This window comes from Geodermatophilus sp. SYSU D01180, from assembly GCF_054050415.1.
On the sequence record NZ_JBJGZH010000005.1, the window covers coordinates 110,887 to 164,427 of the forward strand.

67 protein-coding genes, 1 other RNA gene and 1 pseudogene (2 of these 69 cut by a window edge) are annotated in these 53,541 nt (G+C 72.8%); 49 read left to right on the plus strand and 20 right to left on the minus strand.

Features of this window, described 5'->3' with window-relative positions; translation table 11 throughout:
• The 9 genes from ACI8AA_RS06865 to ACI8AA_RS06905 all read left to right on the plus strand — a co-directional run.
• Positions 1-145 carry the final stretch of a CpaF family protein gene (locus tag ACI8AA_RS06865; RefSeq protein ID WP_457043747.1) on the plus strand. 644 nt of this gene lie to the left of the window's left edge, so the window shows 145 of its 789 coding nt (coding positions 645-789); the start codon falls outside the window, past its left edge; it ends in the stop codon at positions 143-145.
• Positions 121-1,449 (plus strand): recombinase family protein, encoded by a 1,329-nt coding sequence (locus tag ACI8AA_RS06870; RefSeq protein ID WP_457043748.1) that lies wholly within the window; start codon positions 121-123, stop codon positions 1,447-1,449. Before ACI8AA_RS06865 ends, ACI8AA_RS06870 begins: the two co-directional genes overlap by 25 nt.
• A 1,075-nt stretch (positions 1,450-2,524) precedes the next feature.
• The gene (locus tag ACI8AA_RS06875; RefSeq protein ID WP_457043749.1) at positions 2,525-2,785 is read left to right on the plus strand and encodes a hypothetical protein; all 261 of its coding nucleotides are present in this window, start codon (positions 2,525-2,527) and stop codon (positions 2,783-2,785) included.
• Positions 2,782-3,375 (plus strand): hypothetical protein, encoded by a 594-nt coding sequence (locus ACI8AA_RS06880; protein ID WP_457043750.1) that lies wholly within the window; start codon positions 2,782-2,784, stop codon positions 3,373-3,375. The genes ACI8AA_RS06875 and ACI8AA_RS06880 overlap by 4 nt, the downstream gene beginning before the upstream one ends.
• The gene (locus ACI8AA_RS06885; RefSeq protein ID WP_457043751.1) at positions 3,372-3,548 is read left to right on the plus strand and encodes a hypothetical protein; all 177 of its coding nucleotides are present in this window, start codon (positions 3,372-3,374) and stop codon (positions 3,546-3,548) included. The genes ACI8AA_RS06880 and ACI8AA_RS06885 overlap by 4 nt, the downstream gene beginning before the upstream one ends.
• Positions 3,545-3,970: a helix-turn-helix domain-containing protein gene (locus ACI8AA_RS06890; protein WP_457043752.1), complete on the plus strand. Its 426-nt coding sequence runs from the start codon at positions 3,545-3,547 to the stop codon at positions 3,968-3,970. The genes ACI8AA_RS06885 and ACI8AA_RS06890 overlap by 4 nt, the downstream gene beginning before the upstream one ends.
• Before the next feature lie 11 nt (positions 3,971-3,981).
• Positions 3,982-4,599, plus strand: a complete 618-nt coding sequence (locus tag ACI8AA_RS06895) for a hypothetical protein (RefSeq protein ID WP_457043753.1) — start codon at positions 3,982-3,984, stop codon at positions 4,597-4,599.
• Positions 4,600-4,624: 25 nt separating this feature from the next.
• Complete coding sequence (locus ACI8AA_RS06900; protein WP_457043754.1) at positions 4,625-4,900, plus strand: hypothetical protein; 276 nt, start codon at positions 4,625-4,627, stop codon at positions 4,898-4,900.
• 146 nt (positions 4,901-5,046) lie between these two features.
• Entirely contained in the window at positions 5,047-5,406 is a 360-nt protein-coding gene (locus ACI8AA_RS06905) for a hypothetical protein (RefSeq protein WP_457043755.1), read from the plus strand.
• 350 nt (positions 5,407-5,756) lie between these two features.
• On the opposite strand, the gene ACI8AA_RS06910 is transcribed toward ACI8AA_RS06905, so the two are convergent.
• The 3 genes from ACI8AA_RS06910 to ACI8AA_RS06920 all read right to left on the minus strand — a co-directional run bounded on the left by ACI8AA_RS06910 (position 5,757) and on the right by ACI8AA_RS06920 (position 7,324).
• Positions 5,757-6,392: a hypothetical protein gene (locus ACI8AA_RS06910; protein ID WP_457043756.1), complete on the minus strand. Its 636-nt coding sequence runs from the start codon at positions 6,390-6,392 to the stop codon at positions 5,757-5,759.
• A gap of 276 nt (positions 6,393-6,668) precedes the next feature.
• The gene (locus tag ACI8AA_RS06915) at positions 6,669-7,004 is read right to left on the minus strand and encodes a hypothetical protein (RefSeq protein ID WP_457043757.1); all 336 of its coding nucleotides are present in this window, start codon (positions 7,002-7,004) and stop codon (positions 6,669-6,671) included.
• Positions 7,005-7,108: 104 nt separating this feature from the next.
• Complete coding sequence (locus tag ACI8AA_RS06920; RefSeq protein WP_457043758.1) at positions 7,109-7,324, minus strand: hypothetical protein; 216 nt, start codon at positions 7,322-7,324, stop codon at positions 7,109-7,111.
• Positions 7,325-7,431: 107 nt separating this feature from the next.
• On the opposite strand from ACI8AA_RS06920, the gene ACI8AA_RS06925 reads away from it, so the two are divergent.
• From ACI8AA_RS06925 to ACI8AA_RS06935, 3 genes are all read left to right on the plus strand, one after another.
• Positions 7,432-7,677, plus strand: a complete 246-nt coding sequence (locus ACI8AA_RS06925; protein ID WP_457043759.1) for a hypothetical protein — start codon at positions 7,432-7,434, stop codon at positions 7,675-7,677.
• A gap of 780 nt (positions 7,678-8,457) precedes the next feature.
• The gene (locus ACI8AA_RS06930; RefSeq protein ID WP_457043760.1) at positions 8,458-8,868 is read left to right on the plus strand and encodes a hypothetical protein; all 411 of its coding nucleotides are present in this window, start codon (positions 8,458-8,460) and stop codon (positions 8,866-8,868) included.
• Between the two features lie 123 nt (positions 8,869-8,991).
• Positions 8,992-9,387, plus strand: a complete 396-nt coding sequence (locus ACI8AA_RS06935) for a hypothetical protein (protein WP_457043761.1) — start codon at positions 8,992-8,994, stop codon at positions 9,385-9,387.
• 521 nt (positions 9,388-9,908) lie between these two features.
• Here ACI8AA_RS06935 and ACI8AA_RS06940 read toward each other — a convergent pair.
• Both ACI8AA_RS06940 and ACI8AA_RS06945 read right to left on the minus strand, forming a co-directional pair.
• Positions 9,909-10,433, minus strand: coding sequence for a protein NO VEIN domain-containing protein (locus tag ACI8AA_RS06940; RefSeq protein ID WP_457043762.1), 525 nt, complete (start codon positions 10,431-10,433; stop codon positions 9,909-9,911).
• Positions 10,431-10,739: pseudogene (locus ACI8AA_RS06945) on the minus strand (MrcB family domain-containing protein); the annotation flags it as partial. The gene ACI8AA_RS06940 and the pseudogene ACI8AA_RS06945, both read right to left, overlap by 3 nt.
• Before the next feature lie 324 nt (positions 10,740-11,063).
• On the opposite strand from ACI8AA_RS06945, the gene ACI8AA_RS06950 reads away from it, so the two are divergent.
• A complete protein-coding gene (locus ACI8AA_RS06950; protein WP_457043763.1) occupies positions 11,064-11,642 on the plus strand; it encodes a hypothetical protein in 579 nt (192 codons plus the stop codon).
• Positions 11,643-12,626: 984 nt separating this feature from the next.
• On the opposite strand, the gene ACI8AA_RS06955 is transcribed toward ACI8AA_RS06950, so the two are convergent.
• Both ACI8AA_RS06955 and ACI8AA_RS06960 read right to left on the minus strand, forming a co-directional pair.
• Complete coding sequence (locus ACI8AA_RS06955) at positions 12,627-13,385, minus strand: hypothetical protein (protein ID WP_457043764.1); 759 nt, start codon at positions 13,383-13,385, stop codon at positions 12,627-12,629.
• Between the two features lie 550 nt (positions 13,386-13,935).
• Positions 13,936-14,304: a hypothetical protein gene (locus ACI8AA_RS06960; RefSeq protein ID WP_457043765.1), complete on the minus strand. Its 369-nt coding sequence runs from the start codon at positions 14,302-14,304 to the stop codon at positions 13,936-13,938.
• Positions 14,305-15,501: 1,197 nt separating this feature from the next.
• On the opposite strand from ACI8AA_RS06960, the gene ACI8AA_RS06965 reads away from it, so the two are divergent.
• Genes ACI8AA_RS06965 through ACI8AA_RS06990 form a run of 6 tightly spaced genes read left to right on the plus strand, consistent with a single transcriptional unit; the run spans position 15,502 to position 18,943 of the window.
• Complete coding sequence (locus ACI8AA_RS06965; RefSeq protein ID WP_457043766.1) at positions 15,502-16,062, plus strand: ATPase, T2SS/T4P/T4SS family; 561 nt, start codon at positions 15,502-15,504, stop codon at positions 16,060-16,062.
• Positions 16,053-16,916 carry a type II secretion system F family protein gene (locus ACI8AA_RS06970; RefSeq protein WP_457043767.1) on the plus strand — a complete coding sequence of 288 codons (864 nt, stop codon included), beginning with the start codon at positions 16,053-16,055 and terminating at the stop codon, positions 16,914-16,916. The genes ACI8AA_RS06965 and ACI8AA_RS06970 overlap by 10 nt, the downstream gene beginning before the upstream one ends.
• The gene (locus ACI8AA_RS06975; RefSeq protein WP_457043768.1) at positions 16,913-17,848 is read left to right on the plus strand and encodes a type II secretion system F family protein; all 936 of its coding nucleotides are present in this window, start codon (positions 16,913-16,915) and stop codon (positions 17,846-17,848) included. The genes ACI8AA_RS06970 and ACI8AA_RS06975 overlap by 4 nt, the downstream gene beginning before the upstream one ends.
• A gap of 30 nt (positions 17,849-17,878) precedes the next feature.
• Positions 17,879-18,097 (plus strand): hypothetical protein, encoded by a 219-nt coding sequence (locus ACI8AA_RS06980; RefSeq protein ID WP_457043769.1) that lies wholly within the window; start codon positions 17,879-17,881, stop codon positions 18,095-18,097.
• Entirely contained in the window at positions 18,090-18,488 is a 399-nt protein-coding gene (locus ACI8AA_RS06985; RefSeq protein ID WP_457043770.1) for a TadE/TadG family type IV pilus assembly protein, read from the plus strand. Before ACI8AA_RS06980 ends, ACI8AA_RS06985 begins: the two co-directional genes overlap by 8 nt.
• The gene (locus tag ACI8AA_RS06990) at positions 18,485-18,943 is read left to right on the plus strand and encodes a hypothetical protein (RefSeq protein WP_457043771.1); all 459 of its coding nucleotides are present in this window, start codon (positions 18,485-18,487) and stop codon (positions 18,941-18,943) included. The genes ACI8AA_RS06985 and ACI8AA_RS06990 overlap by 4 nt, the downstream gene beginning before the upstream one ends.
• 33 nt (positions 18,944-18,976) lie before the next feature.
• Here ACI8AA_RS06990 and ACI8AA_RS06995 read toward each other — a convergent pair whose 3' ends face one another.
• The gene (locus ACI8AA_RS06995) at positions 18,977-19,489 is read right to left on the minus strand and encodes a DinB family protein (RefSeq protein WP_457043772.1); all 513 of its coding nucleotides are present in this window, start codon (positions 19,487-19,489) and stop codon (positions 18,977-18,979) included.
• Positions 19,490-19,648: 159 nt separating this feature from the next.
• On the opposite strand from ACI8AA_RS06995, the gene ACI8AA_RS07000 reads away from it, so the two are divergent.
• Complete coding sequence (locus ACI8AA_RS07000) at positions 19,649-19,831, plus strand: hypothetical protein (RefSeq protein ID WP_457043773.1); 183 nt, start codon at positions 19,649-19,651, stop codon at positions 19,829-19,831.
• A 30-nt stretch (positions 19,832-19,861) separates the two neighbouring features.
• Here the strand turns inward: ACI8AA_RS07000 and ACI8AA_RS07005 are convergent, their stop codons facing one another.
• A complete protein-coding gene (locus ACI8AA_RS07005; protein WP_457043774.1) occupies positions 19,862-21,409 on the minus strand; it encodes a hypothetical protein in 1,548 nt (515 codons plus the stop codon).
• A 221-nt stretch (positions 21,410-21,630) separates the two neighbouring features.
• Between ACI8AA_RS07005 and ACI8AA_RS07010 the strand changes: the two genes are divergently transcribed.
• The gene (locus ACI8AA_RS07010) at positions 21,631-21,840 is read left to right on the plus strand and encodes a hypothetical protein (protein ID WP_457043775.1); all 210 of its coding nucleotides are present in this window, start codon (positions 21,631-21,633) and stop codon (positions 21,838-21,840) included.
• On the plus strand, positions 21,837-22,235 hold the full coding sequence (locus ACI8AA_RS07015) for a hypothetical protein (RefSeq protein ID WP_457043776.1): 399 nt from the start codon (positions 21,837-21,839) through the stop codon (positions 22,233-22,235). The genes ACI8AA_RS07010 and ACI8AA_RS07015 overlap by 4 nt, the downstream gene beginning before the upstream one ends.
• Before the next feature lie 5 nt (positions 22,236-22,240).
• On the opposite strand, the gene ACI8AA_RS07020 is transcribed toward ACI8AA_RS07015, so the two are convergent.
• Positions 22,241-22,660, minus strand: coding sequence for a nuclear transport factor 2 family protein (locus ACI8AA_RS07020; RefSeq protein ID WP_457043777.1), 420 nt, complete (start codon positions 22,658-22,660; stop codon positions 22,241-22,243).
• A 28-nt stretch (positions 22,661-22,688) separates the two neighbouring features.
• Between ACI8AA_RS07020 and ACI8AA_RS07025 the strand changes: the two genes are divergently transcribed.
• Positions 22,689-23,168 (plus strand): MarR family winged helix-turn-helix transcriptional regulator, encoded by a 480-nt coding sequence (locus tag ACI8AA_RS07025; RefSeq protein WP_457043778.1) that lies wholly within the window; start codon positions 22,689-22,691, stop codon positions 23,166-23,168.
• Between the two features lie 6 nt (positions 23,169-23,174).
• Here ACI8AA_RS07025 and ACI8AA_RS07030 read toward each other — a convergent pair whose 3' ends face one another.
• Together ACI8AA_RS07030 and ACI8AA_RS07035 are read right to left on the minus strand one after the other, a co-directional pair.
• Positions 23,175-23,429, minus strand: a complete 255-nt coding sequence (locus tag ACI8AA_RS07030; RefSeq protein ID WP_457043779.1) for a hypothetical protein — start codon at positions 23,427-23,429, stop codon at positions 23,175-23,177.
• 112 nt (positions 23,430-23,541) lie between these two features.
• Entirely contained in the window at positions 23,542-23,733 is a 192-nt protein-coding gene (locus ACI8AA_RS07035) for a hypothetical protein (RefSeq protein WP_457043780.1), read from the minus strand.
• A gap of 332 nt (positions 23,734-24,065) precedes the next feature.
• Between ACI8AA_RS07035 and ACI8AA_RS07040 the strand changes: the two genes are divergently transcribed.
• Positions 24,066-25,091 (plus strand): esterase/lipase family protein, encoded by a 1,026-nt coding sequence (locus ACI8AA_RS07040; RefSeq protein ID WP_457043781.1) that lies wholly within the window; start codon positions 24,066-24,068, stop codon positions 25,089-25,091.
• A 37-nt stretch (positions 25,092-25,128) separates the two neighbouring features.
• On the opposite strand, the gene ACI8AA_RS07045 is transcribed toward ACI8AA_RS07040, so the two are convergent.
• Positions 25,129-25,365, minus strand: a complete 237-nt coding sequence (locus ACI8AA_RS07045) for a hypothetical protein (protein WP_457043782.1) — start codon at positions 25,363-25,365, stop codon at positions 25,129-25,131.
• Positions 25,366-25,408: 43 nt separating this feature from the next.
• On the opposite strand from ACI8AA_RS07045, the gene cutA reads away from it, so the two are divergent.
• Positions 25,409-25,738: a divalent-cation tolerance protein CutA gene (gene cutA, locus ACI8AA_RS07050; protein WP_457043857.1), complete on the plus strand. Its 330-nt coding sequence runs from the start codon at positions 25,409-25,411 to the stop codon at positions 25,736-25,738.
• Here cutA and ACI8AA_RS07055 read toward each other — a convergent pair.
• Both ACI8AA_RS07055 and ACI8AA_RS07060 read right to left on the minus strand, forming a co-directional pair.
• On the minus strand, positions 25,735-26,634 hold the full coding sequence (locus tag ACI8AA_RS07055) for an NADP-dependent oxidoreductase (RefSeq protein ID WP_457043783.1): 900 nt from the start codon (positions 26,632-26,634) through the stop codon (positions 25,735-25,737). The two genes, cutA and ACI8AA_RS07055, sit on opposite strands and share 4 nt — an antisense overlap.
• A gap of 69 nt (positions 26,635-26,703) precedes the next feature.
• Positions 26,704-26,991 carry a DUF6343 family protein gene (locus tag ACI8AA_RS07060; protein ID WP_457043784.1) on the minus strand — a complete coding sequence of 96 codons (288 nt, stop codon included), beginning with the start codon at positions 26,989-26,991 and terminating at the stop codon, positions 26,704-26,706.
• A gap of 60 nt (positions 26,992-27,051) precedes the next feature.
• On the opposite strand from ACI8AA_RS07060, the gene ACI8AA_RS07065 reads away from it, so the two are divergent.
• From ACI8AA_RS07065 to ssrA, 17 genes are all read left to right on the plus strand, one after another.
• On the plus strand, positions 27,052-27,471 hold the full coding sequence (locus ACI8AA_RS07065) for a hypothetical protein (protein ID WP_457043785.1): 420 nt from the start codon (positions 27,052-27,054) through the stop codon (positions 27,469-27,471).
• A gap of 48 nt (positions 27,472-27,519) precedes the next feature.
• Positions 27,520-28,632, plus strand: coding sequence for a peptide chain release factor 2 (gene prfB, locus ACI8AA_RS07070; protein ID WP_456926186.1), 1,113 nt, complete (start codon positions 27,520-27,522; stop codon positions 28,630-28,632).
• Between the two features lie 138 nt (positions 28,633-28,770).
• Positions 28,771-29,460: a cell division ATP-binding protein FtsE gene (gene ftsE / locus ACI8AA_RS07075; RefSeq protein WP_456938721.1), complete on the plus strand. Its 690-nt coding sequence runs from the start codon at positions 28,771-28,773 to the stop codon at positions 29,458-29,460.
• A gap of 43 nt (positions 29,461-29,503) precedes the next feature.
• Positions 29,504-30,388, plus strand: a complete 885-nt coding sequence (ftsX, locus tag ACI8AA_RS07080) for a permease-like cell division protein FtsX (RefSeq protein ID WP_457043786.1) — start codon at positions 29,504-29,506, stop codon at positions 30,386-30,388.
• Between the two features lie 112 nt (positions 30,389-30,500).
• On the plus strand, positions 30,501-31,520 hold the full coding sequence (locus ACI8AA_RS07085; protein WP_457043787.1) for a hypothetical protein: 1,020 nt from the start codon (positions 30,501-30,503) through the stop codon (positions 31,518-31,520).
• A gap of 9 nt (positions 31,521-31,529) precedes the next feature.
• A complete protein-coding gene (smpB, locus tag ACI8AA_RS07090) occupies positions 31,530-32,006 on the plus strand; it encodes an SsrA-binding protein SmpB (protein WP_387986096.1) in 477 nt (158 codons plus the stop codon).
• Between the two features lie 10 nt (positions 32,007-32,016).
• Complete coding sequence (locus tag ACI8AA_RS07095) at positions 32,017-32,940, plus strand: NADP-dependent oxidoreductase (RefSeq protein ID WP_457043788.1); 924 nt, start codon at positions 32,017-32,019, stop codon at positions 32,938-32,940.
• Between the two features lie 75 nt (positions 32,941-33,015).
• Positions 33,016-34,179, plus strand: coding sequence for a serine hydrolase domain-containing protein (locus ACI8AA_RS07100; protein WP_457043789.1), 1,164 nt, complete (start codon positions 33,016-33,018; stop codon positions 34,177-34,179).
• 34 nt (positions 34,180-34,213) lie between these two features.
• Positions 34,214-35,110 (plus strand): amidohydrolase family protein, encoded by an 897-nt coding sequence (locus tag ACI8AA_RS07105; protein WP_457043790.1) that lies wholly within the window; start codon positions 34,214-34,216, stop codon positions 35,108-35,110.
• Complete coding sequence (locus ACI8AA_RS07110; RefSeq protein ID WP_457043791.1) at positions 35,107-35,478, plus strand: VOC family protein; 372 nt, start codon at positions 35,107-35,109, stop codon at positions 35,476-35,478. Before ACI8AA_RS07105 ends, ACI8AA_RS07110 begins: the two co-directional genes overlap by 4 nt.
• 45 nt (positions 35,479-35,523) lie before the next feature.
• The gene (locus ACI8AA_RS07115; protein ID WP_457043792.1) at positions 35,524-36,540 is read left to right on the plus strand and encodes a GNAT family N-acetyltransferase; all 1,017 of its coding nucleotides are present in this window, start codon (positions 35,524-35,526) and stop codon (positions 36,538-36,540) included.
• Positions 36,537-36,980: a GNAT family N-acetyltransferase gene (locus ACI8AA_RS07120; RefSeq protein WP_457043793.1), complete on the plus strand. Its 444-nt coding sequence runs from the start codon at positions 36,537-36,539 to the stop codon at positions 36,978-36,980. Before ACI8AA_RS07115 ends, ACI8AA_RS07120 begins: the two co-directional genes overlap by 4 nt.
• Before the next feature lie 10 nt (positions 36,981-36,990).
• Complete coding sequence (locus ACI8AA_RS07125; protein WP_457043794.1) at positions 36,991-37,869, plus strand: SCO6745 family protein; 879 nt, start codon at positions 36,991-36,993, stop codon at positions 37,867-37,869.
• Positions 37,866-38,399 (plus strand): carboxymuconolactone decarboxylase family protein, encoded by a 534-nt coding sequence (locus tag ACI8AA_RS07130; protein WP_457043795.1) that lies wholly within the window; start codon positions 37,866-37,868, stop codon positions 38,397-38,399. The genes ACI8AA_RS07125 and ACI8AA_RS07130 overlap by 4 nt, the downstream gene beginning before the upstream one ends.
• A 48-nt stretch (positions 38,400-38,447) precedes the next feature.
• Entirely contained in the window at positions 38,448-40,052 is a 1,605-nt protein-coding gene (locus tag ACI8AA_RS07135; protein WP_457043796.1) for an SLC13 family permease, read from the plus strand.
• Positions 40,053-40,308: 256 nt separating this feature from the next.
• Positions 40,309-41,448, plus strand: a complete 1,140-nt coding sequence (locus ACI8AA_RS07140) for a magnesium and cobalt transport protein CorA (RefSeq protein WP_457043797.1) — start codon at positions 40,309-40,311, stop codon at positions 41,446-41,448.
• 153 nt (positions 41,449-41,601) lie between these two features.
• Positions 41,602-41,975, plus strand: a transfer-messenger RNA (tmRNA) gene (gene ssrA / locus ACI8AA_RS07145).
• 610 nt (positions 41,976-42,585) lie between these two features.
• On the opposite strand, the gene ACI8AA_RS07150 is transcribed toward ssrA, so the two are convergent.
• Positions 42,586-43,149 carry a methyltransferase family protein gene (locus ACI8AA_RS07150; protein WP_457043798.1) on the minus strand — a complete coding sequence of 188 codons (564 nt, stop codon included), beginning with the start codon at positions 43,147-43,149 and terminating at the stop codon, positions 42,586-42,588.
• A gap of 275 nt (positions 43,150-43,424) precedes the next feature.
• On the opposite strand from ACI8AA_RS07150, the gene ACI8AA_RS07155 reads away from it, so the two are divergent.
• The 6 genes from ACI8AA_RS07155 to ACI8AA_RS07180 all read left to right on the plus strand — a co-directional run bounded on the left by ACI8AA_RS07155 (position 43,425) and on the right by ACI8AA_RS07180 (position 48,333).
• Positions 43,425-43,958, plus strand: a complete 534-nt coding sequence (locus ACI8AA_RS07155; protein WP_457043799.1) for a hypothetical protein — start codon at positions 43,425-43,427, stop codon at positions 43,956-43,958.
• 161 nt (positions 43,959-44,119) lie between these two features.
• A complete protein-coding gene (locus tag ACI8AA_RS07160; RefSeq protein ID WP_457043800.1) occupies positions 44,120-44,740 on the plus strand; it encodes a hypothetical protein in 621 nt (206 codons plus the stop codon).
• 76 nt (positions 44,741-44,816) lie between these two features.
• On the plus strand, positions 44,817-45,665 hold the full coding sequence (locus ACI8AA_RS07165; protein WP_457043801.1) for an MEDS domain-containing protein: 849 nt from the start codon (positions 44,817-44,819) through the stop codon (positions 45,663-45,665).
• A complete protein-coding gene (locus ACI8AA_RS07170; protein ID WP_457043802.1) occupies positions 45,662-46,837 on the plus strand; it encodes an anti-sigma factor RsbA family regulatory protein in 1,176 nt (391 codons plus the stop codon). The genes ACI8AA_RS07165 and ACI8AA_RS07170 overlap by 4 nt, the downstream gene beginning before the upstream one ends.
• Positions 46,838-46,937: 100 nt before the next feature.
• Positions 46,938-47,852 carry an oxygen-binding di-iron domain-containing protein gene (locus ACI8AA_RS07175; protein WP_457043803.1) on the plus strand — a complete coding sequence of 305 codons (915 nt, stop codon included), beginning with the start codon at positions 46,938-46,940 and terminating at the stop codon, positions 47,850-47,852.
• Positions 47,853-47,886: 34 nt separating this feature from the next.
• Positions 47,887-48,333, plus strand: a complete 447-nt coding sequence (locus ACI8AA_RS07180) for an SRPBCC family protein (protein ID WP_457043804.1) — start codon at positions 47,887-47,889, stop codon at positions 48,331-48,333.
• A 6-nt stretch (positions 48,334-48,339) separates the two neighbouring features.
• Here ACI8AA_RS07180 and ACI8AA_RS07185 read toward each other — a convergent pair whose 3' ends face one another.
• Positions 48,340-49,041 carry a DUF4386 domain-containing protein gene (locus ACI8AA_RS07185; RefSeq protein ID WP_457043805.1) on the minus strand — a complete coding sequence of 234 codons (702 nt, stop codon included), beginning with the start codon at positions 49,039-49,041 and terminating at the stop codon, positions 48,340-48,342.
• A 94-nt stretch (positions 49,042-49,135) separates the two neighbouring features.
• Here ACI8AA_RS07185 and ACI8AA_RS07190 point away from each other — a divergent pair, with 94 nt between their 5' ends.
• The gene (locus ACI8AA_RS07190; protein ID WP_457043806.1) at positions 49,136-49,822 is read left to right on the plus strand and encodes a TetR/AcrR family transcriptional regulator C-terminal domain-containing protein; all 687 of its coding nucleotides are present in this window, start codon (positions 49,136-49,138) and stop codon (positions 49,820-49,822) included.
• 15 nt (positions 49,823-49,837) lie between these two features.
• On the opposite strand, the gene ACI8AA_RS07195 is transcribed toward ACI8AA_RS07190, so the two are convergent.
• The 3 genes from ACI8AA_RS07195 to ACI8AA_RS07205 all read right to left on the minus strand — a co-directional run.
• On the minus strand, positions 49,838-51,490 hold the full coding sequence (locus tag ACI8AA_RS07195; protein ID WP_457043807.1) for an FAD-dependent oxidoreductase: 1,653 nt from the start codon (positions 51,488-51,490) through the stop codon (positions 49,838-49,840).
• Between the two features lie 251 nt (positions 51,491-51,741).
• Positions 51,742-52,902 (minus strand): FUSC family protein, encoded by a 1,161-nt coding sequence (locus ACI8AA_RS07200; RefSeq protein ID WP_457043808.1) that lies wholly within the window; start codon positions 52,900-52,902, stop codon positions 51,742-51,744.
• Positions 52,895-53,541: the 3' end of a BCCT family transporter gene (locus tag ACI8AA_RS07205; protein WP_457043809.1), read on the minus strand. 1,204 nt of this gene lie beyond the right edge of the window; 647 of the gene's 1,851 nt are visible here — the last part of the coding sequence; its start codon lies beyond the right edge, outside the window; its stop codon occupies positions 52,895-52,897. The genes ACI8AA_RS07200 and ACI8AA_RS07205 overlap by 8 nt, the downstream gene beginning before the upstream one ends.

Below are 53,541 nucleotides of genomic sequence, written 5' to 3' on the forward strand. Positions count from 1 at the left end.
CAACTGCCTGTGCGCGGCGATCCCGGCGCGGGAGCGGGTGATCACCTGCGAGGAGGTGTTCGAGCTCACGGTGGCACTACCGTTGCACATGTGCGGGCAGCCGTGTACCTCCGACAGTCCATGGACCGCGACGGGTCCGGCTTAGGTATCGCCCGGCAGCGCGATGACTGCCTCAAGTTGTGTGCTGAGCGCGGCTGGGACGCCGTCGAGTACGTCGACAACGACGTCAGCGCGTCCAAGGGAAGCCGACCTGCCTACACGCGAATGCTGGCCGACGTTGCCGCGGGCAAGGTGCAGGCTGTTGTCGCGTGGGACCTCGACCGGTTGCACCGCCAGCCCATCGAACTCGAGCACTTCATAAACCTTGCCGACCGATGCGGCCTCGCGCTCGCCACGATCGGCGGTGATGCGGACCTGTCCACCGACAACGGCCGGCTGTTCGCGCGCATCAAAGGCGCCGTCGGGCGAGCCGAGGTGGAACGCAAGAGCGCCCGACAGCGCCGCGCTAATGAGCAGCGCGCCAGCATGGGCCGCCCACGCGCCGGCGGCCTACGCGCCGTCGGCTATGAGCCGGACGGCATGGCGCTGCGCGAGGACGAAGCGGAACTGATCCGCGAGGGCTACCGGCTCCTGCTTGCTGGATCGAGCCTGCGCAGTATCGCCGCACTGTGGAACACGGTGGGCTTCGTAACGGCGCGTGGTGGCCGTTGGCGGCCGGACGCCGTCAGGTACACGCTGCGTAACCCACGCAATGCTGCCCTGGCTATTCATCGGAAGGTCGAGTTGGGACGGGGCAACTGGCCGCCCATCGTCCCCGAGGAGACCTACCGGGCCGCCGCCGCACTGCTCGACGACCCGACGCGGCGCACAACGCCGACGACCGCCCGCCGCTACCTGCTCGCGGGTCTCGCGTACTGCTATTGCGGGGCTCGAGTCATCACTGGCCGTACCCAGCATGGCCAGCGGACTTACAGGTGCGGCCACACGCGCGGCCACCTGTCCCGGGCAGCGCAACCAATTGACGCCTTCGTCACGGCCTTGACGGTGGCGCGACTGTCTGCGCCGGATGCGCTCGAGTTGCTCTCCGCCGGCAGTCCCGTCGATGTCGGCGCGCTTCGCGAGGAGTCGATGGCGTTGCGGGCTCGGATGATCGAGCTCGCCGACCTATTCGCCGACGGCGTCGTCACCTCGCAGCAGCTTTCCCGTGGCACCGACCGTGCCAAGACGCGGTTGGCCGTCATCGAGCAAGAACTGGCCGCTGCAGGCGGCGTCCCGGTACTTGGGGATTTGGTGGCTGCTGATGACGTACAGGCCGCATGGGAGCGCATGGACCTCGACCGCAAGCGCGCCGTCATCGACGCGCTGATGACCGTAACCCTGCTGTCGCCTGGCCAGGGGGCAAGAATGTTCCGGCCGGAGACCGTGCAGGTCGGGTGGAGGATGTCGTGAGTAGGCGCCGCAAGGCTCTGCCGTTCGCCAGGCGGCAGGAGGATCTAGCCGTGCGGCGCGTCAAGGTCTTTTGCACCGGCGCCAGTGGTCGACGGCATGGGCCAAACCTGCTTGGGGAGTACGTCATGCGGGATTCCGGTCGCATCGACCTCGATGCGTACCTGCAGGGCCTTGGCCCGACGCCTGGAGCGGTCGTCGATGTCGACGGGGTACGTCGTCTGCCGCTCCGAGAGTGCAGCAGATGCGACGGGTCGCCCACGGCCAGCAGTGGTCTCGACTATGCGCTGATGGAGGACCTCTTGGACAGGATACCCAAGGGGGTGACGCTCCGTTGGGATGTGACTACGCAGCGTCTGCTAGATTATTAAGCAATAGCCGGACGCTGCGGCGTCCAGTGCCGGTCTCCCGCTAGAGGGCCGTTCATGCCGCGGGGCCTTTACACGCGTTGCACGCGGAGGCCCTTGCATGAAACAGCCCCTGACCCGGCGTGTCCCTGGCTCGAAGGAGCGGGCCGTTGTTGCCGCTACTGCTCGACACCACCCAGACGACCATCAGGCCCTAGAGCAGGCCCGCCAGGCGCTTCGAGTGGCTCGGGCTGAGGAGTACATCCGGAAGCTGGTCGCCGATGCGCCACGTCTGACCGAGCAGCAACGCGACCGGCTCGCCACCCTCCTGCGCGGAGGCGCCGCGGCATGAGCCGGACAGGACGAGGGCCAGCCCCTGCCAGGACCGGCCCTCACGAGAACACCGCCACCAAGCTGGGTCTCGACCTTGAGCGTATCGCGGTCGTTCGCCCGCTGCCGCTCTCTTGGGCGCGTGCCCTGATCGACGCCGGCGGCCCAAATGCACCCGAGTACGGCAGTCCTGCTTGGGCAGCGCTGCCCGATGACAGCCGCGTCAAGGTTGCGGCCACGGTGTTGGCGGCCGAGGCATGGCGGACCCGGCACTACAACGCCGAAGTTATCCCCGTCGCCGGCAGCACCGCCCGGCGCATCGCCGACGCCCGGCGTCCTCGGCCAGATGACTTCCCCGGCGGTGCCGTGCCCCTGTGGGATTTCGAGGGCGGTGTGGCCCAGTGATCTGGACGCCCACCCGGTTCGAGTCCGTCAAAGACCGCGGCGCCGTCCGCGTCGAGATTGGGCGACGCAATTCCGCCTGGCTGTACGGCAAGGGCCTCGCACGGATGCTCGACGAGCTCGGCATCCCGCACGCCCGCGACTGGCACCCCGACCGCAGACGGGTCCTCATGTGCCCTGTCGACCGTGTCGGGGACCTGCTGGCACTGCTCGAGCACCGCGACAAGCGCGTCGTCGAGGTCATGGCGGTGGAGTGGTGAAGGGCAACCGCGACGGCTACCGCGAACGCTGGATCGACGCCGTGCTGTGGACCAACGAACTGAGTCCCACCACCAAGGTCGTATGTCTCGCCATGAGCCGGCACATGGATGACCGCGGGCGCATCAAGCGCAAGCACGCCGACATCGCCAAGGACCTGCAGATGGCCAACCCCAAGCGGGTCGGCGACCGCATCAAGGAAGCACGCGACGCGTTCTTCCTCAGCCAAGTCCCAGGAACCGGCATCAACGCCCGCGTCACCCAGTACGACGCCATGATCCCGCCCGCCGAGAGAGCACACGCGCCCCAGTCGAAGCGCGTGAAGGTGCCTCCCGTCGACGTCCTGGTTCCGGGGAACAGGGGACCAGAAACAGGGGACCAGGACGTGCGGGACCTGGTCACTTCTGGTCCCAGGAAACAAGGGACCAATACGCGCGCGCGTTACTCACAGAACCGCTCTACAGGCCCGGCGCCGGACGGCAGCCGCGGTCCCGACGACCACGACGAGACGTCACAAGCAGCAGTTGGGGCGAGCTGGTTGCCAACTCCGCCTAAGCGCTCGTCTTCTGACTCGACGGGGCGAGTCGCGTGACCAACCACTGCCGCGAGTACCTGCGCGAACTGCCGCCCAGAAGCCGCGATAGCCGCTGCTCCCGCTGCCGACCGGACCGCACCCACCGCAAGCCCAAGAACCGCACCCCCTGGCGCGACCAGGCCGACAAGGACTTCGACGCCTTCCTGCGCCGACATGGATCCAGCCGGTGAGCAGCTCTGTCATGCGGGCACCCGAGCACTACGTCCACGGCCTGGACAACGCCGGAATCGTGATCGTCCCGGCCAGGGTCGCAGAGTGGCTGCACCGCCACCTCGAGCTCGACACCGCTCGCAAGGCCAGCCGCGGGATCGACTCGGAGGTCGACAACGTCCTCGTCGCACTGCGGGTCGCGGCTCTCAACTGGCGCGCTTCCGTGCACGGCACGAGTCCGCGGAACGTGCCGGAAACCAAGCCACTGTCTGCGTGGCTGAGCACTACACAGGCCGCTGACGCACTCGGGCTCACCGACCGGGCTGTGCGCACCGCGTGCAGCGACGGACGGCTCGACGCCCAGCGGGTCGACGGCCGGTGGCGGATCAGCCGGGAGGCGCTTGAACACCACCGGGCAGCCCGCCGGCAGCGGGCTGCATGAGAGGACCGCAGATGGCCGACATCACCCCCGAGCGGGAACGCGCCGAACGAGCGCGGCAGCGCTACTTCGACACCGCCGCCCGTCTCCGCGACGACCGCGACCTAACCGAGCACGCCCGCCAACGACGCCTGGCCGACGCCTGGGTCACCACCCGACGGGAACTGGACGCGTTGCGCGAGGAGGAGCACCGGCGCCTGGCTGCCCGGGAGCGCGACCTCGAGCGGCGGCTGTTCGGTCTCAACTCGGCCGGCGGGGACACTGCCTCGCAGGCGATCAGCGCCCGCGACGCGCAGGACCGGGCCGCTCGCATTACCAGCCCGGCCGAGGCGGCCGAACTGCTCGAGCGGGCGGAGCGCAACGCCGATAGCACCCTGGCCCGCGCCATCGCCCACCACGCGCTGCAGCAGAGCCGTGCCTCCGCCTTCCGGGAGCAGGTGCAGGCGTGGGATGCCGTCCTCGGCTCCTTCCTCGACGCCCGTCCGCACGTGGCGCCGGTCGTGGAAGAGCTCGCCCAGATCGAGCGCCTCACCGGCCGGGAAGTGCTCAGTCCCTACTCGCTGGCCCAGCCCTCCGGCATCGCGCCCAGCGTCCTCAACGCCGCTAGCGCAAGCCAGACGGTGCTGGCCTGACCTGCCACGGAACAGGAGAGCCAAGATGCACGACGCCGACCATCGCCGAGTCTCGAACATCGCGCATCTACGGGCCGCCCTCGATGCCAAGGGTCAGCCCTCCGACATGGCAGTCCGTAAGGAGACATGCCGGGCTAGGCGCCTCGCCGACGGCTTCTCCATCGACGACCGCTACGAGCGCGCCCTGCAGCTGCGTGACAGCGGCGACCCCCGCTGGCATCAGCTCGGCAACAGCGGACAGATGGCCGCCCACATGTACGAGGCGCAGCGCAACTCCGCACGAAGCCAAGCTGGTCGCTGACGCCCTGCGTCTCGCAGATTCGGCAGGTGAGCGAGACACCCGGGGGATATCCCCTCCGCCCGGCACCCTTTCGGGACCCGCCAGTGGAGCTCTTCTCCTTCCACCCCCTGGAACCATCCCGCCTTCAGTGCCCTGAGTGAGGACCCATGACGCCCCTTGAGCCGCCGGCGGGCTGTGGCACGGCCGGCTTGAAGCTCTGGCACGCGGTGCTCGACGAGTACGACCTGGAGGAGCACGAACTGCTGCTGCTCCGGGAGATGGTGCGAACGGTCGACACCCTCGACGTGCTCGAGCAGCGGGTTACGAAGGACGGCGTGCTGCTGGGCAGTAGTCAGGGCGAGCGGGCGCATCCGGCGCTGGTGGAGGCGCGGCAGCAGCGGATCACGTTGGCCCGGCTGCAGGCTGCGTTGCGGCTGCCGGCCGGCGAGGAGGAGTCGGGCGATCAGCGTCGGCCGCAGCGGCGGATGGGCGTGCGAGGCGTGTACGGCGTGGGCGGTGTCGGGTGAGGCGCCGTCGCAAGCAACTGGAGGTCCAGCCGCCGGATCGGCTCCTCAGGTTCGCTCCTGCGGACTGGCTGCCATTCATTGACGACTCCGAGTACAACCCGGAGCTTTACCGTGACCGGCTGCCTGGCCGGCCACCCGGTCCGGTGCGCACGTCGCTGCGGCAGTGGCGGCTGGAGCGTGCTGAGTCGCTGTGGACTCGCGCTCGCTTGGACTGGTGTCAGCGGTACGGCTGGCCGGGTGGGCTGGACTTCGTCGAGTTGATGCAGCAACAGGTGGCCGAACGGCGAAGGGCGCTCGGCCACCTGCCCTGATGGCGTCCGCCTAGCGCGGCGCGACGCGGCCGCCGCGCCCTAGAAGCTCCACTCCCAGCCGGTCGGAGATCCCAAGGCGCCCGGAATGAACGCGAGCGTGCCGTTGGTGACCGGCGCGTCAATGACGATCGTGCCGGCGTACTGCTGCCCGGGACCGAGGGGGTCGCTGGTGAATTGCTCGTTGGAAGCAAGGCAGCTGTACGCGTTACCGCTGACGTCGTTGACCGTGACGCCGTCAGGGCCGATGACCTGGAAGTCGTACTGGCTGATGGTGAAATACGCGTTGGGGTCGAACTCGGCGCTGGTGGATGCCCGCAACGAGATCGCGATGTAGTGCCCGTTGGCTGGCTCGCTGGCGTACTCGCTGCTGCACTGTGGGTCCGCAGTGATGCTGTCCACCGCGAAGGTAAACACCGAAGGTGCATCGGGAGCGTCAGAAGCGGAGAAGCCTCCCTCCTCGCCGAACTGCTTGATGATGTTTCCGCGGGCGCTCCTCGCTGGCCCGGTGGGCTCCGCGGAGCTGGGCGCGGCGCTGGTGCTCTTCGGCGGCAGCTCCGGGCTGCTCGCCGTGGGCCTGCTACTCGCCGTGGCCTCCTGGCCGGTGTCGTCGCTGCTGCATCCGGTGAGCAGCAGCGACACGCCGGTGAGGACGGCGGGGATGGTGCGGCGGAACATGGTTCTCCTCCGGTCGGCAGAGCCGACTGCGACTGATACGTGGCGTCGGAGTTCTCTATCGGCAACCCCTGGGCGGAGTGGCTTCGAGTCGCTGAGTCACGTCTAGCCCGCGTCCTGCGCTGCAGCCGTGGCGGTCCACTCGAATCACAGCGCGCCGTGCCGACCGGTGGCTCTAGCACGACGAACCCCCGCCAGTCAGGGAGATGGCGGGGGCTCGTCCGTAATCCGGAGCGTCAGCGCGGATGTGCCTTCGTACGGTCGAGGGACCTCAACAGGTCAGTCGAGGGAGCAGTTCTGGTCGGCGTAGGCCTGGACGAACTCCAGCGCCTCCCGGCTCTCCTCGGTCTCCTCGAACTGCTCACCGTTTTCGTCGGCCTCCGCCGCCTGCTCGAAGTACTCCTGAGCCACCCCAACCGACTCCTTCAGCCGATCCGTCGGCGCGGCATCCTCAAGATCGTCGAGGAGCGGCAGCCCTTCCTCCGTGTCCTCCGCCTCGTCAACCTGCTGAAAGACGGCGCAGAACTCCTCGACGGACCCACTGCTGCCGCAGCCAGCGAGCAGCATCGGGGCGGCCAGTACGGCGACGGCGGTGGGGAGGAGGCGAATGCGCATCGGTACTCACTTAGGTCTGTGCGGTGCGGTCGGGGCTCCTAGTTGACCCGGTCCGGCGGCGTATCGGAACGCTGCGGAGGCAATATCTCACGGAGAGTGGTGAGTCAGGTCGCGCCGCGCTCGCCTCTTACGGTCGCCGACCACTCGAACCACACGACGCCGTGCCGGCCGACTGCCTCTTCCGGCCCCGTGACGACCATCGTTGACCAGTCCGAGGAGGCGCCGTCGGCAATGGCCATGAGTCGCAACTGACCACGGAGGCCGGCGGTCGCCCGGTCGCGGTCGTCGTAGGGCAGCGCCGTCGTCGCCCGGTAGGTCACCGTGGAAGCGTCGCGCAGCGCACGCCGCCGAGCACGGGTTGATCACGGCACGTCACTCGGGCGGGTCGCGCGCATGACGCACTCGACTTGGCGGATATGTCGAACATGTGTTCCAACCGCCGCGCCTCATCCACCAGCAGCTGTTCGACCCGCCCCGCGACGTCCTCGTCTTCAACGACGGGCAGTGGTGGCCGGGCGAGCAGACCGCATGGCGGCTGTGCGACGACGGATTCGGGTGGCGCGCGGCGGTCACCTGGCGGCAGTTGCACGACTACGGCTGGGGCCGGCACATCACGTCGGTGCGGCCCGAGGAGGTGCGCCTGCTCCATGCGCCGCGGCCCGCCGGTCGGTAACCACAACCGGGCTCGGATGGCGCAGACAGCGACCAGTTGGAATCACGAATGCCCTAGGGGCACCCGACCTCCTCGACCACGAACGGCCCCCGGTTGATATCCAGACACTCGCCCCCGGGAGGAACGATGAAGCCGCCAACGTTGCCGGCACAGCCGTCGGCGCCCGGGTGGTTCACCGCTTGCCCGGGCACCCCTCCGATGTTGCAGGTGCCACGGCTGATCGGGAGCTCCTCCGGGGGAGCGGCCAACGCCACTCCTGACATCTGCATGGTCGCGCCGATCGCGAGGGCGGTCACGGCCAGCACAGCTCTCCGGTGACCCATGGTTCCTTCCCCTCCCCTGACATGACCGACATGAAGCCAGCCGAACTACGCCAGGGTTCACCCGGCAGCCGGGGAGGCTTTCCGGCCCTGGCGCGTTCACTCGTTCACGGCGGTCTGTCGTCACCGTTGGTCAGTCTGGCGTGACCTCAGCCCGGCGGGCGGTCGGGACGCCGCGGCGCACCTGCTGTCGCTCCGGCCATCGGGTACCCCGTGCCGGCAAGACCGCGTTAGACATGGGGCATGGGCGTGGTCCGCCGCGGCCGCTCGGGGTCGACAGCTGAGCCCGTGACGCCCCGTCCCCACGCTGTGCATATCGCTGTGACGTAACCCCGCTGGGCCGCCCAAGTCGGCTCTCGCACGCCTATCCTCGACAACAGCCGCGGCCTCTTCCCGACGCGCTCGGCGCAGAACGCCAGCTCGGCCCTCGGTGCAGTCACCGTCGAAGGACACGAGGGTCGTGAGCATCGAGAACCGGCTGACCGATGAGCAGCTTGCCGCGCTGTCACCGGGCGACGCGGTCGTTATCGAAGCTGGCGCCGAGAACGGCCGGCCGCGGCACACCGCCGGCACCGTCGTCCGCGCCGACGGGCCGTACATCACCGTCAGTGTTCGCAGCCCCCGCGGCGCCGCATACCTCGAGCAGTTCCGACGTCGCGACGGCAGCCGTGTTGGTGGCCGGATGCGAGCGGAGCTCGTCAACGCCGGCGCAGACGAACCGGTGGTGCAGGAGGCCCAGCGGCGTACCAGGCACATCGACTCGCTGTTCCGCGACTGGACCCGTCACCGCGGCGACGTCAACAGGCTGCGTGCGCTGCACGAAGCGATCGGCGAATGCCTCGAGGGTCTGTCCGAGACGGCGTCGCGGTAACGACGCCCACGAACCCGCCCCGCCCTGGTCGTGAAGGCCCGGGGCGGTGACGCTGCGGTGACGCTGCGGTGACAGCCCGAGAAATATCCTCCGCAGGACATGTTTTTCTGAAAGGAGACTCAGATGGTCATGCTGGCCGATTTCACCACGATCATCGGCGACACTGCTGTGTCCGTCCCCGTCGTGTCGCCCGGAGCCGAGTTCCAGCTGGGAAGCCCCTTTGATACAGGCGGACGCCTCCCTGGCACCAGCGAGACAGGCATCAGCAGTGCGCTCCTCATGTTTGCCGTCCGAAACATGTCTGGCACCGCGCAGGTAACTATAAACGATGATGACGACGTCGTTGGCACCATCACCCCCTCTCCGTCACAGCTGAATATCTGGTCCACGCAAGTCATCGCATTCGCTGGCAGTCGACTCAGCTCGGCTAGTGGCACCAACAATAGGATCAGGCTTAGGAATGTGACCGATGCATTCCAGATCAAGGACGTTGTCTGCTTCTTCCACCAGGACTCCTGACCGGCGGCAAGCTAACTATTCCCAGACTGAGTGAGTAGACCCGTGATCTCGCGGAGCCCCCCTCCCAGGCGGAAGGAATGCAGTTCTCAGGCCCCGTTCTGCTTGATGCGGGGTCTGCTGAACCGCCCGTCGAATCTGGTCGTAGCCCTGCCGCAGCAGGCGCGAAGCGCACCCGGCAGCGTCGAGCGCCTCGAGCAGTTCAGCACCCTGGTGCGTCGTTTGATCAAGAGCGGCCCTGACCTCTCGTGGGTGAACCCGTACTGCGTGTCGTCGTACATGGGTCCTCGTCTCGGTTGCTAGTCCGCACTGAGTCCGCAAGAGACTCGTACAGGCTCAACAAGAGTCAACAACCACAGACAGTCGAACGTGCAGATCAGCGGGCTAGTGGACACCGCAGCCACAGGTCAGCGGCTCAACCGTAAGTGATGTCCGGGATGACTACGTGCTGGAGGGGCCATCTCTGATGCTCGCAACCCTTCGCTCCTGCGTTCCGCAGCCCGGGACCTCGACTGGCAAGCCATCTACGGGGTCACCGCGTAGCGATAGGCGATCGGGGTCAGGTCTGCCTCGTCTGGCAGCCAGGGTGAAACGATATTGAGAATTCCACCTGAAGCGACGGGCTTGTCGCCCCGCTCCAGCGTGATGCTGTGGACGACGATGAGGGCCGTATTTGGGAAGTGTTTCCGATGGAGGTCAACTTCCGCCTTCGTCAGGATGATCTCCTCGCCGGCCGAGACGGTGCCTTTGACCTCGACGAACAGGTATTCACCTTCCTTCCGCGCGTCGATGTCGTAGGACCGTTTCGAGCCGACGTCCTCGGTGACGAATCCTCGCGCCTTATCCTCGAGGTAGTCCCGCGCAAGCCGCACTGCGTGCTGCTCGATCACCAGGCGCTCGGCGGCGTTGAGGCGATAGCCCCGTCCCTGGCGTCGCCGCCGTGGTTCGGCCATCGCCTCGGCGGCGGTGATGGCGTCGGCGACCTCGGGCGCCGTCTCCCCGGGCGCGGCGACATCGGCTGCATAGACGTGACCGAGCAGCTCGGCCATCCGCTGGAGGTCCTGCTCCAGCTGGCTCTCTGACGGAACGGCATTGAGGGGGTATTCGAGCGCAATGACGTTGCCGCGCTCATAGCCGCGTCCAAGGTCCGACGAACGAGCGTCGAGATGGATGTCGTAGACCGCACCGGTGAACGACGCCAGCCGATCGGCGAGGAGGTTCCTAGCCCACTCAACCCGTGTCCGGAGTAAATCGGCCGGCTGTGGGTGGAACTCCCCGTTGGCCCAGACGGTGGTGCCTTGGTTGAGCGACAGGTAGACACGGTCCCCAAGCGCGCTAAAGAGGTAGACGAGGTACCAGCCCTCCCGGGGGGGTGGCCGAGTGGGTGGCCGAGTGGATGCGAATCCAAGGCACCTCCGATTTGAGACCGGTCGAGTCCCGGCCGGTCACCGCGAGGTCGCGTGCGTCGGGTGGCATCGCCACGGCAAGGGCGTGGGGGCGTGGACGCAGCCAGGCTGTCGCCTCAGTCCGGACGAGCACCCCACGTCGCTGCATCGAGACAGAGTTGACCGAAGTCCACTCGGTCTGGAGCAGGAGGACTTCTTCAAGCACGGCTTGCACGAGCGCTGACTGTAGGGCAAGCCACGACTCGACGTAGTCAGTTACTTACACTTCGCTACATGGATGCGGTCGATGTGTGGAACGCCGTAGGGACATGGTTCGGGGCGATCGGGACCATGGCGGCGGTGGGCTTGGCTCTAGGCCTTGCCATCAGGGATGCGCGGCACCGAGATGTGGAGCAACGGGAGCGAGACGCTGAACGCCGGGACAGCGAGGCGGCCCAGGCGCGGACGCTCACCATCGAGACTCTACCGCGGCGAATGGGGGAGCAAGCCGACGAAGTCCGCATCCGAGTGGCCAATCAAGGCACGCTTCCGTTCCTGGCGGTCGTTTTGGAGAACGTCACGATCTCGCCGCTCGACGACGGTCCCGAATGGCGCCAGATGATATCAGGCGGATCCAAGGCGCTGCTTGCGCCAGGGGAGCACCTTGAAGCGGGCGTGATGATCAAGTCGCCTCGTAACGAACTGGTGCGCTTCACGGATGGGCCGTACTCGATTGGAGGCGTTGTCAGCTATCGGGATGCGGCGGGGCGAGCCTGGCGGCGATGGGGCAATACCGACCCGTACCGCGACCTCAAAGCTGGAGAAAGTGACAGGCGGCCCCTTGAGCAGGACCACACAATCGAGCATCGTTAGTCGCGCAAGCAGGCTTCTGTGCGAGTCTGACCGACTGATCGTTCCGCTCGCGCGAGCTCCCAAGCCTGCCCGAACGTAGTTGGGCTCCACTCCCACCTGTTTGCCGCCTCATAGGGTTTGTCTCGCGGACTAGCCCTGATGTACCCGCTTGGCGCTTTATGGCGCCGCCCATTAGTCCTACTCCTACGGGCGCCCCCCCACCTGACCAGAGAGGTCATCAACTATGTTTAGAGTCCTTGGCTACCTTAACGGCATCTCCTATGCGCTCCAAGTCGACATCAACGCGAAAAGGACCGATAGTGGCGTCGTGGCCGGCGATCCGCGAGCGATTGGGCTATTGCAGTCCTGGGAGGGGATGCCAATCAGCCTGGGTCCTGGCCGACAATCGATTACCGGAACCATCAGCGACCCGGCATGGGTATTGGCCTGCCTGTACGCTCACACGCAAGTAACTGACGTCTATGGGGAGGACATTCCCAATCTGCGTGGGAGTCGTGGACGACCGGGTGTGATTCATTAACCTGGCGCGGCAATCGGTGGTTACACTTCCCGGACGCCTTCGCCAGGAGTAGTTCGACGCATCCCGCAAGGTCCGCGCACTCAACGACCGGCAATGGTGGCCGGGCGAGCAGACCGCATGCGGCTCTGCGACGACGGATTCGGCTGGCGTGCCGCGGTCGCTTGGCGGCAGCTCCACGACTACGGATGGGCCCGGCACCCTACGTGCGTGCGGCTTGAGCGGGCGCGGCCGGCGGAGGCTCTCACCTGAGGCGCAGAGCTGCCGTTACGGTCGCTTAGTTACGGCCTCCGTCAACTTGTCGATCCCCCTCCGCACTTCATGGAAGGTTCCGGGTGGCACAGCTAACGTGTCGGCCCACTCGGCCAAGTTGATGGTGTTCATCGCCTTGGACTCAACTGTCGCCAGGAGTGGCGGGCGGCCTTGTTCACGGCGGCGGCCGTTCAGCGGCCCGCCCAGCTCTGCGGCTACGGGCGCAAAGACTTGACCAGTTCGACGCCCTGTTTAACTTCCGACCACAGGTCAGCAGCCAGGTCTGCTCGCGCAAGAGCGGCAATGCCGACCACAATGAGGACGACTGTTGCTGGTAAGGCCACTGTTCCGATTCCACTTGCAGCGAGCCCCGTCGCCCCAAGCAGGCAGATGGCTGCCAGGAGGATTGCGACCATGCGGCTCTTCTTCGTCGAGCCCTCAGGTGGCGTTGCAACTTTGGAACATGGTATCTCGTGCCAGGCGTCGATCAGCACGAGCGAGTAGTCGGACGCGACCTCCGCTAGCAATCTGTCGAACTCCGCGGGGCCAAGCTGCTTCATGCCTCGATACCTCGCCGCAACGCCGCCCGACCACTCCTGGTTAGCCTTCCTGGCGAGTGGGTCGCCGGCATACATATGTTGAGCGGGAAGGTGTTCGAAGGATCGAGCGATCCACTCAAGGCGACCACTGACGCGCCGCCTGAAGTCCAGTTTGAACCACTCACTGTGTCGTGTGTCTAGCTCGCCTGTGAGCACGCAAAGTGTCAGGAGGATATCGCTGGGCGCAGCCCTTCTGTCCGCAAGGGTCAAAGACCTTGAAGCAGCGTACGCGCTTAGAACAACTATCATGCCCAAGAATGTGAAGGCGATGACCGTGATGGCAACTGCGTTACTTGCGGAGCGGTCGGCTTCCGCCACTTCCTTTACCAAGAGGGAGGCAAGGGTGCAGGAGCCCAACAGTACGACCATGCTCACGATGAGTGCAGCGGTAGCTGTGCGATACCATCGCTTAAGAACTTTCAGTGCCGCGTTGACTCGGGCCTCGGCGTCTGTGCATGAATGCTGTTCAACGAATCGCAAGACATCTGAGGTCGTTCGTAGGTCGTGGCAGATCTGTCGAAAGCTTGGCAACTTGTCACTCGCTCCCCAGTCGATCGCTACTAGCGCTTGACGTAGATCCTCGTTCTCCTGGTCAGGGTGGAGATCATGGCCCCGGGCGGTGTTGGAGCACCGGACGGGGCCGTTCTTGTTCTACAGGTCACCAGTCCGCACCTAGTCCGCGGAACCATCGAAAGTGGTCTGCGCTAGCCAATGGTGCCCAACACTGAACCCGCAGGTGAGGTGGAGGTTGGGTGCGTACGGACGCGGGTGGTCCGCACGCGTGGCTAGAGCTGGGTCAACGAGCCGGGCCGGGTGTTCGTCGCCCGCCCCAGGCGCAGCGAGCTGACGACGACGCTCCCTGGCGCCGGGGAGCCGGCCGGCCTGGTGGAGCGGATGCTGCGGTGACGCCAGTAGCAGGACTAGGTCAGTCGGCGGGGGCGGCGTCAGGTTCGTTCACCGAAGACGCCTGAGCCTGGTAGTGCGGGGTGGTCAGCCCTAGGAACAACAGTGCCAGGGCGCCCACAATGACAACCGGGAAGGCCAGCAGCCGCTGAGTGAATACGCGGTCGTCGCACAGCGCCACGTAGGCGCCGTCGTCGCTGCCGTCCCCGCCGCGGTAGGCGTCAGCAATCGCGTCCCCGAACTCAGCGGCGCTAGCTGTACTGGTATCCGAGGACAGCGCGCTGCCGCAGCCCACCTCGCCACTGCTCACCGAGATGGGAACAAAGGCCAGGATGATGCCGATGACTAGGACAATGCCGGCGATGACAGCGGCGGCCGCACGGTTGCTCACCTGTCGACTATCGGCAGGACCACCGTGGGATCGAGTCGCCCCCCGCGCCTAGATGGCCGCCGCGGTGCCAACTGGCCCATCCTCCCGGGTGCCAACATGTGTGTCACTCGGCAGGCTAGCCCCGGAGGACCACGGCCAAGGTCGGCCGGCACTCTGGCCACGTAGTTCCTGCAACCGCGATCGCACGGACCACACATGGCTTTACCGCGCTGGCTGCCAGCCGATGACTACCGCATGTGGGTTTGGGTCGTCATCGCCCTGGTCGTCGTGCTGGGTCTCGCGCTAGCGAGGGGGTCGACCGCATCGCTGCCACCAACAGGGCTAGTCGGAGACTTCGTACACGTAGAGAGCTTTCCCGAATCCGGCTTTGCCTGGGTTTGGTGCTGGGCTTGCGAGATGACGATCTTGGACATCGCGGAGGGGAAGTCGGAGCGGCACGCCCACCAGATCAAACGCCGACACCTGCGGGCGCACAGCGCGGGCTAAGGACCCGACGAGTCAGGCACGCTCTTAGGCGATATAGCTCGGCCTACCTGTGTAGTTCCGTTGAGCCCGGGCCGACCTACGCCTTCACCCATGGCCGCATACATCAGCGCTGAGCGTTTTCGCCCCAGTCAGGGGCACACGTCAGCCGCTCGCTGGTCGGCCGCTGACTCGACCGCCGCCATCGCCCGGGACCCCTGCGTGTCCATCAACATCCACCCATCGCCGATCAAATACCGGGCTGCGGCGCTGACACCCGGGATAGCCGCAGACCCGCATCCCACGGGGCTACGACGGTGACCCGCTAGGCGCGCCTCGGAGGCGCTCGTCGGCTCGACGTAGGCAATTAGGTGGCCGCCTTGGGCATCGCACCCTGCGAGGTCAGGTGTCATGGTCGTCACCTCGCAGTCGATGCCGAGCTCGGCCAGGACAGCGACAACATCCCGCGGGCTTGTGTAAGAGCTTTCAGCACTCAGAGGGGCTGGCCCTGAGGCAGCCGACGCGTCGGACTGGGAGGGTGCCGGCTCATCTTCTGCGGGGCCACAAGAAATAAGGGCGAGCAGGCAAGCAGCGGACGTGTACAACGCGCTTCGGCGCAACAGGGGCTCCTAGCTTCGGTGCTGCCCGATCTTGCAACGGGTCTGCCGAGGAGCCATCGGCACCGACGCGTCCGAACGTGAGCCGAGCCCTGCGGGTGCCCCTGACCTCTTCTACATGTGTAGTAAGGCTAGCTTTCGGCTCCGCGTCCCGCTGCCCGACGTCGTGGCGATGCAGACCCGCCAGCCCAACCTCGAGGGCGCCGGGGAGATCCCGCTGCGCCGGCTGGTCAAGGAGGCGCTGCGGATGCGGCCCTCGCGGATCGTCGTCGGCGAGGTGCGGCAGGAGGAGTGCCTGGACCTGCTCATCGCGCTCAACTCCGGACTGCCCGGCATGTGCACGCTGCACGCCAACAGCGCCCGCGAGGCCGTGGTCAAGATGTGCACGCTGCCGCTGCTGGCCGGCGACAACATCGGGCACGCCTTCGTCGTCCCGACGGTCGCCGCCAGCGTCGACCTGGTCGTGCACGTGGCCACCGAGGCCTCCGGCCAGCGCCGGGTGCGGGAGGTCGTGGCGGTGCCCGGCCGCGCCGAGGACGGCGTGATCGAGCTGGCCGACGTCTTCACCACCCGCGACGGGCGGCTGGTCCGCGCCGAGGGCTTCCCGCCGCACGCCGAGCGCTTCGCCGCCGCCGGGTACGACCTGGCCGCGCTCCTCGGGACGCCGGCGTGGAGCTGACCGGCGCGCTGCTCGGGCTGCTGCTCGGCGTCGGGCTGCTGCTCGTCTGGCGCAGCGGGCGCCGGGCGCCGCAGCGGCCTGCCGTCCCGCGCCGGCCCGGCCGCCGGGCGCGGCTGCTGGCCGAGGCGGGCCTGACCGGGATCAACCCGGCGCAGCTGGCCGCGCTGCAGGTGGGCCTCGGGCTGCTGGCGCTGGTCGTCGTGCTGCTGACCACCGGCACGGTGACGGTCAGCCTCGCGTTCGGCGTGTTCGCCGCCGCCCTGCCGCACGTGCAGGTGCGCCGGCTGGCCGCCCGCCGCCGGGCCGACCTGCGCGAGGTGTGGCCCGAGGTGGTCGACAACCTGGCCTCGGCGGTCCGTGCGGGGCTGTCGCTGCCGGAGTCGCTGGCGGCGCTGGCCACCCGCGGCCCGGAGGTGCTGCGTCCGCCGTTCGCCCGGTACGCCGCCGACCACCGCTCCACCGGCCGCTTCGGCGAGAGCCTCGACCGGCTCAAGGCCGACCTCGCCGACCCGGTGGGCGACCGGATCGTCGAGACGCTGCGGGTGGCCCGGGAGGTCGGCGGCAGCGACCTCGGCCGGGTGCTGCGCACGCTGGCCGGCTTCCTCCGCGAGGACGCCCGCGCCCGGGCCGAGCTGGAGACCCGGCAGGGCTGGGTCGTGCAGGCCGCGCGGCTCGCCGTCGCCGCGCCGTGGGCGGTGCTCCTTCTGCTGGCCACCCAGTCGACGACGCTGGCCGCCTACGACTCGCCGCTGGGCACCGCGCTGATGCTCGGCGGGGGCGCGGTCTGCCTCGTGGCCTACCGGCTGATGATGCGGATCGGGCGGCTGCCGCAGGACGTGCGGGTGCTCCAGTGAGTCTCCTCGGCATGGTCCTCGGCGCGGTGGCCGCGGCCGGCGTGCTGCTCGTCGTCACCTTCGCGCCGCCGTTCCGCTCGGTGCGGCTGGTCGACCGGCTGGCGCCCTACGTGCACGACGCCCCGCCGCCGTCGCGGCTGCTCGGGACGGCGACCGAGCCGGGCCTGCTCACCGCCGCGCGCCGGGTGTTCGGCCCGGTGGTGACCGACGGCGCCCGGTTCGTCGACCGCGTGCTCGGCGGCCGCTCCGCCGTCCGGCGCCGGCTCGACGCGCTCGGCAGCGACCAGACGGTGGAGGACCTGCGCGTCGAGCAGGTCGTCTGGGGCGGGCTCGGCCTGCTCGGTGCAGCCCTGCTCGCGGCGCTCGGCGCGCTGCTGGCCGGCAGCGTCAACGTGTTGTCGGTGGCGCTGCTGTGCCTGGCCGGACTGCTCGGCGGGGTGCTCGGCCGCGACTGGTGGCTGACCCAGCAGGTGCGCCGGCGCGAGGACCTGCTGCTCGCCGAGTTCCCGGTCGTCGCCGAGCTGCTCGCGCTGGCGGTGACGGCAGGGGAGGGGCCGGCCGCGGCGATCGCCCGGGTCGCCCGGCTCTCGGGCGGCGAGCTGGCCCGCGAGCTCGGCGGCGCGCTCGGGCGGGCGCGGGCCGGCGTCCCGCTGACGGCGGCGCTGCAGCAGGTGGCCGACCGGACCTCGGTGGACGCGCTGGCCCGCTTCGTCGACGGCCTGCTCGTGGCGATCGAGCGCGGCACCCCGCTGGCCGAGGTCCTGCGCGCGCAGGCGGCCGACGTCCGGGAGGCCGGCAAGCGCCGGCTGCTGGAGGCCGGCGGCCGCAAGGAGATCGCCATGATGGTGCCGGTCGTCTTTCTCGTCTTGCCGGTCACCGTCCTGTTCGCCCTGTTCCCGGGGCTGATCAGCATCGTCTCGCTGGCGCGGTGAGCGCCGGTGCACAACGGAGGAGGACGACGGATGCGGGCTGTGGCCTGGCTGCTCACCCTGACCACGGTCCTGAGCAGGGCGGTGGCCGCCCGGCTGCGGGACGACGATCCCGAGCGGGGCGACGTCCCGGGCTGGGTGATGATCACCGTGATGACGGCGGCGCTGGTGCTGGCCATCCTCGTGCCGTTCCGCGAGGCGATCGTGTCGGCGGTGCAGAACGCGCTGGCCTCCGTCACGAACGGTGGCTGAACCGGCCGACCGGGAGCGGGGCAGCGCCGTCGTCGACTTCGTGCTGGTGTCGGTGCTCGTCGTCGTGCTGCTGCTGGCGGTGCTGCAGGTGGCGGTCTACGTGCACGTCCGCAATGTGGTGACGGCGAGCGCGCAGGAGGGCGCCCGGTACGCGGCCAACGCCGACGTCCCCGCCGAGGCCGCGACCGGCCGGGCGCTGGAGGCGGTGGCGCGGGCGACGACGGCCGGCACCGCCGAGGGGCTGGTGTGCACCGCGGCCGAGGAGGCCGACGACACCGGGCTGGTGCTGGTGAGCGTGCGCTGCAGCGGCGCGGTGCCGACCCTGCTCGCCGGGCTGGGCGACCTGCTGCCGCTGGACGTCACCGGCCGCGCGGTGGAGGAGGCCGCGTGAGGTGGCTGCGCGCCCGGCTCGGGTCGGGGGAGCGCGGGTCGGCGGTCGTGGAGTTCGTCTTCATGGCGCTGGTGGTGTTCGTGCCGCTGGTCTACGTCGTCGCCGGGTTCTCCGCGGTGCAGCGCGGGGTGTTCGCCGCGACCGCGGCCGCGCGGGAGGCCGGCCGCGCGCTGGCCACCGCCCCCGACGCGAGCACCGGGCTGGCGCGCGCGGAGCGGGCCGCGCAGCTGGCGGTGGCCGACCAGTCGGTCGACGCCCCCGACGTGCGGCTGTCCTTCGCCCCCGCGGGCGCCGAGTGCGGGGCGGCGGCGTACGCGCCGACGCTCGTACCGGGGGAGGAGTTCTCCGTGTGCGCCACGGTCACCGTGCGGATCCCGCTGCTGCCGGAGTGGATCGACGCCAACACTGCCACCGGCCGGTTCGTCGTCGAGACCGACCGCTACGTCGACCGCTGACCGACCGCCCCGGCCGTCCCGCCGACGAGCAGGTCAGCCCATCGTCTTCTGGCCGTCGATCGACTCGCGCAGGATGTCGGCGTGGCCGGCGTGCTGTGCGGTCTCGGCGATGACGTGCAGGAACACCCGCCGGGCCGACCAGCGGGCGCCCGGCTCGAACCAGGGTGCCTCCGGCAGCTCGTGGTCGACGTCCAGGTCGGGCATCGAGGCGATCACCTCGTCGGTGTGCCGCGCCACCTCCTCGTAACCCGCCAGCACGCTCTCCAGGGTCTCCCCGCGCTCGAGGTGCCAGTGGCGGCTGACGACGTCCGGCCCCCAGTTGCGGTGCATCGCCTCGGCCCCGCCCTCGGCGAAGCGCACCCACGACGCCTCCGTGCCCGCCACGTGCTTGATGAGCCCGGCCAGGTCCAGCGCGCTGACGGTCGGCCGTTGTGTCGCCTGCTCGTCGGTCAGGCCGCGGACGGTGAACCGCAGGAAGGCCCGGTGCCGCCGCAGCGACTCGATCAGGTCGGCCCGCTCGCGCGTGAGGGTGGTCGAACCGGTCATGGGATCGCCTTCCGTCGTCCTCCGGGGGTCGGTGGCGACGCTAGGGGGACCGGGCGCCGGATGGGACGGATCGGCATCCGCCGGTGTCCTCGGGGCAACGGAACTGTCACACCCGCGCCCTAACGTGCAGCTCACAGCACGGATCGCGCGGAGGTCGTCATGAGCCCGACCATCACCAGCATCGACGAGATCGACCTCGACATCTCGCTCGCCTACATCGCGCTCGGCGTCGCCCGCACCTCGTGGGACCGGTGCCCGAGCGGGGAGAACGCCCGCGCCGTCGACGAGGCGGAGGCCTGCGTCAACCGTCTGCTCGACGAGCGGTTCGCCGCCCAGCAGTGACCCGCCGCGACGGGGCCCTGCTCCGGGAGATCAGGGCGTGGGCTGGTGCGGCCGGGAGACCAGCTGGGTGAGGAAGGGGGCGGCGAGGTCGAACACCTTGGTCATCAGGGCCGGCGGCTGCGCGTTGAGCGTGTCCTGTGCCAGGAGCCCGGCGAAGTCGACGGGCTGGGTGGGGAGACCGGCCCGGGCGAGGATCGCGAGGACCTCCGTCGCGATGATGCCGTAGCCGGAGGTCGTCGGGTGCACGCCGTCGAGCCCGAACAGGCCGCCCTGCAGCCGTCCGGTGGCATCGGAGCGGAACCACCGGGTGTCGAGGTGGGCGATGGGCGCCGGCAGGGGGTACGGGCGCCAGTCGTTGCGGGCGGCCGCGTCGTCGTCGGTCACGAAGCGACGGAAGGCGAGCCCGTCGAGGACCCCGCACAGGTCGAGGAGGAACCAGTCCCGGCCCTGCCTGCGTGCGGCGCGGACGGCGTCGGCGATCGTGCCGTTGTACTGGTCGATCGCCGCGTCGACGGCCCGTGCCTGCTGGTGGGTCAGGTGGCGGTGCTTCGCCGGCCGGAAGTCCTCCTCGTCGACCCAGGGGTCGGTGTAGTAGGGGAAGTAGCGCGAGCCGGGACGCCACTTCCGCCCGGGTGCCCGGGGGTTGACCCCCTTGGCGATCGGGCTGATCGTCACGTGCGGGACGTTCGCGAGGACGACGCGGCGGGCGCTGATCGCCTCGATCCTCCGGACGAGGCGGCCGTACTCCACGGCGAAGTGCCCCGGCCGCCAGACGTTGTAGGGCCCCTTCCTCCCGACGTCGTCGAAGCCCGCGCCCGACCAGCGGACCTGCTTGTCGACCACCGACCGGAGGGCGTTGTTCGAGCCGAGGGCGACGACGAGCGTGCCGACGCCGCCGCGGCGCCCGTGCTCGGCCGCGGCGTCGATCTGGGTGGCCGTGGCCCCGAACGGCGCGAGGACCGACCGGGCCGCGATGTCGTTGTCGTTGGAGGGGACGGCGCCGAGCAGCTCGTCGCGCGGCGGGCGGGCCGAGATGCGCTCGGTGGCACGCCGGGCCGTGTACGACAGGCAGTCCCGCAGGTCCCAGCCGTAGATGCCGACGTTCTCGTAGCGGAGGTCCGTGCGCGGCGGCCGGCTCCCCGGGCCGCTCTCCCACCACTCCTCGTTCTGGTCGGCGAGCCGCTGCAGTGCGAGCGGGAGGGCCACCACCTCCAGACCGCGGACGTGCCTGCCGAACCGCCGCTCGAGCAGGCGCAGCGCGCCCTCGATGTTGAACGGCAGACCGCCCAGCGGGCCGCCGTAGGCGGGCACCGTCACCCGGGTGGCCAGGCACCGGGCGACGAGGGCGGGCCAGGACAGCTCGGTCCGGTGCACGGCCCCGCTGATCATGCCGTGGGTGAGCGAGTCCCCGATCGTGACGAGGGCGTGGGCCGGCTCGCCGGGCGGTGGCCCGGCCACCGGCCGTGGGGCCACCTCGATGCCGAGGGTGGGATCGGCGTCCGCCTCCTGACGACGGTCGCCGACGACGACGTCCGGGGGCGTGTCCGGGTCCAGGAGTTCCGCTGGGAGTTCCGGCATCCGGCGACCTCCCGTCCCCCGGGGAGCGTCGGCCGGCGGCCCCGACGGCGCCGACCGCATCACGAGCACCCTGTCCAGGCCCGCCCGCCGGTGGACAGGGCCCGAGGACCCCATCGTGACCACGCCGTCCGTCGTCGAGACCGACGGGTCCGTCGACCGCTGCGGCTTGCCGTCGGGTGTCTACTCCTGGGCGGGAGCCGCCGTCCGGTCGAGGGGGACCCGTGGCGATCGTCTGGTTCACGGATCGGGACCGCCAGGACATGGCCGACGCCCGCGAGGAGCGCCGTGTGCTGGACGAGCTGACCGAGAGGTACGCGGTCTACCGCGAGGTCGAAGGGCCGCCGGGGACCGAGACGCTGCTGTGGCTCTTCGAGCGCGGCCTGCCTCCCGACCGTTCGCCCCGCAGAGGAGCGGAGGGCGAGGAGGGGTGACGACGACGCGCGGCGCCGTCCGCCTGGGGGCCGTCGCGCTCGGCGCCGTCCTCGTCCACGTGCTCGGGGTCGTCGTCCCGTACGTCGTCAACGGCCTGCACCACCTGCCGCTCGCCGAGGTCGCGTCCGGCCTCCACGACCCGAAGGACCTGTGGCCGGCGACCATCCCGTACCTGGGCGGATGGCTCCGCCTGGCCGCGGTGCTGTCCATCGCCCTCGCGCCGCTGACGCTGGTGTTCGTGCTGGTGACGTGCGGGTTCGGCGTCGGCCGGACGATCCGGTCGGCACCGTGCACGGCGCTGGTGCACGCCGTCGTCGCCGTGCCGTGTGTCGTCGTCCTGGCGTGGTTCCTCGGACCGACGTCCCAGGCGCTCATCAGCTGGCAGATGGACTGACCGGCCTACGCCAGGGGCTCGTAGCAGTCGAAGGTCTCGTGGTCGACGACCCGGCCGTCCCGGACGGTGAGCAGCGCGGCGACGTGCGCGACCAGCTCCTGGCCGGCGCGGTACGGGCCGGCGTCGACGCCGACGGTGCCGCGCCAGGTGGCCCGGACGGCGGCGCGGTCGCCGGCGGGAAGCACCTCGTGCACGTCGAAGGCCTGCTCCCGCAGCAGGCGCTTGCCGGCGTGGAACCCGGCGAGCGTGCCGGCGAGGTCGCGGACGGCGCCGCGCGGCGTGACGGCGTTCGGGTGCTCCACCACCCGCAGCCGCGCGTCGAGCAGCGGGCGCAGGTCGTCCTCGGTCGCGGCGAGGTCGGTGACGGTGGCGTAGTAGCGGCGGACGACCGTGGCGACGTCCGTGTCCGGTGCCGTGGTTGTCATGCCCGCAAGGTTGCACAACCATGGTTGTGTGTCCAGGTCCCCGGAACTCGACCTCGCCTCCGTCCTCTCGCTGCTCGGCGCGGCCGTCGACGACGCCGTCCTCCAGGCGCTCGCCGGCACCGGGCTGCGCCGCGGGCACGGCTACCTCGTGCAGCGCCTGCTGGACGGGCCGGCCACCGCGACGGAGATGGCCGCCGAGCTCGGCGTCAGCCAGCAGGCGGTGTCGAAGACGCTGGGGGAGCTGGCCGGCCTCGGCTACGTCGGGCCGGCAGAGGACGCCGGCGACCGGCGGCGGCGTCCGGTGGCGCTGACGCCGGCCGGGCGACGGGTGGTGCAGGTGGCCAGGGAGACCCGCGCCGACGTCGACGCGCGGGTGCGCGCGGCGGTCGGCGACGAGCGGTTCGATGCCTGCCGGGACGTGCTGCTCACCGCGCTCGACGTCCTCGGCCTGGGCGAGCAGGTGCGCCGCCGGGCGGTGCGGCCGCCCGACGGCGCGCTGTCGGGGTGAGAGCGGTCAGCCGCCCCAGGGCGCGTAGTCCGTGCCGCCACCCAGCGCGGTGAGCACGATCATCCCGGCGAAGGCCAGCGCGATGAAGGTGATCACGATCGCGAAGAGCAGCCAGCCACGCTCCTCGATGCCGCGCTTCTCCGGGGTGAGCGGGGTGGCCGGGTCGTCGGAGGGCCGCTGGGCCTCCTCGGCCGCGGCGGGCGGTCCGGCGACGGCGGGCTGCTCGGCCGCGGCGGGCGGTCGCTCGACGGGGGCGGTCATGGCGACTCCCAGGGGTGCGCCTCGGGCGCCGCGTGATCGGCGTCCGGACCGACGCTAGGACCGTCACCCGGCGCCGCGGAGGGTCCTTGGGCCCTGCTGCGGGGCCGTTCGGTCAGTACGGGTAGCCCGGGCCGCCGGCCAGCGCGGTGAGCACGACCATGGCGCCGAAGACGACCGCACCGAACAGGACGACCAGCAGCGCCCACACCGAACCGCGCTCCCAGAAGGAGACCTCGGGGGTGCGGGCCGCGGGCCGGGCCTGCTTCTCGGCGACGACGGGACGCTCCTGCGCCAGGACGCTCATGACCACTCTCCGGTCGGCCGGCTGCGGGGCCGGGGCCCGGGCGCCTCGGGTGGCGCCCGTCCCGATACTCGGTCGGGCCGGTACGGCGGGACCGGGGTCGGAGGTCCCGATCCCGCGGGCCCGAGGACCCGGAACGGATCAGGCCCGCAACACCCCGGGTCCCGCCCGTCAGGACGTCGCCGCGGGCAGCGGGTCGGCGCCGCCACCGGAGTCCACCGCACCGCCCCGCAGCCGGCCCGTGGCGCGGCCCACATCTCCCGGCACGTCCGCTCGTTGTGTCCCGCGAGCGCGCGACCGGTGCGCGCCCGGACCGCGAGGAGACGCGACCGCCGATGACGAGGTCCCGACTGCTGACCGCCCTGACCGCGGCGCTCACCGCCGCCGTCCTCCTGGGCACCGGCACCGCCGGCGCCGCGCCCGCACCCGCCGCGGCCGACACCGGCGAGTTCGCCCCGCTCGACCGCCCCGGCCCGCGGCTGTCGGTGCCGAGGGCCGACCTCGACGCGAGCCTGTCCTGCAACGGCTCCCTGCGCGGCCTGGCGCGGGACCCGGTCCTGCTGGTGCCCGGCACGACCATGGACCCGCAGGTCGGCTTCGGCTGGAACTACGCCCGCGCCTTCGACCGCAACGGCTGGCGCTGGTGCACGGTCACGCTGCCGTACGACGCGACCGGCGACGTCCAGGTGGCCGGCGAGTACCTCGTGCACGCCATCCGCACGATGGCGCAGCAGTCGCGCCGCGACGTCGACGTCGTCGGGTGGAGCCAGGGCGGGATGGTGCCGCGCTGGGCGCTGCGGTTCTGGCCCGACACCCGCGCCCTCGTCGACGACCTCGTGGGCCTGTCGCCGTCCAACCACGGCACCGTGCTCTCCGCCGTCACCTGCGGGGACTGCAACCCGTCGTTCCACCAGCAGGCGGTCGGCTCGCGCTTCCTGCAGGCGCTCAACAGCGGTGCGGAGACCTTCGCCGGCGTCGACTACACCGTCGCCTACACGCTGGCCGACGAGGTCGTCGTCCCCAACCTCCTGGCGCCGAGCTCGGTGCTGCGCACCGGTGACGGCGTGATCGCGAACATCGCCGTGCAGGAGGTCTGCCCGGCGGACGCGGCCGACCACTTCGCGATCGGCAGCCACGACCCGGTGGGCTACGCGATCGTCGCCGACGCGCTCACCCACGACGGGCCGGCGGTGCGCTCGCGGATCCCGCTGACCACCTGCCTGCAGCCGTTCCAGCCCGGCGTCGACCCGCTGACGTTCCCCGCGGCCTACGCCGCGTTCCTCGCCTACGCCGGCGACAGCGCGGGCAACGCGCCCGACGTCCCGGAGGAGCCGGCGCTCGCGCCGTACGCGTACCGCTGACCGGGACGGCCGCGCGGGCGGCCGTCCCGGACGCGGGTCAGCCGCCGCGCTCGACCTCGGCCTGGACGATGCCACCGATCGCGGTGCGCAGCGCCCCGTTGGAGGTGTCGCCCTCGGCGAGCGCGGCGCGGGCGTCCTCGGGCAGCAGGGCCGGGTCGACGTCGTCGAGCCAGCTCACGTCGTCGCCGTTGCGGCGGCCCACCTGCAGCCCCTGGTCGCCCTGCCGCAGCACGTACGTCTCGCTGTCGATCTGGAGTGTCAGGTCGTCGGTCATGGGCGGCCCCTACCCGGCGCGCGGCGGCGCACGCACCCGGAGGATGGCCGCCGTGGACGTCGTCGAGGTGGTCGTCACCGGGCCGGACGCCGACTGGCTGGCCGGCTACACGCGGACCCTGGTCGAGGAGCGACTGGCCGCCTGCGGGCACCAGCTGACCGCGATCCGGTCGGTCTACCGGTGGGCGGGGGAGGTGCACGACGACCCGGAGGCCCGCGTCGCGCTGCACACCCGCGCCTCCCTGGTGCCGGCGATCGTCGCCCGCACCGCCGAGCTGCACCCCTACGACGTCCCGTGCGTCATCGCGCTGCCGCTGCTCGGCGGCGGCCCCGACTACCTGCGCTGGGTGGTCGCCGAGACCCGCGAGCCCTAGGGCACGAGCACGAGCTTGCCGCGGACGTGGCCCTCGCGGCTGCGCCGGTACGCCTCGGCCGCCCGCTCGAACGGGTAGGTGCCGGCGACCGGCAGCCGCAGCCGGCCCTGCCGCACCAGCCCGGCGACCTCGGCCAGGCGGGGCGCGGCGCCGGCGCTGGACGTCGTCACGTGCACCCCGAGCTCACCGGCGCCGTAGTCGGCGATGGTGACCACCCTCCCCGGGTCGCCGGTGACCGCGACCAGCTCGCGCACCGACCCCCGCCCGGCGGTGTCGACCGCGCCGTCCACGCCAGCGGGGGCGAGCTCGCGCACGCGGTCGGCCAGGCCGGGGCCGTAGGTGGTCGGCAGTGCGCCGAGCGAGCGGACGAACCCGGCGTTGGCCGGCGACGACGTCCCGATGACGCCGAGCCCGCGGCTCACGGCGACCTGCACGGTGACGATGCCGACGCCGCCGCTCGCGCCGTCGACGACGACCGTGCGGCCGGCGTCCAGCCCGAGCAGGTCGAGCACCCGCACGGCGGTCTCCCCGGACACGCCCAGCCCGGCGGCGACCTCGGACGACACCCCCGGCGGCGCGGGCGCCCACGCGGTGAGGACGGCGTGCTCGGCGGCGGTCCGCCGGCCCAGGCCGAACACCGCGTCGCCGACCCGCACCCCGGTCACGCCCTCGCCGACCTCGTCCACCACCCCGGCGGCGTCCACGCCGGGCACGGCCGGCCCGGCCGGCCGGTCACCGCGGGCCAGCAGCCCGGTGACCTGCTTCCAGTCGAACTGGTTCACGCTCGCCGCGCGGACGGCGATCCGGACCTGCCCCGGCCCGGCGTGCGGCTCCTCCACCTCGGCGACGTGCAGGACCTCGGGCTCCCCGTACTCCTCGTACACGACGGCGCGCACCCCGCGCTCCTCCCGCTCGGCGGTCGACGTCGCGCTGCAACCGCCGTGACCGCGCGCCCGTTCCCGCCGTCAGCCCGGCTCCCCCCGCAGCTTGCGGCGGGCGACGACCACCAGGTCGACCAGCGCGACCGCGGCGAGGACGAACAGCACCACCGCGGGCCAGGCGGGCAGGTCGGTGCGCCACCACAGGACGCCGAACACCGTGCAGGTGACCAGCCCGAAGGCGGCCAGCACCAGCCGGAGGGTGAGCGCCGACTGCGCCGGCGCCGCGCCGCCGATGCCCGCCGTCGGGTCGTGGTGGTCGGGCAGGCCGCGCGCGTACTCCTCGCGGGTGCGCCGGCGCCGCGGCTCGCTCATGGAGGGGAGGTACCCGGTGCCGGACCGGTCACCCGGACGGCCGCTGCGAGGATGGCGGCCGTGACCCCGCCCGCCCGCGACACCCCCGCCGTCCTCCGCGACCTCGGCGCCGCCCTGCTCGCCGCCGTGCCGGCCGACGCGGCCCGCGTCCGCTACCGCGCCACGGTGGTCGGCGACGTCCGGCGCGACCTGCTCACCGCCGGACCCGCCGACGGGGTGCCGGTGCCGGTGCCGGCGACCGCCGCCGTCCGGACCGCCGTCGAGGAGCTCAAGCGGGTCATGTGGACGCCGGAGCGCGGCACCTGGCTGCAGACCGACGTGACCCTCGACCGGGCCACGGGCCGGCTGCTGCCGATCTTCAACGCCGAGGCCGAGCCCGACGGCCCGCCACTGCCGCGGGAGGCGCTGGTCGCCGAGCTGCGCGACCACCCGCGGCCGCCGGACGCCGTCCCCCCGTGGATGGCCGAGCGGATCGGCTGACCGCGCGCCCGGCGCCACCGCCCGGGCGGCGCACTACCCTGGATCGACGTGGCCGCTGACTTCTCCGTCGTCCTCGACGAACTCGACACGACCCTCTCGAGCATCGAGTCCGTCCTCGACGTCGACCGGCTCCGCCGCGAGGTGGCCGAGCTCGAGGAGCAGGCCGCCGCGCCGGACCTCTGGAACGACGTCGAGGCCGCCCAGGCGCTGACCTCCCGGCTGTCCTACCTGCAGGGCGACCTGCGCCGGGTGGAGGAGCTGCGCCGCCGGCTCGACGACGTCGGCGTGCTGCACGAGATGGCCGAGGAGGAGTCCGACGAGGCCACCGCGGCCGAGGCCGAGCGCGAGCTGGCCGCGCTGCGCAAGGAGATCGACGAGCTCGAGGTCCGCACGCTGCTCAACGGCGAGTACGACGCCCGCGAGGCGCTGGTGACCATCCGCTCGGAGGCCGGCGGCGTCGACGCCGCGGACTTCGCCGAGATGCTCATGCGCATGTACCTGCGCTGGGCGGAGCGGCACCGCTACCCGGTCGAGGTCTACGACACCTCCTACGCCGAGGAGGCCGGGATCAAGTCGGCCACCTTCGCGGTCAAGCAGCCCTACGCCTACGGCACGCTCTCGGTCGAGCAGGGCACCCACCGGCTGGTGCGCATCTCGCCGTTCGACAACCAGGGCCGGCGGCAGACGTCGTTCGCCGGCGTCGAGGTGCTGCCGGTCGTCGAGCAGACCGACCACGTCGACATCCCGGAGAACGAGATCCGCATCGACGTCTTCCGGTCCTCGGGCCCCGGCGGGCAGAGCGTGAACACCACCGACTCCGCCGTCCGGATCACCCACCTGCCCACCGGCATCGTGGTGTCCTGCCAGAACGAGAAGTCGCAGATCCAGAACCGGGCGGCCGCGATGCGCGTGCTCCAGGCGCGGCTGCTGGCCAAGCGGCAGGAGGAGCAGCGCGCCGCCATGGACGCGCTCAAGGGCGAGGGCTCCAGCTGGGGCAACCAGATGCGCTCCTACGTGCTGCACCCGTACCAGATGGTCAAGGACCTGCGCACCGAGCAGGAGACCGGCAACACCTCGGCGGTCCTCGACGGCGACATCGACTCGTTCATCGAGGCCGGCATCCGCTGGCGCCGTCAGCAGGAGACCGTCGCCGCCGGCTGAGGCGTCAGGTCGGTCACACCGCGGGGTGGTTCGCCGCGCGATCCCGCTGGGTAGGCGCACGGATCAGGGAAACTGCTCCCGGTGCGTCTCCGCGCGAACCGACCATGGTGGGTCGCCGGGCAGGTACCGTGGCGCCTCGTGATCGAATTGCAACACGTCACCAAGCTCTACCCGGCCAGCTCCCGGCCGGCCCTCGATGACGTGTCGACGGAGATCGACAAGGGCGAGTTCGTCTTCCTCATCGGCTCGTCCGGCTCCGGCAAGTCGACGTTCCTCCGGCTGCTGCTCAAGGAGGACGACCCCACCCGCGGCACGGTCACCGTCAACGGCAAGACCCTCAACGGCATGAGCAAGTGGCAGGTGCCCAAGCTCCGCCGCACCATGGGCTGCGTCTTCCAGGACTTCCGGCTCCTGCGCAACCGCACCGTGGCCGAGAACGTGGCCTTCGCCCTCGAGGTGATCAACAAGCCGCACCGCACGATCAAGCGGGTCGTGCCCGAGGTGCTGGAGATGGTCGGCCTCGACGGCAAGGCCAACCGGCTGCCGCACGAGCTCTCCGGTGGTGAGCAGCAGCGGGTCGCGATCGCCCGCGCGTTCGTCAACCGGCCCCTGGTGCTGCTCGCCGACGAGCCCACCGGCAACCTCGACCCGGAGACCAGCGAGGGGATCATGCTGCTGCTGGAGCGGATCAACCGCACCGGCACCACCGTGATCATGGCGACGCACGACTACCACATCGTGGACTCCATGCGGCGCCGCGTCATCGAGCTCAACGGGGGCCAGATCACCCGCGACCAGTCGCGCGGCGTCTACGGCGTCGGCCGCTGACGGTCCTCCCCCTCTACGACCTGCACCTCACGACAGGGAACCCATGCGCGTCAACTTCGTCCTCTCCGAGGTGGCCACCGGGCTGCGTCGCAACCTGACCATGACGGTCGCGATGATCCTGACCACGGCCATCTCGCTCGGTCTCATGGGCACCGGCCTGCTCATCGCCGGGATGATCTCCGACATGAAGGAGATCTACTACGACAAGGTGCAGGTCTCCATCTTCCTGGCCGACGGCGTCACCGACGAGCAGCGCAGCGCGATCGAGCAGCAGCTGTCGGGCTCCCCGGAGGTGCAGAGCTTCATCTACGAGTCCAAGGACGAGGCCTACGAGCGCTTCCGGCAGCAGTTCTCCCAGCAGCCCGAGCTGGTCGAGAACACCCCGCCGGACGCGCTGCCGGAGAGCTTCCGGGTGGAGCTGGTCAACCCCGAGCGCTACGAGGTCATCGCCGCGGAGTTCCCCAACGGGCAGAACGGCGTCGACCAGGTGCGCGACGAGGGCGACTTCCTCGACCGCCTGTTCAGCCTGCTCAACGGCGCCCGCAACGCGACGATCGCCGTGGCGGTGGTCCAGGCGCTGGCGGCGCTGCTGCTGATCTCCAACACGATCCAGCTGGCCGCGTTCAACCGCCGCAACGAGACCAACATCATGCGGCTGGTCGGCGCCTCCCGCTGGTACACCCAGCTGCCGTTCATCCTCGAGGCGGCGCTGGCCGGGCTCATCGGCGCGCTGCTCGCCGTCGGCGGCCTGGTGCTGACCAAGGTGCTGTTCGTCGACAAGACGCTGGCCGGCCCGATCAAGGCCGGGATCATCCCGCCGGTCGACTGGGGCGCGATCGCCACGATCAGCCCGATCATCGCCGCCGCCGGCGTCGGCCTGGCCGCGATCGCGGCCTACGTCACCCTGCGCCTGTACGTCCGGCTGTAGCGCCCGCACCCTCCCTGTCGAGATGCCGTCGTCTCGTACGCCCGCGGACCCCGGGGCGTACGAGATGGCGGCATCTCGCGCGTCGGGGGCCGGTGGCGGGTAGGGACCGGGCATGACGACGACGAGCGAGGCGCTGGGCCGGGCCGGGGACGTCGACGCCGGGCGGGCCGACGTGCGGCCCGCGCTGCGGCGACTGGGCGCGATCGGGGCGTTCGAGCGGGACGACGACGACCCGACCGAGGCGCTGCTGGCCTCGGTGCGGATGGTCCGCGAGCTCGCGTCGGTCTCGCTGGCCACCGCGTTCGCCGCCTGGTCGCAGCGGATGGTGCTCGAGTACCTGCGCTGCAGCCCCCCGCCGGAGCCGCAGACCGAGCTGGTCGCGGGGCTGCGGGCGGGCACCGTCCCGGGCGCCACCGCGCTCGCCCCGGCGGTCGCCGACCTCGCCGGCACCGGCACGCTGCCGGTCACCGCCACCCGCGACGGCGCCGGCTGGCGGCTGTCGGGCACCGTCGGCTGGGCGTCCAACCTCTTCGACGACGCCGTCGTCGTGGCCCCCGCGCGCACCCCGGACGAGGGCCGCGTCGTCGTGCTGTTCCGGCTGACCGACCCCGGCGTCACACCGACCGGGCACTTCGACCTGCTCGGCCTCAACGGCACCGGCACCGGCGGGCTGCACCTCGACGGCGTCGCCGTCGGGCCGGGGCAGGTGCTCAGCGACGACCTCGCCTCCTTCATGGCGGTCTGCCGGCCGGCCATGCTGCTGCTGCAGACCGCCCTCGCCCTCGGCGTCGCCGACGCCGCGCTGGCCGCTGCGGCCGAGCACGTCCCCGGCGTCCTGCGGGGTGACGCCGACGCGCTGTCCGAGCGCCGCGACGACGCCGCCCGGCGGCTGGAGGACCTCGCCGGCGACCGGGTCGGCGTGGGCCCCGGCGACCTCGCGCGGCTGCGGCTGGCCGCCCTCGACGTCGCCGCCGAGGCGGTGCGGCTGGAGTCGGCCGTCAGCGGCGGTCCGGGCTACCTGGCCGCCAGCGACACCGCCCGGCGGGTGCGCGAGGTCGCGTTCCTGCCGGTGCAGGCGCCCACGTACGCGCAGCTCCGCCGCGAGATCACCCTGGCCGGGCACCGGCAGTAACCTGGGGACATGCCGCGTGAACAGGGGCGCAAGCTCATCGCCCAGAACAAGAAGGCGCGGCACGACTACTCGATCCTCGACACCTACGAGGTCGGCCTGGTGCTCACCGGCACCGAGGTGAAGAGCCTCCGCGCCGGCCGGGCGTCGCTGGTCGACGGCTTCGCCACCGTCGACGACGGCGAGGTGTGGCTCCAGCACGTGCACATCCCCGAGTACACGCAGGGGACCTGGACCAACCACGCCCCGCGCCGCAAGCGCAAGGTGCTCATGCACCGCGAGGAGATCGACAAGCTGATCGGCAAGACCCGCGAGGGCGGCCTGACGCTCGTGCCGCTGGACCTGTACTTCAAGGACGGGAAGGTCAAGGCCACGCTCGCGCTGGCCAAGGGCAAGAAGTCCTACGACAAGCGCCAGGACCTCGCCGAGCGCGACTCCCGCCGGGAGATCCAGAAGGCGTTCGGCCGCTACGTGAAGGGACGCAGGTGATCGGGCAGGCATGAGGGGCATCGCCTACGACCGGTTCGGGGGCCCCGAGGTCCTGCAGCTGCGCGACGACCTGCCCGAGCCGCCGGTCGGCCCGGACACGGTGCTCGTCCGCACGCACGCCGCGGGGGTCAACCCGGTCGACGTCGGCATCCGCGAGGGGAACCTGGCCGGGGCCTTCCCGCACCACTTCCCGATCGTGCCGGGCTGGGACCTCGCCGGGACCGTCGAGGCGGTCGGGCCCGCGGTCCACGACCTCGCCCCCGGCGACGAGGTGTTCGGCTACCTGCGCCGCGACGACGTCCAGTGGGGGACCGCCGCGGAGCTGGTGCCCGCGCCGCAGCGCTGCGTGGCGCGCAAGCCGGAGTCGCTGTCGTTCGCCGAGGCCGGGGCGCTGCCGCTGGCCGGGCTGACCGCCTACCAGGCGCTCACCGAGGCGCTCGACGTCGGCGAGGGGGACCGCGTCCTGGTGCACCGCGCGGCGGGCGGGGTCGGCTTCTTCGCCGTCCAGATCGCCGTCGCGCTCGGCGCGCACGTCATCGGCACCGCCAGCCCGCGCAACCACGGCTTCCTCCGCGACGCCGGCGCCGCCGAGGTGCTCGACTACTCGGCCGGGCCGATCAGCGCGCAGCTGTCCGAGCCGGTCGACGCCGTCCTCGACCTCAACGGCGGCGACGCGCTCACCGACGCTCCCAAGCAGGTGCGCGACGTCGCGCGGGTGGCCAGCGTCGTCGACCCCGCGGTCAACGAGATGGGCGGGCGGTACGTGTTCGTCCGGCCCGAGCGGCACGACCTCGAGGAGCTGGGCCGGATGGCCGACGCCGGCCAGCTGCGGGTCTCCATCGCCAAGGCGTTCCCGCTCGAGCGCACCGCCGAGGCGCACGACCTGGTGGCCGGCGGGCACGTGCGCGGCAAGATCGTGGTCACGCTCCGCTGAGCGCACCCGGCGTGGCGGCCGGCTCCCCGGGCAGCGGCCTTCCGGGCAGCACCGCCCGCGGAGAAGCCTGCCCGCATGCCCAGGACCAGGCGTCCCCTGTCCCTGCTGGTCCCGCTGGTCACGGCGGTGGCGCTGGCCGGCGTCCCGGCGACGGCGGTCGCCGATCCCGCGCGGGTGCCGGGCACCGGGGAGCTGCAGGCCGCGCTGACCGACCTCGTGCAGCAGCCCGGCGGGCCGCCGGGGGCGGTGGTGACGCTGGGCCGCGACGGCGACCTCGACGTCCTGACCGCCGGCGTGGCCGACCTCGCCACCGGGCGCCCGCCCGCGGCCGGGGACGCCATGCGGGTCGCCAGCGTGGCCAAGGCGTACAACGCCGCCACGGTGCTGGCCCTGGTGTCCCGCGGCGTGCTCACCCTGGACGAGCCCGTCGGCGCCTGGCGGCCGGACCTGCCGCCGGCCTGGCAGGCGCTGACCCTGCGCCAGCTGCTCGGGCACACCAGCGGCCTCCCGGACTTCAGCCAGAGCGAGGCCTTCGTCGACGCGCTGGTCGCGTCGCTGCAGGACCCGCCGCCGCCCCGGGCGCTCCTCTCGTACGTCGAGGACGAGCCCCTGCTGTTCGCCCCCGGCTCGGAGTACCAGTACTCCAACTCCGACAACGTCCTCGCCGGCCTGGTGGTCGGGGCGGCCACCGGCCGCCCCTACGCCGAGGTGCTGGCCGCGCTGGTGCTGCGGCCCGCCGGCCTGACCGCCACCGGCCTCCCCGTCGGGTCGGCCCTCCCCGTCCCGTACCTGCACGGCTACGACGTCACCGAGCAGCCGCCCGAGGACGAGAGCACGCTGTTCGCCGCCGGCTGGACCTGGGCCTCCGGCGGGGTCGTGTCCACCCCGGCCGACCTCGCCCGCTTCATCGGCGCCGACGTCCGCGGTGCCTTCACCGACCCCGCCACCCGGGCCGGGCAGTTCACGTTCCGGCCGGGGTCCTCGGAGCCACCCGGCCCGGGCCGCAACTCCGCCGGGCTCGGGCTGTTCCGCTACGACACCCGCTGCGGCACCGTCTACGGCCACACCGGCAACACCTCCGGCTACACCCAGTTCGCCGCCGCCACCGCCGACGGCGCCCGGACGGTCACCGTCTCGGTCACGGCGCGGATCACGCCGGGCAACGCGCCGGAGCTGTTCGAGCAGCTGCGCGGCGTGTACGAGCTGGCCACCTGTGCCGCCGTCGCCGGACACCGGTGAGCCCGGTCCCCGGGCCGGCGCTACGTTCGCTCGGGTGAGCTGCGATCCACCGGTCGACGACGACGACGTCCCGCGGTTCTGGCGCGAGCTGGGCCTGCCCGGCCTGGTCGACGTGCACGTGCACTTCCTGCCGCCGCGGGTGCAGGCCAAGGTGTGGGCGTACTTCGAGGCGGCGGACACGCACTACGGCACCGGCTGGCCGGTGCACTACGCGCTGCCCGAGGAGGAGCGGCTCGCCGTCCTGGACCGGCTCGGCGTGCGGGCGTTCCCCACGCTGCCCTACCCGCACAAGCCGGGGATGGCCACCTGGCTCAACGACTGGTCCTCCGGGTTCGCCGACGCGCACCCGCAGGTGCTGCGCTCGGCCACGTTCTTCCCGGAGCCGGAGGCGCCGCACTACGTCGCCGAGGCGCTCGACCGCGGGGTGCGGGTGTTCAAGGTGCACGTCCAGGTGGGCGCGTTCGACCCGCGCGACCCGCTGCTGGACGCGGTCTGGGCGCGGCTGGAGGAGACCGGGACGCCGGTGGTCATCCACTGCGGCTCCGGCCCGCTGCGCGGCGAGCACACCGGCCCGGCGCCGATGGAGGGGCTGCTCGAGCGGCACCCCGGCCTGCAGCTGGTGATCGCCCACCTCGGCATGCCCGAGTACCGCGACTTCCTCGACCTCGCCGAGCGGTACGAGCGGGTGCACCTCGACACCACGATGTTCGCCACCGCCTTCACCGAGCGGCTCATGCCCTTCGACCGCGCCGACCTGCCGCGGCTGGCCGCGCTGCGGGACAAGGTGCTGCTCGGCAGCGACTTCCCGTCCATCCCGTACCCCTATGCCGACCAGCTGGCCGCGCTGGCCCGCCTCGACCTCGGCGACGACTGGCTGCGCGCGGTGCTGCACCACAACGGCGCCCGGCTGTTCGGGATCGGTGCCCGGTGATCCGGCTGACCGCCCCGGTCCTCGGCACGCCGGACCCGCGCGGGCTGGCCCGCTTCTACCAGCGGCTGCTCGGCTGGCCGATCCGTGACGACGGGGCCGAGTGGGCCACGCTGCGCCCCGACGACGGCGGCACCGGCCTGTCCTTCCAGCTCGAGCGCGACCACGTGCCGCCGGTGTGGCCCCCGGAGCCGGGCACCCAGCAGATGCAGGCCCACCTCGACCTGGAGGTCGACGACCTCGACGCGGCCTGCGCGCTCGCCGAGGAGGCCGGCGCCCGCCGGATCGGCGGCTACGACGACCCGCACGAGCTGGTGCGCGTCTACGCCGACCCCGCGGGCCACCCGTTCTGCCTGTTCGTGCGGGTCTGAAACCCGGTCGCCGCGGGCGGGGGAGCCCGCCTAGCCTGACCGCCCGTGACCGACGTGCTCCCCGCCGACGTGACCGGCCTGCCCGGCGGGCTGACCGCCCGCCCGCTCACCCTCGACGACGCCCCCGCCGCGGCCGACCTCCTCGCGGCCGCCGAGGCCGTCGACGACACCGGTGAGCACGAGGACGCCGGCGACCTGGCCGAGTGGTGGGGCCGGGAGCTGGTCGACCTGCCGGCCGACGGCCGGGCGGTGGTGACGGGGGACGGGCGGCTGGTGGCCTGGGCGACGTCGATCTCCCAGCGCGGCGGCCGCGAGGCACTGCGCGTCTGGGCCGAGGGCCGGGTGCACCCGGACTGGCGCGGGCGCGGCATCGGCCGGGCGCTGGTCGACTGGCAGGTGCGCCGCGGCACCGCGCAGCACGCGGCGTTCGCCCCGCCCGGGCTGCCCGGCCGGCTCGTCGCCAGCGCCTGGCCTGCGATGACCTCGCTGGAGCGGCTGCTGCAGCGCCGCGGCTTCGCCGTCGAGCGGCTGTTCGCCACCATGGAGCGCCCGCTCGACGACCTGCCCGCCGTCGTCGTGCCCGCCGGGATCGAGCTGGCGCCCTTCGCCTGGGACCGCGACGACGAGGTGCGCCGCGCGCACAACGCCGCGTTCACCGAGCACCACGGCTCCACCGAGCGCGACGAGACCGCCTGGCGCACCTGGTTCACCGGCGTGAAGGCGTTCCGGCCCGACCTGTCGGTGCTCGCGCTGGACGGCGACGGCGCCGTCGCCGGGTACGTCCTCGCCTACGTGTACGAGGCCGACACCCGCGCCACCGGGGTCCCCACCGTCCACTTCGGCCAGATCGGCGTGCTGCCCGGCGCCCGCGGGCGCGGCGTCGCGGGCACGGCGATCGCCGCCGCGCTGGCCCGCGCGGCGGCCGACGGCTGCCGCGCGGCCCGCCTCGACGTGGACACCGAGAACACGACCGGCGCGTTCGCCCTCTACGAACGGGTCGGCTTCCGGGTCGCCCGCACCCACCACGCCTGGGCGTTCCCGGTCGCGCCGGTCGCCGGGTGACGCGCCCGGCGCGGGAGGCGGACCTGACGCTCGTCGAGGCGGCCGAGCGGGCCTACGTCCGGGACGTCGAGCCGGCCCAGGAGGCGGCCTGGACCGCCGCCCTGGACCGCAACCGGACGCTGTGGCGGGCCAACCTGTGCCGGACCACCGTGCTCGAGGCCGACGGGCAGGTCGCCGGGTTCGTCACGTGGACCCCCGACGACGGCGCCGCGCTGGTGGTCACCGTGCAGGTGCTGCCGCCGTTCCGCCGGCGCGGCCACGGCCGGCGGCTGCTCGAGACCTGTGCCGCCGACGCCGCGGCCGCCGGCCTGGCCGAGGTCCGGCTCGGCGTGCACCGCGACAACCCGGCCCGCGCCCTCTACGAGTCCGCCGGATTCGTGCCGGCGGGGGAGGACGGCGACCACCTCCTGTACCGCCGGGCGGCCCGGGCCGCTCGCTAGGGTCGCCGGCATGGTCACCGCCGATCAGCCCGTCCTGGACCCCGCCCTCGTCGGCCGCGCGCACCGCGCCGTCGAGCCGCTGCACAACCACGTGTACTTCGTGCCGGAGACCGAGCAGCACCTGACGGCGATCGGCCTGCGGCCCGGGCGGATGGTCTACTTCGCCGGCCGCGCGGCCCCGATGGGTGCCGTCGGCCCGGGCGTGGTGACGGCGACCTTCTCCAACTTCTCCCCGGCGATCGTGGCCCGCCACATCCCGCGGGCCTGGACGCTGGCCTCGCCCGCGCAGGTGGTGGAGGCCCGGTTCGCCTCCGCCCGCGCCTCGCTGGCCCGGCTGCTCGGCGGCGAGGAGGCCGCGGCCGCACCGGAGGTCACCGAGCTCGGCGACCTGCTCGCCGACGCCTGCTCCGTGCTCCCCGCCGAGGGGCGCCCGCTGTACGCCGGCCACGCCGACCTGCCCTGGCCGGAGGACCCGGTCACCCGGCTCTGGCACGCCGCGTCGCTGCTGCGCGAGTGGCGCGGTGACGGGCACGTCGCCGTCCTGGTCCGCCACGGCCTGTCGGGCCTGGAGGCGCTGGTCACCCACACCGCCACCGGCCGCGGGTTCCTGCCCGCGTCGGCGAAGGCCACCCGCGGCTGGAGCGACGAGGACTGGGCCGCCGCCGCCGCGCGGCTGGCCGACCGCGGCCTGCTCGACGGCGACCGGCTCACCGAGGCCGGGCAGCGGCTGCGCGCCGACCTCGAGGCCGAGACCGACGCCCTGGGGACCACGCCGTGGGCGCACCTGGGCCCGGAGCGCACCGCCCGGGTGGTCGAGCTCGGCAAGCGGATGTCGGCCACGCTCGTCGCCAACGGCGCCTACCCCTCCGGCGTCTTCGCCGGCCGGTGACCCCGCGGCTGCCCGAGGCGCCCGGCGAGGGGCCGACGGCGGACCTGCTGCGCACCCGGCGCGGGGGCGTCCTGTCCACCCTCGACCGGTTGCTGCTGCACAGCCCGCCGGTGGCCGAGGGCTGGAACGCGCTGCTCGGCGCGCTGCGCGGCGGCACCACGCTCCCCGCCGACCTGCGGGAGCTGGTGGTCCTGCGGGTCGCCGTCCTCACCGGCGCGGCGTTCGAGTGGGCCGCCCACGAGCCGATCGCCCGCCGCGCCGGGCTGACCGACCTGCACCTGCGCGTGCTGCGCGCCGACGACGCCACCGCCGAGCCGGTGTGGACGCCGGCGCAGGCCGCCGTGCTGGCGTTCACCGACGCCTCGGCCCGCGCCGTCGCCGTCCCCGACCCGGTGTTCGCCGCGGTGCGCGAGCACCTCGACGACCGCGGGGTCGTCGAGCTCACCGCGCTGGTGGGCGGCTACGCGATGGTCGCCCGGTTCCTCGTCGCGCTGCAGGTGCCGCCGCCGGACGGAGAGGTTCCCGGCTGAGCCGCCGCTCCCTATCGTGTGGTCCGGGTCACACGACTGGGGGCTGCCATGACCACGACCGACCGTCCTCCGCAGCGCACCGACGTCGACGCCGCCTTTCGCGGCCACGCGACCTACCGCAGCCTGGGTGAGCAGCAGCTCAGCCCGACGGAGGAGCGCTTCGAGAAGGGCCGCCGGACCGTCGGGCTGTTCCTCGCCCCGGTCGTGACGATCGTCTTCGCGCTGCTGCCGCTGGACCTGCCCCGGGACCAGCACCTGCTCGCCGCGGTCCTGCTGGGCGTCATCGTCCTGTGGATCACCGAGCCGGTGCCCATCCCGGTGGGCGGCCTCATCGGTGTCGGCGCGATCGTCGTCCTCGGGGTGGTGCCGGCGGACGACGCGGTGGCGCCGCTCGGCTCGACGACGGTGTTCACCTTCATCGGCGCGTTCATCCTGGCCGCCGCCATGCTCAAGCACGGCGTCGCCCGGCGGTTCGCGATGGCGATCCTGTCGATGCAGTGGGTCGGCGCCTCGACGGCGCGGGTCATCATCGCGTTCGGGCTGATCACCGCCCTGCTGTCGGCGTTCGTCTCCAACACCGCCACCGTGGCGATGCTGCTGCCCACGGCGATCGGCATCCTCTCCGTGATCGCCAAGCTGATGCAGGACAAGGGGCTGGTCAGGCCCGACTTCGACCCGCTGCGGCTGCGGGTCGGCGTCGCGCTGATGCTCATGCTGGCCTACGGCGCGAGCGTCGGCGGGCTGATCACCCCGGTCGGCACGCCGCCGAACCTCATCGGCCGCGGGCTGATCGAGGAGGCGACGGGGGAGCGGATCGGGTTCCTCGACTGGATGCTCATGGCGCTGCCGATCTGCGCGCTCATGTTCGTGGCGCTGGCCGCGGTCCTGCTACTGCTCAACCGGCCGGAGATCAAGCGGATCGAGGGCGTGCACGAGTACGTGCGGCAGGAGCGCGCCCAGCTCGGCCCCGTCTCGCGGGCGGAGAAGAACACGCTGGCCGCCTTCGGCATCACCGTCGCCTGCTGGATCTTCCCCGGTGTCATCGCGCTGGTCGCCGGCACGGAGTCCGACCTCTACACGACGATCAGCGACCGGATGGACGAGGGCATCATCGCCGTCCTCGGGGCGTCGCTGCTGTTCCTGCTCCCCACCGACTGGAAGCGGCGGGAGTTCACCCTCAACTGGTCGGACGCCGCGAAGATCGACTGGGGCACGATCCTGCTGTTCGGCACCGGGATCATCTTCGGCTCGCTGCTCGCCGACACCGGCCTGGCCGAGACGATCGGCAACAGCTCGGCCGACTGGCTCGGCCTGACCAGCACGTTCGCGATCACCGTCTTCGCCGTCGTGCTGGCGATCATCATCAGCGAGACGACGTCGAACACCGCCTCGGCCGCGGTCGTCGTGCCGATCATCATCCCGGTGGCGGTGGCCGCGGGGATCAACCCGTTCGTGCCCGCGCTGGCGGCGACCTTCGCGGCGTCGTTCGGGTTCATGCTCCCGGTGTCCACGCCGCAGAACGCGATCGTCTACGGCTCCGGCGTCGTGCCGATCACCAAGATGATCCGCTCGGGGATCTCCTTCGACGTCCTGGGCGCACTGCTGATCGTGGTCCTGCTGCCGGTCATGGTGGACCTGGTCCTCAACGTCTGAACGGAGGGTGGACGGAGAGGGAAGTCTCCCCTCCGGCGAGCCCGGGCACGCGGGGACGTGTCACGATGGACGACGGCCCGCGTGCTGGCGGGCGCCGGTCGACGGGGAGGAGGGCGAGCCGTGCGCAGCGAGCCCCCCAGTCCCAGTCCCGAGGCCCTCCCCGCCTGACTCCCGGTCGCGCCGCGCGCGCCGGGGCAGCGCGCGCGTGGAGGGCCTCCGCTGAGTCCCGCCACCCAGCGTCCCCCGGGAGTCCGTCATGGCCGACCGTCGCCTCGCGCCCCTCACCGCCCTGTCCACCCTCGGCCGCCGTCCGCGGCCGCAGGTGCTCCGGCCGGTGCCGACCCCGCCGGCGCCGCCGCAGCCCGAGCGCCAGTCGCGCCTGGTCGACAACGCCGTCTACGCGAGCGGCCGGCGCATCGCCACCCCGCCGTCGGCGGAGGAGAGCCACGACTGGCTGACCGAGGGCTTCGACGACCGGCTGGTGTGGCTGGGCCTCTACCGGCCCGAGCCCGCCGAGCTGGGGGAGCTGGCCGAGCAGTACGACCTGCCCGACCTCGCCGTCGAGGACGCCATCCAGGCCCACCAGCGGCCCAAGTTCGAGCGCTACGGCGACACGCTGTTCGTCGTCCTCAAGGCCGCCCGGTACCTGGACGCGGCCGAGGAGGTCGAGTTCGGCGAGCTGCACCTGTTCCTCGGCCGGCAGTTCGCGATCACCGTCCGGCACGCCGAGTCGCCGGACCTGGCCCGCGTGCGGCGGCGGCTGGAGAGCGAGCCCGCGCTGCTGGCCAAGGGCAGCGAGGCGGTGCTGTACGCGATCCTCGACGCCGTCGTCGACGGGTACTCACCGGTGGTCGCGGGCCTGGCCAACGACATCGACGAGATCGAGACGGAGGTCTTCCGCGGGGACCCCGGCGTCTCGCGGCGCATCTACGAGCTGTCGCAGGAGGTCCTGGAGTTCCAGCGGGCCGCCCAGCCGCTGACCGGGATCCTCGCCGCCATCACCGCCGGGTTCGACAAGTACGGCGTCGACGAGGAGCTGCGCAGCTACCTGCGCGACGTCGCCGACCACGTCACGCAGGTCAACGAGCGCATCGAGGCCTTCCGGCTGCAGCTGCGCGACATCCTCACCGTGAACGCGACGCTGGTGGCGCAGCGGCAGAACGACGAGATCCGCGAGCTGACCGAGGCCTCGATCGCGCAGGGCGAGGAGGTCAAGAAGATCTCCGCGTGGGCGGCCATCCTGTTCGCGCCGACCCTGGTGGGCACGGTCTACGGGATGAACTTCGACGACATGCCCGAGCTGTCGTGGCACCTCGGCTATCCGTTCGCGCTGGTGCTGATGCTGGGCGTGAGCCTGACGCTGTACGCAGTCTTCAAGCGCCGCGACTGGATCTAGCGGCCCGGCGCCGGCTGTTGATCATCGGCTGCGTGCACGACGACACGCCGTCGCCCGGCGTGTCGAGCGGCAGGCACCCGATGATCAACGCGCCAGGACGCCGAGGGAACAACCCGGTGGCCGGCCCGGTTACGATGGGTGCACAACTACACAGGGGGTGAATGGTCTCGACTTCGGTCGTTCGACCAGGGGAAGCGAGCCGAGGAAGGCAACGATGACCTCGTTAACCATGCGTTGCGACTCACAAGTGCCGCTGATAAGCGCACTGACTTCGCTCTCGCTGCCTGACAGCAGCTAGGCGAGTCTGTCAGCCCGGGTTCGTCATCGGCCCGGATCCTGGCATCAGCTAGATGACTCACCGTGCGCGCCGGTCACGGGCGCGCACGGGACACCGAACAGTGACTGGGCCCGTCACACCGACCCGTCCGTGGGATCGGTGGGGCCGAGCAGAGACGCAGCGGACTGCGCTCGGAGAAGCCCTGGTTCTGCGTCGAAGGACGCGGGTTCGATTCCCGCCACCTCCACCCCGAGGTCTTCGCAGATTGCGCGAGACCCTTCGCAGAATGACGAACCGCCCCGGACCTCCAGGTCCGGGGCGGTTCGTCGTCGAGCGGGATCAGTCGGCCCGACGTCGCGAGGTCGAGGAGGCCACGCGACGCCCAGACCCTCGCCCGCGGAAGCCGCCGCGGAGCCCCGTCCGGCGGAGAGGCGGCCTCGGCGTCAGAGGGTCGTACCGGAAGCCGCCGACGTCACCCGGGGAGGACCCACGGAGCCTTCCCGAACGGGGCGCCCGTGCGCCTCCCGCACCGCCGGCAGATCTTGTCGTCCGGTTCCGAAGGCCGCTCCCCGTCGGGGTGTCGCTGGACGTAGGAGTGGAACCCGAACCGGCACCTCAGTGGTTTCCCGGCCATGGGCCGACGCTAGGAGTCGCCGATCGCGCCAGGAAGAGGCGTACGACCCGGCGCGCCAGGCCTGCGCCGCTGGTGCCGGGGTGCTGACGTCGCGGCCGGTGGGTGCAGCTCACCGGTGCCGCTCGGGGGAGCGGGCGGCCCGACCTCGCCGTCGAGCGATCCACGGAGACCCCACCCCGGATCCGGTGCCCGGCAGGACCCCACAGCCCGACCACGGAGGGCCCGGTCAGGCGACCGGGCCCTCCGTGCGTCCGGACCCGGGGCGGTCCGGCACCGGAGGCCGGGCAGCTCCGGTCCACGGCCGCACCCGCGGGATCCACCCCCGGACGTTCCGCCGGTACTCCCGGTACCCGTCGCCGTGATCGAGCTCCAGCGTCGGCTCCTCGTAGGCCCGCACGAACAGCACCACCGCGAGGAGCACGACGGCCGCGTAGAGCAGGGCGCCCACGCTCCCGAACAGCAGCGCCTGCCCGAGGACGATCGCCAGCACCGCCAGGTACATCGGGTTGCGCACGTACCGGTACGGCCCGACGACGACGAGGTGGCCGGTCGGCACCAGTGGCGCGGGCGTCCCGTCGGCACGGGCGAAACGGACGAACGCGTCGAGCAGCACGAGGACCCCGCTCAGGATCACGACGGCCGCCCCGATCGCGACCGGGGAGGCCCAGGCGCCCGTCCACGGGATCCGCCACCCGGTGATCAATCCTGGGACCAGTCCGGCCACCACGCCGGGTGTGAGCACGAGGAACACGAGCGTGCCGGCCCAGGCCCGGACGCGCACGCGCTCCACGTGCGGAGCGTAGCCACCGCGCCCGGCCCGCGGTCCGGTCCCGATTCCACCCCGGTGCCGCGCACGCGATGGCCTGTCGGGGCGGTGGGGGCGCTCCCATACTCGGCTCGTGGCCCGGCCAGACGTGCCACCCGGGCGCGTCCGTCGGTCGCCAGGCGGAACTGCCGGTCTGGCCGACCCCTGGACCGTGCGGGACGCGCGGGTCACGTGTCCGTCGCCCCAGCGTCGGCGCCGGCCGCCGCCGGGACGGCTCCCGAGTGTCCAGGGAGGCAGAGATGGCACACAGAGTTCCGCGGAGCAGGACGGCGCTGGCTGTGGGCCTCGGCGCGCTGCTCGCACCCGTGCTGTTCACGGGCGCCGCAGCCGCCCACACCGGCGACGGCGGAGGGGACGGGATCACGCCGATCCCGCCGGTCGCCCCCGTGCAGGTCACGGTCCTGGCGAGGGGAGCGGCGGGGGAGTTGGCGATCTCGGACGAGCAGACCGGCTTCCACCTGCGGGCGGACCGGCCGACGGACGTGGTCATGGTCCAGGCCACCGTGCCGCCACACAGCTCCACCGGCTGGCACACCCACGCCGGGCCGTCCACGGCCGTCGTGGCGAGCGGGGCGGTGCGGCTGATCGAGCCCGAGGACGGTCACGGCTGCACGGAGGAGACCCTCCCCGCCGGGACCGCCTGGGTGCACCCGAAGCACGTCCACGACATCGCCAACGACGGCGCGCAGCCCGCCGTCGTCTACCTCACCTACTACCTGCCGGCCGGGGCGAGCCCGGCCCTGGTCCCCGCCGACCCGCCGCACGGCTGCTGATCGCGGGAACGGACGGGCGGTCCGGGAGGCGTCGCCCCTCCCGGACCCCGTGCCCGCCGGGCAGGCCGCCCGGCCCTGTCCGGCGGGCCGGGGAGCGAGGACAGTGGCCCCTGCGGCGATGCCGCCGGGGCGTCGCCGCTGCTCGAGGAAGGAGTGGTGGCATGTACGCCCGCACCACCACCGTCCGCGGCGAGCCGCAACGCGTCGACCACGGCATCGCCTACGTGCGCAACGAGGTGCTGCCCGTCATCCGGCTCATGGACGGGTTCGTCGGCCTCTCGATGCTCGTCGACCGGGACGCCGGCCGCTGCATCGTCACCTCCGCCTGGGAGGACGGGAGGGCCATGCGCACCAGCGCCGCGCGCGTGCACCCGATGCGCGTGCAGCTGGTCGGGATCTTCGGCGGGGAGCCGGAGGTCCAGGAGTGGGAGATCGCGCTGGTGCACCGCGCGCACGAGACCCACGACGGCGCCTGGGCCCGGCTCACCTGGACCCGGGGCGACCCCGCGGACACCGACCGGACGCTCGACCTCTTCCGCACGACCACGCTCCCGCGGATCGAGCGGATGCCGGGCTTCTGCAGCGTCAGCGTCCTCGCCGACCGCGACAGCGGCCTGTCCGTCGGAACCGTCACCTTCGACGACCGCGCCGCGCTCGAGGCCACGCGGGAGCAGGCCCGGTCGATCCGCGAGGACGCCGTCCGGGCGATGGGCCGGGACGTCGTCGACGTCGCCGAGATGGAGCTCGTCCTCGCCCACCTGCGGGTGCCCGAGACCGTCTGACCGGCCCGCGGCGCGAGCCGGGGACGAGTGCCCCGCCCGCGGAGCCGACCGGGGCCGTGCGGCGTAGCGTGGACCCGTGCCCGGACCGGGTCACGCCGGCTCCCCCCGGAGCCGTGGTGCACGAGGCCACTTCTGCGTCCTCCACGACGACGTCGCGGAGTTCCGCCGCCGCGTCGTCGCCTTCTTCGCGGCGGGGCTCCGCGACGGCCTGCGCCTGGTCTACGTCGGCACCGGGACGCCCGCGGACGCGGCGGCGGACCTCGCGGGCCTGGCGGACCTCGACCGGCTGCTGGGCGAGGGCACCCTCGAGGTGCTGACGCTCGACGACGTGTACGGGTCCGGCGGTCCGGTCCAGGCCGACGAGGTGGTGCGGCACTGGGCGGCGGCGACCGAGCGGGCCCTGGCCGACGGCTTCCGGGGGCTGCGGGTGAGCGCGGAGGGCACCGAGCTGCTCCGCCCCCCGCACCAGCGGGACGCCTTCGCCCGGTACGAGTTCCTCGTGGGGCGCTACATGGCCGACCACCCGATGTCCGCCCTGTGCGGGTTCTCGACCGACCTCGGGATCGACCTCGTGACCGAGTTCGCGGCGCTCCACGCCCCCGATCCGTCCGGGCAGCCGGCCCTGGGGGTCTCCGCCCACGCCGACGGCGCGCTCGGCCTGACCGGGGAGACCGACCCGGTCGCCGTCACCGCGCTCGGGCGGGTACTGGCCCGCCTGGGGCCGGGGGCCGACACCGGGACCCTGGTCGTCGACATGGGCGACGTCGAGTACGTCGACCACCGGTTGCTGCGGACCCTCGACGACTACGTGCGGAGGACCGGGGTACGACTGACGGTCAGATCGACCCCGCCGTTCGCGGCCCGGCTGATGGACCTCCTGCCGGCGTCCTACCTGCGGCCCGCAGACGTGGGAGCGGAGTCATGAGAACGGGTGCCGCACGGGGCCGGACCGGCAACTTCCACGAAGCCGGCTTCTACTCGTCCGACGACGAGTTCCTGGCGATGATCGTGCCCTTCGTGACCCAGGGGACGGCCGCCGGTGAGCCGGTCGTCATCGGGTACGACCCCCGCAAGTGCGACCTGCTCCGGGCGGCGCTGCCCCGGCTGGACGGGGTCACCTTCATCCAGGACGCGAGCCTCTACGCCTCGCCCGCGCGCGCCATCGAGGCCTACCGGCAGCAGTTCGAGCAGCACGTGGCCGCCGGCGCGGGGCAGGTCCGGATCGCCGGGGACGTCCCCCACGAGGGCAACGGCCGGCGGTTCGAGGGCTGGGACCGGTACGAGTCGGCGGTCAACGTCGTCTGGCAGGACTACCCGGTCTGGAGCCGCTGCCTGTACGACGCCACCACCGTGCCGGACGCCGTGCGCGAGGTCGTCGGCCGCACCCACCCCCGCCTGGTCACCCCGGACGGCGGCGCCGGCGCCAGCCCGCGGTACCAGGACGTCGCCGAGTTCGAGGGACTGCCGCCGGCCGCCGACCCGCTCGAGCGGACGGCGCCGGTGGTCGACCTGGCCGACGTCTCGCTGAAGCAGACCCGGCGCCGGGTCCGCGACGCCGTGGACGGGCTGCTCGGCGGCACGGCGCTCGACGAGCTGCTGTTCGCGCTGTCCGAGGCCGTCGTCAACGCGCAGCTGTACGGCCGCCCACCCACCACCGTCCGGGCCTGGACCGGGGACGGCCGGGTCCTCGTGCGCGTGCACGACACCGGCCCCGGGCCCGCCGACCCCCTGACCGGCCTCGTCCCCGCCCCCGACAGCGCGGACGGCTCCGGGCTCGGCCTGTGGCTCAGCTGCCGGCTCGCCGAGGTCGACGTCGCGCTCCTCACCACCGACGGCTGCACCGTCCGGCTGCGCACCGGCCCGCCGCCCGCCGCGGAGGAGGCCGGCGGCGGGCCGGTGCTGCGCCCCGGGACCGCGCGCGGCAGGCCCCACGGCCCGGGCGCCGTCCACGCCGTCGACGGCGACGGCTCCTCGTTCTGCGGGGACGTCCCCGCGACCCGGCTCGACCCGGCCGACGACCGCCACTGGTCCGACGTCCCGCCCGGCGAGCGGTGCCGGCAGTGCGAGCTGCTGCTGGAGCACCACGGCCCCGCCTGACCGCGCCCGGAGGACGAGGGCCCTGGTGGAGGACGGGGAGCCGTCCTACGTTCGGGGCGGCCGAGGAGGCGGCCACCGAGCGCGGCCGAGGAGGCGTCCCATGGACAGTCCCTACCGAGGTCAGGCCGACGTCCACGTCCTGCCCACCAACCTCTCCCTGCCGGGGATCGGCGTCCTCCCGATCAACGCCTACCTGATCACGGCCGAGGAGCCGGTCCTCGTCGACAGCGGCATCGCCGTCGACGCGGACCAGTTCCTCGACGCGGTCGGCTCGATCGTCGACCTGCGGACCCTGAAGTGGGTCTGGCTCACGCACGACGACGCCGACCACACCGGCAGCGTCCAGCGGATCATGGAGGCGGCGCCGAACGCCACGCTGGTCACCCACGCGTTCTCCGCCCTGCGGATGTCGACGTGGTGGCCGGTCCCCATGGAGCGGGTGCACGCCATCCGGGCCGGCGACGAGATCCACGTGGGGGACCGCACGCTCACCGCCGTCGCCCCGCCGCTGTTCGACAACCCGATGTCCCTCGGCGTCCTGGACCGCTCCACCGGGGCGCTGTTCACCGTCGACGCCTTCGGGGCGCTGCTCCCGGAGCCCACGCAGGACGCGGCCGACGTGTCCCCGGAGGCCCTCGCCGGCGGCATGATCGGCTGGGCCACCTCGGACTCGCCCTGGGTGCACCTCACGGACGAGGCCGAGTTCGGCCGGGTCCTCGACCGCGTCCGGCAGATCCAGCCCCGGCGGATCTTCTCCTCGCACCTCCCCGTCGCGAGCGGGACGGAGCTGGAGGAGTTCCTCCGCGTGCTGGCCCAGGTCCCCACCGCGGAGCGGTTCGTGCCGCCGGACTCCGAGCAGTTCGCCGAGATGATCAAGGCGATGGCGGAGGCGCAGCGCGCCGGCGAGCAGGTCCCCGCGACCCCGACGGTGGCCGACGCGCAGGGGCCGGGCGCGTCCCCACCGGCGCCGCGGCGGCCCAGCTCGCCGGCGGGCGAGACGGTCCGGAGCCCGTAGCCGGCCGGCCCGGTGCGGCGGGACCATGCGGAGCGTGGGCCGCGAGGTGGACGTCCGCACCGAGACGGTCATCCGGCGTCCCCGGGCGGAGGTGGCCGCCTTCGCCGGGGACCCCGCGAACGCCCCCGGGTGGTACGCGAACATCGACTCGGTCGACTGGCGGACCGCGCCACCGGTCGCGGTCGGGTCCCGGATGGACTTCGTGGCCCGCTTCCTTCGCCGCCGGCTCGCCTACACCTACGAGGTCACCGAGCTGGTGCCCGGCGAGCGGCTGGTCATGCGGACGGCGCAGGGACCGTTCCCCATGGAGACGACCTACACCTGGGAGGCGCTGGACGACGGCCGGACCCGGATGACGCTGCGCAACCGCGGCCGGCCGCAGGGCTTCTCCCGCTGGGCGGCGCCGCTCCTCGCCGGCGCCGTCCGCCGGGCCAACCGCGCCGACCTCGCCCGGCTGCGGTCGCTGCTGGAAGCGCACTGACCGCCGTCAGGCCGGGACCGGGTCCCGCCGGGGCGCGGCCGGCGGCACGGACACCGCCGGCCGGCGGAAGCCGCGTGCGACCAGGTACACGGCGAGGCCCATCTCCCACACGGTGACCGGGACGGCGCCGAGGAACCCCCACACCGAGACCTGCTCGTAGACGCCGAACAGCACGGCGGCCGACGAGAGGAACACCAGCGGGCCGCCGACCAGGCCGGTTCCCGCGATCCACCGGGGCGCCAGGCGGCCCCGGTGCACCAGCGTGGCCAGCAGCAGCGTGTTGACGCCGATGACCAGGCCGGGGCCGACGAGGAACGTCGCGTCGTGCAGCGCCACCAGCCCGCGGGCGACGCCGACCAGGGACGCGTCGTCGCCGGCCGACCGGAGCGTGACCACCGCGAGCACGCTGGCGACCCCCACGACGATGACCGCCGCTTCCAGGAGCCGTCCGCAGACGTAGCCGAGGGCCAGCGCCCGGCCGTGCCGCTCGACCACCGGGTACGCCGTCACCGCGGTGCCGATGCAGGCGGCGGCGAGCACCACCTCCAGCAGTGCACCCCAGCGCACCTGCGTGTCCGCGCCCGCGCCCCGCACGTACCCGGGGTCGCCGAGCAGCGGCTGGTACAGCGCCAGCGCCGCGACCGCGGTGACCGCGGCGACCAGGAAGAACACGCCCGTGACGACGGCGGCTCCGCGGGACTCCCTCATGACCTGCTGCTCCCTCCGATGGTGGTGTACGGCGTACACCGACGGCGGAGACGGTAGGGTGTACGCCGTACACACGTCAAGCAGGGGGGATCGGATGGCGCGGGAGCCGCTCACCCGGGCGCGGGTGCTCGCGGCCGCGGTGGCACTGGCCGACGGGGCCGGCCTGGCCGCGATGAGCATGCGGCGGCTGGCCCAGGAGCTCGGGGTCGTCCCCATGGCGCTGTACCGGCACGTCGCCGACAAGGACGAGCTGCTCGACGGGATGGTCGACGTCGTCATCGGGGAGTTCGAGGAGCCCGCCCCGGGCTCGGACTGGCGGACCGCGGTCCGTCAGCGGCTGCTCTCCGCCCGCCGGGCCGTGCTGCGGCACGCGTGGGCGCGGCAGGCGATCGAGTCGCGCACCCACCGGACGCCCGCCGTCCTCGGCCACATGGACGCCGTCGCGGGCACCTTCCGCGCCGGCGGGTTCTCCGTCGACCTCACCCACCACCTCATGCACGCCCTGGGCAACCGCATCTGGGGCTTCAGCCCCGAGCTGTTCGAGGAGCCGCGCGACGACGCCGCCCCCGAGCCGACGCCGGAGCAGCGGCAGGCCGTGGCCGTGGAGTTCGCGCGGCGGTTCCCGCACGTGCTGGAGATCGCCACGGCGGCCACCGGCGGCGACCTGTCCGGCGTCGGGCAGGGCTGCGACGAGGACTTCGAGTTCGCCTTCGCCCTGGACCTGCTGCTCGACGGCGCCGAGCGGCTGCACGCGCGCGGCTGGCGCAGCTCGCCGTCCTGACCGGTGCGCGGCGGCTCAGGCGGCGAGGAGCTGGTGGACCAGCCGGATCGCGATCGAGCCCTCGCCGACGGCGGAGGCCACGCGCTTGACCGACCCGTGCCGGGCGTCGCCGGCCGCGAGGACGCCCGGGAGGCTGGTCTCCAGCGGCAGCGGGGGACGGGCGAGCGCCCGGACGGCGCCGGCGCTCACGTCCGGCCCGGTCAGCACGAAGCCCGCGGGGTCGCGCTCGACGGCCGCCGGCAGCCAGTCGGTGTGTGGCCGGGCGCCGATCATGAGGAACAGCGCCTGGGCGTCCACCGTCTCCTCCGCGCCGCTCGCGCGGTCCCGCACCACGAGGTGGTCGAGCCGGCCGTCGCCGCCCCCGCCGACGACCTCGGTGCCGGTCCGCACCTCGATCCCGGGCGTCCCCTCGACCTGGCGCACGAGGTAGTGCGACATGCCGGCGTCCAGCGAGGCCGCCCGCACCACGAGCGTGACCCGCTTCGCGGACCGGGCCAGGTGCAGGGCCGCCTGCCCGGCCGAGTTGGCGCCCCCGACGACGTACACCTCCTCGCCCGCCACCAGCGGGGCCTCCGACGCCGCGGCGCCGTAGGAGACGCCGGCCCCGCGCAGCGCCTCCAGCGACTCCACCCCGAGGCGGCGGTAGCTGGCGCCCGGCGCGAGGACCACCGCGCGGGCCACCACCACCCCGCCGGTGCCGAGCGACACGACGATGCCGTCGGGCCCCCGCGCCAGGTCGGTGACCTCCTGCATGAAGGCGAACCGGGCGCCGAACAGCCAGGCCTGCTCGTAGGCGCGGCGCGCCAGCTCCCCGCCGGTCACGCCGCGGGGGAAGCCCAGGTAGTTGCGGATCGCCGAGCTGGAGGTGGCCTGGCCGCCGATGCTGCCGGAGTCGACGACGATCGTGCGCAGCCCCTCGGAGGCGCCGTAGACGCCGGCGGACAGGCCGGCGGGCCCGCAGCCGACGATCACCAGGTCGTACCGGTCGCCGGAGGGGTCGATCGCCGTCCCCGCCGACCGCGCGATGTCCAGGTCGGTGGGGTCCTCCAGGACCGTCCCGTCGGGCATGACCAGCAGCGGCAGCCGCCGCTCCCGCGCGTCGGCGAGCAGGACGCGGCCCTCCGCGGAGTCGGCCAGGCAGAAGCGGTGCGGCATCGCGCAGCGGCCGAGCACCTCCCGCAGCTCGTACGCCCGGCCGGTCCAGGTCTCGCCGACGACGTCGATCGTGTGCGGCGCGCGGCGCCGTGTCTGCGCCCACGCGAGCAGGAAGCCCGACACCGCCTGGTGGAACTGCTCGTCCGGCGGCGGCGCCGGGCGCACCAGGTAGTGGTCGATGCGCCCGCGGGCGATCGCCTCGAGGACCGCGTCCCCGGTCCCCGGGCTCCCCACCTGCGCCCACGGGACGAGCAGGGCGCGCTCGGCGTGCGGGAACCGGCCGCGCACCTCCGCCAGCAGCTCCGTGCCGGAGGCGCCCCCGACCGTCTCGCCCGCGAGCACCAGGGCGACCTCCTCACCGGCGCCCGCGAGCTCGTCGAGCAGGGCCAGCGCCTCGCCCGCCGACCCCCGGCACAGCACGCGGTAGTCCCGCTCGTACCGGCTGCACAGCTCCCGCCCGACGTCGCCCAGCAGGGCCGGGTCGTCGACGGCCATCAGCACCGGACCGCTCATGCGCGCGCAGCGTAGGGAGCCGGCACCCGGGCGGCCCAGGGTCGAGGGACCCGGGACCGGGGCCGGCTCCCGCGGCTGCCGGTCGACGGTCTGCCGCCGGCTGGTGGGCGAGCCGCGGGTCGCCCGTGGGTACGCCGGTCGGTCCTCCCTGGCCAGGTCCCCCCACCCCGGCCGGGGACACGGTCCGGACCGTCGCGCCTGTCGTGACGTGCCGTCGGCGCGCCTGCGCGGCCGGTCCCGCGGCCCGCGGGTCAGGCGTCGCCGGGCACCCGCTGCCCGGGGCGGGGCGTCCGCGGCAGGTGCACCGGCCCCTCCCGCCGGGGGCGGGCCTGCAGCGTGTCCAGCGACCGGTACATGCCGACGGCGACCGCGCCGAGCGCGACGAACCCCTCGTCGTCGGCCGCCGTGGACGCGCGGAGCAGCGCGGTGAGCCGCCGCAGCGCGGCCCCGGCCTCGCGGACCGCGTCGTCCTCGCCGGCGGCGGACCCGGCGCTCACCACCAGGGCGAGGCCGTCGAGCGCGTCGGCGAGCAGCCAGCCGGTCCCGCCGTCGATGCGGTCGATGCCGCGGCGGTCCGGGGGCAGGTGGGCCACGAGCGTGGTCAGGTCGTCGACGAGGACGGCGACCCGGTCCAGGGCGCGCGACTCCTCCCGGACCCGCGCGGCGGTGCCGCCCCAGCGCCGGGCCCGTGGGTTGGCCCGCCGGGCGCGTTCGACGACGGCCTCGGCCGCGCGCATCCGGTCCAGCGCGGCGTCCAGGTCCCGCCGGGGCCGCGCCCACGCCCCCGGCGCGGGCAGCTCGCCGTGCCGCAGGCCGCCGGCGATGTCGTGCAGGTGCCGGGCCAGCAGCGCCCGGGTGGTCGCGATCGCCCGGACGGCCGCGGTGAGCTGCATCGGCGGGAACAGCACGGTGGTGACCAGGACGCCGGTCGCCGCGCCGAGCAGCGTCAGCCCGGCGTAGGCGACGGCGTAGCGCGCGGGGTCGGCCGCCGTCCCGACGGTGAGCATGAGGACCGCGGCGAAGCTCACCCAGCTCGCGTGCTCCTGCAGCACCCGCCACTGCTCGACGCCCACCGCCAGCGCGACGATCAGCGCGATGGTGAGCGTGCCGGGCAGCGCCTCGGCGGTGAGCTGGTGCACCGTGACGCCGAGGCCGAAGCCCAGCAGGATGGCCAGCACCGTCCGCCAGGCCGCGGCCGCGGAGTCGGCGACCGTCGGGTGCACCGCGATGACCGCGCCCAGCGGCGCGTAGTACGCGTACTGGGTGAACGGCGGCGGCAGCAGGACCGCCACCTGCCAGGCGAGCGCGGCCGCCAGCGCCGCCCGCACCGCACGCTGCACCCACGGCCGCCGCAGCAGCTCGCCCGTCCGGGCCCCCGTCCCCGGGATCCGCACCGCGGTGCGGCTACCCACCCGGCCGCGCCCGGGCGGCCGGCTCCGCGCCGTCGCGCGCGGGCGCGTGCCCGGCGGTGTCGCCCGCGGGCGCGTGCCCGGCGGTGTTCCCCGTGACCCGCACCGACGGGACCTCCGGCGCGCCGTCCCCGCCGGCCTCCACGACCAGCGCGAAGTCCTCGCCGTGCCGGCTGATGCCCTCCACGACGGCCTGCTCGACCGCCTCGACGGCGTAGGTGCGGCGCAGCACCAGCGGGTCGGTGCGCACGTCCTTCGCCAGCGAGACGGCCAGGCCGACCATGACCAGCGCGAACGGCAGCGCCGCGATGATCGTCAGGTTCTGCAGGCCGGTGAGCGCCTCCCCGCCTCCGACCAGCAGCATCACCGCCGCGACGGCGCCCATGACCACGCCCCAGAAGACCACCGTCCCGCGGCGCGGTCGCAGGGTGCCGCGCTCGGACAGCGAACCCATGACGATCGAGGCGGCGTCGGCCCCGGAGACGAAGAAGACCGCCACCAGCACCATGACCAGCACCGTCATCGCGGTGGCCAGCGGGTACTGCTCCAGCACGCCGAACAGCTGCCCCTCGGAGGTGGCCTGGCCGGCGACGTCCGCCCCGGACCGCTGGGCGGCGATGCCGGCCCCGCCGAAGACGGCGA

Excerpts from the sequence above, each read along its gene's own strand:
- ACI8AA_RS07195 (WP_457043807.1), bottom strand. The coding sequence starts at position 51,490 with ATGAGCGGTCCGGTGCTGATGGCCGTCGACGACCCGGCCCTGCTGGGC.
- ACI8AA_RS07160 (WP_457043800.1), top strand. The coding sequence starts at position 44,120 with ATGTACGCCCGCACCACCACCGTCCGCGGCGAGCCGCAACGCGTCGAC.
- ACI8AA_RS06965 (WP_457043766.1), top strand. The coding sequence starts at position 15,502 with ATGTGTAGTAAGGCTAGCTTTCGGCTCCGCGTCCCGCTGCCCGACGTC.
- ACI8AA_RS07000 (WP_457043773.1), top strand. The coding sequence starts at position 19,649 with ATGAGCCCGACCATCACCAGCATCGACGAGATCGACCTCGACATCTCG.
- ACI8AA_RS07155 (WP_457043799.1), top strand. The coding sequence starts at position 43,425 with ATGGCACACAGAGTTCCGCGGAGCAGGACGGCGCTGGCTGTGGGCCTC.
- ACI8AA_RS06940 (WP_457043762.1), bottom strand. The coding sequence starts at position 10,433 with ATGGCCGAGCTGCTCGGTCACGTCTATGCAGCCGATGTCGCCGCGCCC.
- ACI8AA_RS07100 (WP_457043789.1), top strand. The coding sequence starts at position 33,016 with ATGCCCAGGACCAGGCGTCCCCTGTCCCTGCTGGTCCCGCTGGTCACG.
- ACI8AA_RS07085 (WP_457043787.1), top strand. The coding sequence starts at position 30,501 with ATGACGACGACGAGCGAGGCGCTGGGCCGGGCCGGGGACGTCGACGCC.
- ACI8AA_RS06910 (WP_457043756.1), bottom strand. The coding sequence starts at position 6,392 with ATGTTCCGCCGCACCATCCCCGCCGTCCTCACCGGCGTGTCGCTGCTG.
- ACI8AA_RS07170 (WP_457043802.1), top strand. The coding sequence starts at position 45,662 with ATGAGAACGGGTGCCGCACGGGGCCGGACCGGCAACTTCCACGAAGCC.
- ACI8AA_RS07045 (WP_457043782.1), bottom strand. The coding sequence starts at position 25,365 with ATGACCGACGACCTGACACTCCAGATCGACAGCGAGACGTACGTGCTG.
- ACI8AA_RS06905 (WP_457043755.1), top strand. The coding sequence starts at position 5,047 with ATGACGCCCCTTGAGCCGCCGGCGGGCTGTGGCACGGCCGGCTTGAAG.
- ACI8AA_RS07135 (WP_457043796.1), top strand. The coding sequence starts at position 38,448 with ATGACCACGACCGACCGTCCTCCGCAGCGCACCGACGTCGACGCCGCC.
- ACI8AA_RS07095 (WP_457043788.1), top strand. The coding sequence starts at position 32,017 with ATGAGGGGCATCGCCTACGACCGGTTCGGGGGCCCCGAGGTCCTGCAG.
- cutA (WP_457043857.1), top strand. The coding sequence starts at position 25,409 with ATGGCCGCCGTGGACGTCGTCGAGGTGGTCGTCACCGGGCCGGACGCC.
- ACI8AA_RS06950 (WP_457043763.1), top strand. The coding sequence starts at position 11,064 with ATGGATGCGGTCGATGTGTGGAACGCCGTAGGGACATGGTTCGGGGCG.
- ACI8AA_RS06900 (WP_457043754.1), top strand. The coding sequence starts at position 4,625 with ATGCACGACGCCGACCATCGCCGAGTCTCGAACATCGCGCATCTACGG.
- ftsX (WP_457043786.1), top strand. The coding sequence starts at position 29,504 with ATGCGCGTCAACTTCGTCCTCTCCGAGGTGGCCACCGGGCTGCGTCGC.
- ACI8AA_RS07175 (WP_457043803.1), top strand. The coding sequence starts at position 46,938 with ATGGACAGTCCCTACCGAGGTCAGGCCGACGTCCACGTCCTGCCCACC.
- smpB (WP_387986096.1), top strand. The coding sequence starts at position 31,530 with ATGCCGCGTGAACAGGGGCGCAAGCTCATCGCCCAGAACAAGAAGGCG.
- ACI8AA_RS07040 (WP_457043781.1), top strand. The coding sequence starts at position 24,066 with ATGACGAGGTCCCGACTGCTGACCGCCCTGACCGCGGCGCTCACCGCC.
- ACI8AA_RS07030 (WP_457043779.1), bottom strand. The coding sequence starts at position 23,429 with ATGACCGCCCCCGTCGAGCGACCGCCCGCCGCGGCCGAGCAGCCCGCC.
- ACI8AA_RS06895 (WP_457043753.1), top strand. The coding sequence starts at position 3,982 with ATGGCCGACATCACCCCCGAGCGGGAACGCGCCGAACGAGCGCGGCAG.
- ACI8AA_RS06915 (WP_457043757.1), bottom strand. The coding sequence starts at position 7,004 with ATGCGCATTCGCCTCCTCCCCACCGCCGTCGCCGTACTGGCCGCCCCG.
- ACI8AA_RS07020 (WP_457043777.1), bottom strand. The coding sequence starts at position 22,660 with ATGACAACCACGGCACCGGACACGGACGTCGCCACGGTCGTCCGCCGC.
- ACI8AA_RS06980 (WP_457043769.1), top strand. The coding sequence starts at position 17,879 with ATGCGGGCTGTGGCCTGGCTGCTCACCCTGACCACGGTCCTGAGCAGG.
- ACI8AA_RS07005 (WP_457043774.1), bottom strand. The coding sequence starts at position 21,409 with ATGCCGGAACTCCCAGCGGAACTCCTGGACCCGGACACGCCCCCGGAC.
- ACI8AA_RS07190 (WP_457043806.1), top strand. The coding sequence starts at position 49,136 with ATGGCGCGGGAGCCGCTCACCCGGGCGCGGGTGCTCGCGGCCGCGGTG.
- ACI8AA_RS07125 (WP_457043794.1), top strand. The coding sequence starts at position 36,991 with ATGGTCACCGCCGATCAGCCCGTCCTGGACCCCGCCCTCGTCGGCCGC.
- ACI8AA_RS07185 (WP_457043805.1), bottom strand. The coding sequence starts at position 49,041 with ATGAGGGAGTCCCGCGGAGCCGCCGTCGTCACGGGCGTGTTCTTCCTG.
- ACI8AA_RS07140 (WP_457043797.1), top strand. The coding sequence starts at position 40,309 with ATGGCCGACCGTCGCCTCGCGCCCCTCACCGCCCTGTCCACCCTCGGC.
- ACI8AA_RS07035 (WP_457043780.1), bottom strand. The coding sequence starts at position 23,733 with ATGAGCGTCCTGGCGCAGGAGCGTCCCGTCGTCGCCGAGAAGCAGGCC.
- ACI8AA_RS07060 (WP_457043784.1), bottom strand. The coding sequence starts at position 26,991 with ATGAGCGAGCCGCGGCGCCGGCGCACCCGCGAGGAGTACGCGCGCGGC.
- ACI8AA_RS06995 (WP_457043772.1), bottom strand. The coding sequence starts at position 19,489 with ATGACCGGTTCGACCACCCTCACGCGCGAGCGGGCCGACCTGATCGAG.
- ACI8AA_RS06935 (WP_457043761.1), top strand. The coding sequence starts at position 8,992 with ATGGTCATGCTGGCCGATTTCACCACGATCATCGGCGACACTGCTGTG.
- ACI8AA_RS06870 (WP_457043748.1), top strand. The coding sequence starts at position 121 with ATGGACCGCGACGGGTCCGGCTTAGGTATCGCCCGGCAGCGCGATGAC.